This is a genomic window from Mesorhizobium sp. M0715, from assembly GCF_040320355.1.
GTDB lineage: Bacteria > Pseudomonadota > Alphaproteobacteria > Rhizobiales > Rhizobiaceae > Mesorhizobium.
The window spans coordinates 1-45,045 of the sequence record NZ_JAMYPL010000038.1 but is presented as its reverse complement, the minus strand read 5'-3'; the positions used below and the strand labels follow the sequence as shown (position 1 = coordinate 45,045).

Sequence of the window (45,045 nt, the reverse complement as noted above, 5' to 3'; positions counted from 1 at the left end):
CCGGATCAGGCGCCCGCAACAAGGCGAAGCCCAAGCTGCGGGACAAAAAACCCAATCCCGTCCCCCGCAAACCAATCTGCACCAAACAACAGTCCCCCAGGCACCAGCCAGCGGGCCGTTCGCATTCGGGGGACTGCCGAAGCTTCTCGGAATACGCCGGATGGTCCGAAGGCTGCCGTAAGCCGACGCAGCAGCAGACTTCTTGGCTAAGCGACATGGAGAGCGTCACGCCGCGCCCGGAATAGATGCTATCAAAGACAAGATCGTGGCTTCACGCGATAAAGACGCGGCCGGCGGGAGGGCACCACGCGAGCTCCTGGGTGCCGATACTCTAACCACACTCTCCGCGGTTCGCGGCCAAAGGCCGGAAAGGCCCCGCCTACCCCGTACGGCACCTTGGCGGTCCGCGCCCAGCTTCGTCGATCGGAGCGTATAGGTCCCCGAAGGAGGTCGTGAAATATATTTCAATATGTGAATTATATTGACAACATGCGCCGAGGCTGTAATGTCCCGATCGTCGGCTTTCGGAGGAAGGTCGGCATCATCAAATCCATACGGCAGCGCTCGCCGAGTGCCTGCGACGGTCATTGAGGATGGCTTCGGCCAAGGGAGGAAACTTGCGCAAATTTCTGAGCACGCTCGCAATCGCGGCGGCTGCATCGACCTGCTTTGGGTCGATGCAGGTACGCGCCGAAACCCCCAACCCGTTCAAATGCGAGCCGGGTGAAAAATACGTCATGAACGTCATGGTCTCGGGCGTCGAATACTGGTTCCCGGTCTATGAAATGTTCAAGCAGGCCGGCCAGCAGTTCGGCTGCGAGACCGCCTATACGGGTACGCCGGAATACGACGTCAACAAGCAGATCGCGACCTTCGACCAGGCGCTGGCGCAGAAGCCCGCCGGCATACTGGTACACCCGATGAATTCCGATCCGTTCATCGAGCCGATCAACCGCGCCATCGAACAGGGCACCGCGGTGGTGACCTTCGCCGCCGACTCGCCGAATTCCAAGCGCGTCTCTTACATCACTTCCGACAACAATGCCGAAGGCACCTATGCCGCCGACGCCGTTGCCAAGGCGATGGACGGCAAGGGCGAATATGCGGTGCTGGAGAATCCCGGCCAGGACAACCACGACAAGCGCGTCAACGCGTTCGTTGCCCGCATGGAAGCCAAATGGCCTGACATGAAGCTCGTCGGCCGCGCCGCTTCGAACCAGGATCCCACCAAGGCCTATCAGGCGGTTCTGAGCCTGGCGCAGGCGCATCCTGATCTTGGCGCCGTGTTCATGCCGGAGGCCAACTCGGCCATCGGCGCTGCCCAGGCCGCCAAGGAAGGCGGTGGCAAGATCCGCGTCATGCTCGCCGACGTTAATGCCAAGATCCTCGACATGATCAAGGCCGGCGAGATTTTCGGCTCGGTCAATCCAAACCAGGGTATGCAGGGCTATATGGGCTTCATGCTGTTGTGGATGGCCAAGCACCCCGGCCTGATCGACCCGATGAACGACGCCAAGCGTTCGGGTTTCAACCCGATGAGCGTGCCCTTCGTCGACAATGGCTTCTCCATCGTCTCCAAGGACAATGCGGACGACTTCTACTGGGACAAGTACCTCAAGCGTCGCGGCACCAAGGGCATCGAGGAATAGTCTCGATCCCGCTGCCCGGCCTCGGCATGGCCGGATTAACCGGGAAGGAGGCTTCGGCCTCCTTCCTCCCCCGCAGGTTCATCGCAGGAGCACGGCGTGACCCAGGCGCCCATTCTTGAAATCCGTGGCCTGTCCAAGGCGTTCGGCCCGGTCAAGGCGCTGAGCGACGTCCAGTTCGAGCTGCGGCGCGGCGAAATCCATGCGCTGTGCGGCGAGAACGGCGCCGGCAAGTCGACGCTGATGAACATGATCGCCGGTGTATTGCAGCCCGATGAGGGCGACATCCTGATCGATGGTGAGCGCATTTCGATCCACTCGCCCGCGGCCGCCCAACGCCTCGGCATTGCGCTTGTCCACCAGGAAATCGCGCTCTGTCAGGACGCGACGGTTGCCGAAAACATCTACATGGCCGCGATCAACAGCCGGCGCGCGCCGCTGATGAATTTCCAAAAGCTCTACGCCGACGCCCAGAAGGTGATGGACCTGCTCGCGCCCATTCCGGTGCGTACCAGGGTCGCCGACCTCTCCATTTCCAACCAGCAGCTTGTCGAGATCGCCAAGGCGCTGACGCTCGACTGCAAGGTGCTGATGCTTGATGAGCCGACCGCGGCGCTGACCGAAAGCGAAGCGCAGCGCCTGTTCTCGATCGTGCGCGGGCTCAAGGAGCGTGGCATTTCGGTGGTCTATATCAGCCACCGCATGGCCGAGATCTTCTCGCTGTGCGACCGCGTCACCGTCTTCCGAGACGGCCGCTACGTGGCGACCGATCAGGTCGCCGCCGTTTCACCGGACGATGTCGTGCGCAAGATGGTGGGCCGCGAAATCACCCAGCTCTATCCCGACAAGCTGGCGCCGCAAGAGCTTGGGCGTCTGCTCCTCTCGGTCGAGGGGCTTTCCGATGGGCGCCGCTTCGCCGACGTCGATCTGCAGCTTCGCGCCGGCGAAATCCTGGGCATAGGCGGCCTGATCGGCGCCGGTCGCAGCGAGATCGCACAGACGGTCTGTGGCCTCAGGCCAATGACCTCTGGAACCGTCGCGCTCGACGGAAAGCAGCTCCGGCTGCGCGGCTATGGCGATGCGGTCAAGGCGGGGCTGGTCTATCTCTCTGAGGATCGCAAAGGCTCCGGCGTGTTCCTCGATCTGCCGATCGCCGCGAACATCTCGGCGCTCGACCTCGGCCGGCTCACCGGGCGCCTCGGCCTGCTCGACCGCAAGGCCGAGGATCGTCAGGCGAGGGAACTGACCGGCAGGCTCGGCGTGCGCATGGCCGGCATCGAGGCCGCCGTCTCGACGCTGAGCGGTGGCAACCAGCAGAAGGTTGCCATCGCCAGGCAGCTGTCCGTCAGTCCCAAGGTCATCATCATGGACGAGCCGACGCGCGGGATCGATGTCGGCGCCAAGGTCGAGATCCACCGGCTGCTGCGCCAGCTTGCCGGCAGCGGTGTCGGCGTCATCGTTATCTCGTCGGAACTGCCGGAGCTGATTGGCTTGTGTGACCGCGTTCTCGTGGTGCGCGAAGGCAGGATCGCCGGCGAACTCACCGCCGACGAGCTCGGCGAGGAAGCCATCATCATGCTCGCCTCTGGCGTTCAGGATAGTTCAAATCAAAGGCAGGCCCAGAATGTCGCCTAGGGAATCAGGAGAAGCGCTCGTGCACGCCGAGATCAAGGCCGCCGGGCGGCGCATCAATCTCGCTCAGCTCGCCTCGATGCGCGAGGCCGGGCTGATCGTCATCATCCTGGCGCTGTGCATCGCCATGAGCTTCGCCTCGCCGCACTTCCTGACATGGGGCAATTTCCGCGCCATGCTGATGAGCTTCTCCATCGAAGGGATCGTCGTCGTCGGCATGACGATCCTGCTCATCGTCGGCGGCATCGACCTTTCCGTCGGCTCGGTCGTATGTTTCTCGATGGTGGTCTCGGGTGCGCTGTTCCTCGCCGGCCTCGACCCCTGGACGGCAAGCCTGATCGGCATCGGCGTCAGCGCGCTGATCGGCGCGGCGATGGGCTTCTTCGTGACCGTGATAGGCCTCAATCATTTCATCACGTCGCTGGCGGCCATGGTCATCGTGCGCGGCATGTGCCTGGTGGTCACCAAGGGCACGCCGCTGTCGCTGTTCACACTGCCGCCGGCTTTCAAGGCCATCGGCCAGGGCAGTTTCAACAACATTCCCTATGTCATCCTGATCTTCATCGTCGTGGTGGCCATCTTCGACTTCCTGCTGCGTCGCGCCACGGCCTTCCGCAAGGTTTTCTACACCGGCTCCAACGAGAAGGCCGCGCAGTTCTCCGGCATCAGGACCAATCAGGTGAAGTTCTGGGTCACGGTGCTGTGCTCGACCCTCGCTGGACTGGCCGGCGTCATCTACATGGCGCGCTTTGGCGCGGCGACGCCGACCTTCGGCGCCGGCATGGAGCTCAACATCATCGCCGCGGCCGTCATCGGCGGCGCCTCGCTGAATGGCGGCTCGGGCACCATCTTCGGGGCAATCCTCGGCATGGCGCTGCTCTCGGTGGTGACGAGCTCGCTTATCCTGCTCGATGTCTCGGTCTATTGGCAGGACATGATCAAGGGATGCATCCTGCTGGCGGCGGTGTCGATCGATCACTTCCTGCACCGCAAAAAGTCCTGAACCTCAAAGGCGGCGAAGCAAGACCATGGCCCCTCCCAACACCCGCGACGACATCGCCGCTGTCCGCCAGATGCATCAGGCGCTGGTCCTGCATTATGTCGAAGGCAAGACCCAGGCCGAGATCGCCGGGGAACTCGGCATCTCGCACGCCACCGTCAACCGGCTCATCAAGCGCGGCCACCAGCTCGGCCTCGTCGAGATCAAGATCAAGTCACCGATCGACCATCTGGTCGACCTGGAAGCGCGGCTGGTGGCGCTGGGCGGCATCGAGCGGGCGATGGTGGTTCCGTCGGTCTCCGAAAATCCGCACACGGCCCTGCAGCGCGTCGGCGAGGCGGCGGCTGGGCTGCTGCTCGACACCATCAAGGATGGCGACACGATTTCGATCACCGGCGGCAAGGGTGTCAGCGCGCTGGTCGCCGGTCTCAAGCCGGGGCGCCGCTACGACGTCGAAATCATTCCCGCCACCGGCCTGGTGCAGGGCAAGCACTACACCGACGTCAACCACGTCGCCTCGCTGATGGCCGACAAGCTCGGCGGCCGCGCTTACCAGATCCATGCGCCGCTGTTTGCCGACACCGCGCAGCAGCGCGAGATGCTGATGGGCATCAGCTCCGTCGCCGACGTGTTTCGCAAGGCGCGCGAGGCGGATGTCGCGGTGGTGGGTGTCGGCTCCATCCTGACCGACGATTCCAGCTACTACGACCTGCATCCATCCTCGAATGCCGATCGCCAGGCGATCGAAAAGTCCGGGGCGACAGGCGAGCTGCTCGCTCATCTCATCGACCGCGGGGGCAAGCTTTGCAACTACTCGCTCAACCGTTCGCTGGTCTCGTTGACGCTGGACGAGTTCGGGACCATCCCGCGCTCGATCGGCATTGCAAGCGGCCCCAGCAAGGTCGCGCCGATCCTCGCCGCCCTGCGCGGCAACCATCTCGACACCATCGTCACGGACGAGGCCACGGGGCTCCAGATCCTCGAACTGGCCGAACAGGAGGCAGCATGAATTCTCGACAACTCCAGCGGCAGATCGGCAAGTCCGGCATATCGGCGTCGGCCGTGGGCTTGGGCACCTGGGCGATTGGCGGATGGATGTGGGGCGGCACCGACGAGAAGGAGTCGGTCAGGGCTATAGAAGCCTCGATCGATGCCGGCCTCAGCCTGATCGACACAGCGCCGGCCTACGGTCTTGGCCGCAGCGAGGCGATCGTCGGCACCGCCATCAAGGGCAAGCGCGACAAAGTGGTGATCGCGACCAAATGCGGGTTGAACTGGCATTCCGGCAAGGGCGGCCATTTCTTCGATCAGGACGGCAAGCCTGTGCATCGCTATCTCGGCGCCGCCGGCATCGCCTATGAGGTCGAGCAGAGCCTGCGCCGTCTGGGTACCGACTACATCGACCTCTACATCACCCATTGGCAGGACCCGACGACGCCGATCGCCGAGACGATGGCAGTGCTGGAAAGGCTGAAGGCGGACGGCAAGATCCGCGCCATTGGCGCCAGCAATATCAGCGCCGAGGATCTCGGCCGCTATATCGACGCCGGCCAGCTCGATGCGATCCAGGAGCGCTATTCGATGATCGACCGCGAGATCGAGAGCAGCCTGCTGCCGATCGCCCGCCGCCATGACATCGCCACCCTCAGCTACTCCTCCCTGGCGCTGGGCCTGCTCACCGGCACGGTTGAACCCGGCCGCACATTCGGCGGCGACGACCAGCGTAAGGACAACCCACGCTTTTCCACGGCCAACCGGCAGAAGGTCGCAAAGCTGAAAGAGGCAATCGCCCCGATCGCGGAAAGCCACCAAGCGTCGATGGCGCAGATCGTCATCGCCTGGACGCTCGCCCAGCCGGGCATTACCTTCGCCCTGTGCGGCGCGCGCAATCCTGAACAGGCGCTCGACAATGCACGGGCCGGCGAGATCACGCTTGCCGCAAGCGAGCTTGCGGCAATCGACGCCGCGGCAGCCGCGCATCTCACCGCGATGGATGCCTGAGCAAAAAAGGCAACAGCCCCGATGAACCGTAGCCATACGTTAGCCGGTCTGCGCGACCGGCCTGATATCGCCGTGCTCGTCATCGGTGGCGGCATCAACGGCATCAGCGTCTTTCGCGAACTGGCCCTGCAAGGCGTTGATGTCGTGCTGGCGGAGAAGGGCGACTATTGCAGCGGCGCCAGCGCCGCCCTGTCGCGCATGGTGCATGGCGGCCTGCGCTACCTCGAAAACGGCGAATTCAAACTGGTGCGCGAATCGCTGCTCGAACGCGACCGGCTGCTGAGGAATGCGCCGCACTATGTGGCCCCATTGCCGACGACGGTGCCGATCTTTGATATGTTTTCCGGCCTCGCCAACGGTGCGGTGCGTTTCCTGGGGCTGACGCGGCGGCCCAGCCGGCGCGGGGCGCTGGTCATCAAAGCCGGGCTTGCCATGTATGACCTTTTCACCGCTGCACGGCGTTTGATGCCGACGCACCGGTTCAGGGGCCGCGCCGAAACCCTGAAGACATGGCCGGCGATCAACCCGGCGATCCGCAATTCGGCGACCTATTACGACGCCTGGGTAAGCCGGCCCGAACGCCTCGGCCTGGAGATGCTGCTGGACGCCACGGCGAGCGCGGCGAACGCCCGCGCCTTAAACTACGCTCAGGTATCGTCGACAGGTGACGGCCTCTCCATCACCGACACGCTGACGGGCGAACAACTGCCGGTGCGGCCGCAACTGGTGATCAACGCCAGCGGCGGCTGGATCGACCTGACCAACAAGGCCATCGGGGCAACGGCGCAGACTATGATGGGTGGCACCAAGGGCTCGCATCTGATCGTCGACAACAGCGAACTGTTCGACGCGCTCGGCGGCCACATGGTCTATTACGAGAACGAGGACGGACGCATCTGCATCCTGTTTCCCTATCTAGGCAAGGTGCTGATCGGCTCGACCGACATCCGGGTCGATGATCCGGACAAGGTCCGTTGCGAGGCGGACGAGCAGCGCTACATCCTGCAGTCGCTCGCCTTTGTTTTTCCCTCAATCAGAGTGGCCGAAAACCAGATCGTGTTTCGCTTCGCTGGCGTGCGTCCTTTGCCGGCCAGCGAGGACAGTTTTACCAGCCGCATACCGCGCGATCACTTTTGCGAGTTCGTGGAAGCGAACGGGCATCTGCCGGCGACGTTGTGCATGATCGGCGGCAAGTGGACCACCTTCCGTTCGTTTGGAGCGCTGGCCGCCGACATGGCGCTGAAGCGGCTCGGCCTCGCGCGCAGCAAGGGCACGCAGGACATGGCCATCGGTGGCGGCCGTGGTTTTCCGGCCGACCCGCAGGTCTGGTGCGCATCATTCGCTGGCGAGCATGGCCTGCCGGTCGAGCGCGCGCACACACTTCTGCAGCGCTACGGCACGTCGGCCAGGGATTTCGTTTCGCATCCGGCGGGCGAACAGATGCTGCCGCAGTCGGACTATTCGGCAAGCGAGATCGGGCGCATCATCGAGCGCGAGCAGGTCGAGTGCGTTGCCGACCTGTTCCTGCGCCGCACCACCATCGCCATTTCGGGTGGCCTCAGCTTCGACCTCGTCAACGCCGTTCTCGACATGCTGGCGGCGCACAAGGGTTGGAGCACCAGCGAGGCCGCCACTGAGCGCTCGACCTTCCTCGCCTTGCTGGCAGACCGGCACGGCATCGACCTCCAGACGCACCAAAGGAGCGCCCTATGCGCGTGAACAAGAAAGTCCGCATGAACCGGCTGTTCGGCGGTGGCCGCTGCCTCGACGTGGCCATCGATCATGGTGTCTGCAACGAACCGAGCTTCCTTGCCGGGCTCGAAGACATGGCCAGCGTCGTCAATCAGCTGGTCAAGGCCGGCCCCGACGCCATCCAGATGAACTACGGCCAGGCCGATCTGCTGCAGGCCGTGCCGGGCAAGGACAAGCCGGCGCTCGTGATGCGCATCGACATGGGCAATCCCTACAACAGGATACGCCACCGAGCGATGTGGGCGGTGCTGCAGAACGAAGCCGAGCCCTTGCTTGGCGCCATCGAGATGGATGCGGCTTGCGTCGTGGTCAATCTGTTCATGCTGCCCGACGAGCCGGACCTGTTCCGGCAATGCGTGCAGAACATCGCCCGCGTGCGCGCCGATTGCGAGAAATACGGCCTGCCGCTGATGATCGAGCCGCTGGCCATGCTGCCGGTCGCAGAGCATGGCGGCTACATGGTCGACGGCGATGCCGAAAAGATCGTCACCTTGACCCGGCTTGCCCGCGAGATGGGTGCCGATATCGTCAAGGCCGATCCGACCACCGATCCCAACGACTTCCACCGCGTCGTCGAGGCGGCGCGCTGCCCGGTGCTGGTGCGCGGCGGCGGCAAGGAGGATCTGCGTGCCGTGTTCGACAAGTCGGCTGCCTTGATGGCACAGGGTGCGCTTGGCATGGTCTATGGCCGCAACATCTACCAGCATGCCAACCCGAGCGCCGTCGTGCGCGGGCTGATGGCGATCATTCATGACGATGCCAATGGCGGCGTGGCCTGGGATCTGTACAACCAGGCATAGGCTGCGGCCTCGGGAGGCGCCAATGGCAAGCTACATCCTCGGCCTCGATGCCGGCAACACCGTCATCAAGGCCATCCTCTTCGACTTGTCCGGCCGCGAGCTGGCATTCGCCGCCCGTGACGGCCGCTCGTCCATGCCAAAGCCCGGACATGTCGAACGCGACCTCGACGAACTCTGGCGCAACGCGGTTTCGGTCATCGGTCAATGCATTGCTGAAGCCGGTATCGACGCCGGCGAGATTGTTGCCATCGGCTGCGCCGGCCATGGAAACGGGCTCTACGCGCTCGATCGCGATGGTGCGCCATTGATCGGCATCCAGTCGCTCGATACACGCGCGGTCGGCATCGTTGCCGAATGGGCAAAAGAGAATGTCGGCGACCGCACTTATGCACATTGCCTGCAACGGCCGTGGGCGGCGCAGACACCGACCCTGCTTGCCTGGCTCAAGCGCTTTTCGCCGGCTTTGTTCGCCAACATCGGAACTGTGTTCCTGTGCAAGGATTTTGTCGTCAACCGTCTGACAGGTGCGCGCAGCAGCGATACTTCAGATATGTCGGGCTGCGGCCTGCTGCAGATGCGGGATCGGCGTTACGAGCCGGACCTGCTTGCCGCCTATGGGCTCGGCGACTGCGCGGACCTGCTGCCGCCAGTGCTGGAATCGGCCGACATTGCCGGTCATGTCAGCGAGGACGTGGCGGCCCTGACGGGACTGCGCGCCGGCACGCCTGTCGTCGCCGGGCTGTTCGATGTCGTCGCCAGCGCGGTCGGTTCGGGCGTGACCAGAACCGGTGCCGCCTCGGTCATCGCCGGAACCTGGAGCATCAACCAGGTCATCACCGACGAACCGATCCGCGACCCTTCGATCTTCATGCTGTCGACTTTCGATCGCCAGCGCTATCTGGCGATCGAATCCAGTGCCACCTCGGCCGCCAATCTCGAATGGATCGTTCGCGAATTCCTCGAACATGGCGGCGAAGCCGGCAAGTCGCCGTTCGAATTGTGCAGCGAACTGGTGGCGTCAGTCGATCCTAACAGTGACATCCCGATCTATCATCCCTTCCTGTACGGCTCGCAGCAGAATGGCCATGCGCGCGCCGGCTTCTACGGTATCGCCGGCTGGCACAGCCGAGCACATCTGCTTCGTGCGCTGTTCGAGGGCGTCGCCTTCGAGCACAAGCGCCATGTCGAGACCTTGCACAAAGCGGGCGCCGATTTCGACCAGGTGGTGCTGTCTGGCGGCGGCTCGCGCAGCAGCGTCTGGCCGCAGATATTCGCCGATGTGCTCGGCGTGCCCGTCACTGTGGCGCGCAGCCGCGAAACCGGCGCGCTGGGAGCGGCGATCGCGGCGGGCACCGGGGTCGGCATCTTCGCGGACTACAGCGCAGGTGCCGCCGCCATGACTGCGGCCGCTCGACACTTTGTGCCTGACGAGGCGGTTGCCGACGCGTATGCACGGCGGTATCGACTGTACGGCGAGATCAACCAGGCGATGACCCCGATGTGGGAGCGCATCGCCGGACAGCAGGCGCGCACGTGACCGAAGCTCCACCGTCCCCGTTCGGCAGTTACGACTACGTCATCGTCGGGGCCGGCTCCGCCGGCTGCGTGCTCGCCAACCGGCTCTCCGCCGATCCGCGCAACAATGTGCTGCTGCTCGAGGCCGGGGGCAGCGACCGCTATCACTGGGTCGATATCCCGATCGGCTATCTCTTCTGCATGGGCAACCCGCGCACCGACTGGATGATGAAGACCGAGCCGGAAGCCGGTCTCAATGGACGCAGCCTCAACTATCCGCGCGGCAAGGTGCTCGGCGGCTGTTCATCGATCAACGGCATGATCTACATGCGAGGCCAGGCTGCCGACTATGATGGTTGGCGGCAGGCCGGCAATGCCGGCTGGGGCTGGGACGACGTGTTGCCCTATTTCCTCAAATCGGAAGACTATCACGGCGGCAAGAGTGCCATGCACGGCGGTGGCGGCGAGTGGCGGGTCGAACGGCAGCGGCTGTCGTGGCCGATCCTCGACGCCTTTCGGGACGCTGCCGAGGAACTCGGCATTCCGCGCACCGAAGACTTCAACACCGGCACCAATGAAGGCTCGGGTTATTTCGAGGTCAACCAAAGGAAGGGCGTGCGCTGGAACACGTCGAAGGCGTTTTTGCGCGGCATCGCGGGGCGCAAGAACCTGCGCGTGGTGCTCGGCGCGGAGACCGAACGGCTCGAATTCGACGGCCGGCGCGTCACCGGACTGGTTTTCCGCCAAGGCGGCCGCCTGCACCAGATCCGCGCTGGACAGACGATCCTTGCGGCCGGTGCCATCAACTCGCCGAAGCTGCTCGAACTGTCGGGGGTGGGCCGCCCCGACCTGCTTTCGAGCATCGGCCTGGATGTTCGTCATGCCTTGCCGGGCGTTGGAGAAAACCTGCAGGACCATTTGCAGATTCGCACCGTCTTCAAGGTCGCCAACACCGCCACGCTCAACCAGCGCTACCACAATCTGGTCAGCCGTGCGTCGATGGGGCTGGAATACGCGCTCAAGCGCAGCGGGCCACTGTCGATGGCGCCGAGCCAGCTCGGCATCTTCGCCAGGAGCGATCCACGCCTCGCAACGCCCGATCTCGAATATCACGTGCAGCCGCTGAGCACCGACCGTCTGGGCGAGCCGCTGCATCGCTTTCCCGCGGTCACCGTCTCGGTCTGCAATCTGCGCCCCGAAAGCCGGGGCAGCGTGCACATGGGTTCAGCCGATGCGCGGGAGGCGGCGAAGATCCGCCCGAACTATCTTTCCACCGAGGGGGACCGCAGCGTGGCCGTCGCGTCGTTGCGCCATGTCCGCAGTCTGATGAAGGCAAAAGCGGTGGCGCGCTTTGCGCCGGAAGAGATGCTGCCCGGCACGCAGTATGACAGCGACGAAGAGCTCATCCGCAAGGCCGGCGATATCGGCACGACGATTTTCCACCCCGTCGGCACCTGCAAGATGGGTTCGGATACGATGGCGGTGGTCGACGAGGCCCTGCGTGTTCACGGGCTTGGCGGGCTGCGCGTGGTCGATGCCTCGATCATGCCGACAATCGTCTCGGGCAACACCAACTCGCCGGTCGTCATGATCGCGGAAAAGGCAGCCGAGATGATCCTGCAAGAGGCCCGCTGACCGCCATCGGCTTCAGGCCGCGGCAACACCGCGCGATCGCCGTCTCTCGGCCGCCGCGAGCAGATCGACGAAGGTGCGCACCTTGGCGGGCCGGAACCTGGCCGGCGGAAAGACCGCGTGGATGCCGCCTGACGGCAGGCTCCAGTCGGCAAACACCGGCACCAGTCGCCCCTCGGCGATATCGTCGCTGACGCTGTAGTCCGGAAAGACGCCGAGCCCGATGCCGGCGAGCACACAAGCCAGGGCGGCGGGGCTCTTGTCGCACATGACGACCGGATTGAGTTCGGTCAGCACCGTTTCGCCGTCCCTGGAAAACAGCCATTGGCCGATGCCGCGCAACTGGGTGTTGCCGACCCAGGCCAGCGATCTTGCCTGGCGCGGCGTCACGTCGGGCGGCAGGCTCGCCGCGAAGCCAGGGCTCGCCACCACGATCTGCCGGATCGTCCCCAGGCGCCGCGCCTGGTTCGAGGAATCGGTGAGCCAGCCGACGCGGATGCCGAGATCGATCTGCTCGTCCACCAGATTGCTGACGGCGTCGTCGAAGATCGCCTCGACGCGCATATGCGGATAGGTTCTGAGATAGGCCGCCATGACCGGAGCCACCATCTTGGTGCCGTAGTCGAGTGGCGCCGTGAGCCTCAGCGTTCCGCTCGGTTCGACGGCTCCGCGCGAGATTTCGCCATAGGCCGCCTCCGCTTCGCGCAGGATGATCATCGCGCGGTCATAAAAGAGGCGACCCTCTTCGGTCGGCGTGACACGCCGGGTCGTGCGCTGCAGCAGCGTTGCGCCCAGCTCCTCTTCGAGCTTGCCGATCTGATGGCTGACCACGGCCTTGGCGACGCCAAGCCGGTCGGCCGCGGCAGTGAACGAGCCGGTTTCCATCACCGTGGTGAAATAAGCCAGCCGATTGAGGTTCAGAAGTTCGGCCAAGCTGGCTGCCCTTTGTATGATCAGATCAGACAGTTTGTATAATTGGGCGCCATTTATCGCAAGGCCGCCGTCTGCCACATACGAGCGACGGCCTCGATGAGTCCGGTGGCCGGACAGGAATGGCAGCGACTATGAGCAATTCAGAAGTGACCTATCTTTTCGATCCGCTCTGCGGCTGGTGCTATGGCGCCACCCCGATGCTCGACCGGTTGCCGGCCGCCGGCCTGAACGTCGAACTGCTGCCGACCGGCCTGTTCTCCGGCGCCGGCGCGCGTCCGATGGATGAAGGTTTTGCCGCCCATGCCTGGGCGAACGACCAGCGCATCGAGCGCCTGACCGGACAAGTGTTCACACCGGCCTACCGGCACAATGTCCTTGGCGTCCGCGGAACCCTGCTCGACTCGCATGCCGCCACGCTCGGTATCAGTGCCGCCGGCCTGGAAGATCCCAGCCGCCGGCTTGCCGCGCTGAAGACGATCCAGCGGGCGCGCTACGTGGATGGACGCGATGTCGTGACGATCGGCGGTGTGGCCGAGGTGCTCGCCGCCGCCGGCATGGCGGACGCCGCCGAGATGCTCAAGGCGCCGACCGAAACATTGCTGACGGCCTACCGCGAGATGGTCGGCCGCGGCCGCGCGCTGTTACAGCGCCTGCATGCCGATGGCGTGCCTTCGCTGGCGGTCATCCGCAACGATGCGCCCCGGCTCATCGGTTCGAACGCACTGTTCGGCAGCTTCGACAATCTCGTCGCCCATATCGCGGCGGCGTGATCCCCAGCAAATCTTCAACAAGGGAACTGAAAGACATGGCAAAAGTCGCTCTCATTGGTGCATCCGGCGCAGTTGGTTCGCGCCTTCTCAAAGAACTCTCCGATCGCGGCCACACCGTCACCGGCATTGCGCGCAACCCGGAAAAGATCGCGGCGCTGCCACGCGTGACGGCCAGGAAGGGCGACGTCTTCGACGAGCAGGGTCTTGCCGATCTGATCCGCGGCCATGATGTGGTGATCAGCACGGTGCATTTTCTGGACAGCGACGCCGACACGCTGATTGCCGCTGTGCGGGCCTCCGGCGTGAAGCGCTATCTCGTCGTCGGCGGCGCCGGCAGTCTCGAAGCCGCACCGGGCAAGCGGCTGGTCGATAGCCCCGACTTCCCGGCGATCTACAAGGCAGAAGCGCAGAAGGGCGCCGACTTTCTCGACAGATTGAAGACGGTCAGCGACCTCGATTGGACGTTCCTGTCGCCATCCGCGATGTTCGTGCCGGGCGAGCGCACCGGCAAATTCCGCCTCGGCAAGGACACGCTTCTCGCCTCCGACAAGGGGAGCAGCATTTCCTTCGAGGACTACGCGATCGTCATGGTCGATGAGATCGAGAAGCCGGCCCACATCAGGCAGCGCTTCACCGTCGGCTATTGAGCGAACGGGTGGTGGCGGCCGGAACTCAATCGAGGCCGGCCGACGCCAGCCGCATCAAGATTTCGCGGGCGGCGACGCCCCGGTAGGTCATCGGTGCCGACGCCGTCCCGTCTCGGTGCCTTGGGCAAAGCAAATGCTGGGCTGTCATGCCTGCGATCTCACTTTTCGGGATCATGGTCCGGCCCGGTTCAATCTTGGCGCGGCCGCCACCAGCGCCTTGCCGATGGCTGATTGCGGCGCGCCGATGACGGTTTGGGCATCGCCGTTTTCGGCAATTCGGCCGGCGTCGAGAAGGATGACGCGGTGGGCGACCGACCTGATGACGCCGAGATCATGTGAAATGAAGAGATAGGCGATCTTTTCCTGGCGTTGCAGGTCGAGCAAAAGCTCGAGGATCTCCCCGCGCACGGAGACGTCAAGCGCCGACACCGCCTCGTCGAGCACGATCAGCGACGGCTTCGTGACGATGGCGCGGGCAATGGCGACACGCTGCCGCTGGCCGCCGGAGATTTCATGAATGGCGCGCGGCGCGAGATTAGCCGTCAGCCCGACGCGCTCCAGCAACGCGGCGATGCGGCGCGGGCGCTCGGCGCGGGAGGCGATGCCATGGATGCGCAAGGGATCGTCGAGCACACGCGCCACCGTGGCGCGAGGGTTGAAGGCGGCCAATGGATCCTGGAACACCATTTGCAGGCGTGCGCGGCGTGCTCGCAGCGCGGCGCCGCTCAAGGCCAGGAAATCGTCGCTTTCGAATTCGATGCGTCCGTCGTCCGGCTCGATCAATCGCAGCACCAACCGCGCGATCGTCGACTTGCCGCTGCCCGAAGGTCCGGCCAACGCCAGCGTCTCACCGGGGTCGATGTGAAAGGAGACATCGTCGACGGCAGCGATGGTCTTGCCGCCGCGACGGTAGCGCTTGGTGAGGTTGGACACCGCCAGCAGGCTCATGCGTGGAGCCTGGCTCGGTTCAGCAACGGCCTGGTGTCGAGGCCTATATGGGCGTCGAGCAATGCACGCGTATAGGGCTGGGCCGGGGCGCCGACAATCTGCGCCGTCATGCCAAGCTCGACCAACTGGCCATGACGGAAAACGGCGATGCGCTCGGCAAGCTCGGCCGCCAGCGCGATGTCATGGCTGATGAACAGCAGCGTCATGCCGTCCTCGTTCACCAGTCGTCTGATCAAGGCGACGATCTCGGCCTGCACGATGGTATCGAGCGCGCTGGTCGCTTCGTCGGCGATCAGCAACTTCGGACCGGCCGCAATGGCGGCGGCGATCGCCACACGCTGCTTCTGGCCGCCGGAGAGCTGATGCGGGAAGGCGCGCAAGGCCGAGTCCGGATCTGGCAGGCGGACGCGCTCGAGCAGGCTTTTGGCCCTGGCATAGGACTGGGACCAGGTGAGGCCGAGATGCGTGCGCGCCACTTCGGCGATTTGCTTGCCGATGGTCATCACCGGATCGAGGCTGGCGGACGGGTCCTGGAAGACGAAGCCGATGTCGCGGCCGAGGCGGGGGATTTTGTTGAGTTCGGGTTTGAAAGGCTGGCGTTCCGTCACACCCCCCTCTGTCCTGCCGGACATCTCCCCCGCAAGGGGGGAGATCAGCAGCTTCGCCGACCGCTCCCCTTCCGCGACATTGGTGATTGGCGAAGGCAGAGGTGAGAGCGTAATCTCCCCCCTTGCGGGGGAGATGTCCGGCAGGACAGAGGGGGGTGCCTTGGCGCCCGATGAGGACAAAAACCAATCGATGCGACCTCCAACCTTGGCAGAAGCCGGCAGCAGCCCGGCAATGGCCAGTGCCAGCGTGCTCTTGCCCGAGCCGCTTTCGCCGATGATGGCGAGGCGTTCGCCAGCGGCGATGTCGAGGCTGACGCTCTTCAGTGCCGCCACCTCGCTGCCGTCGCGGCGGTAGGTCACCGTCAGGTCGCGGATCGTAGCCAGGGCGGTCACGAAAGGCCTCTCCTGACTGCCGTCGTCTCGACGATGCCTTCACCAGCGAGATAGACGCCGAGCACGGTCAGAACCAACGCTATGCCCGGGACGATCGACAGGAAGGGCGCGGTGCGCAGCACGGCGCGGCCTTCTGCTATCATGCCGCCCCAGGTGACCCGGTTGGGGTCGCCCAAGCCGAGGAAAGACAAGGCCGCTTCGGTGAGGATCGCGGCGGCGACGATCACCGACGACATCGCCAGCACCGGTGGCAAGGCGTTGGGCAGCACCTCGCGAAAGGCGATCGCCAGCGGGTGCATGCCGATGACCCTGGCCCCAGCGACATAATCGCGTTCGCGAATGGAGAGGACTTCAGCGCGGGCTACTCTAGCCGGTCCGGTCCAGGTGCCGAGAGCGATGGCAATCACGACGACGCCGAGCGACGGTCCGACGACGCTGACGAAGGCCAGCGCCAACAGGAAGCTCGGCACGGTCTGAAAGGCGTCGGTGACGCGCATCAGCACCTCGTCGACGAGGCCGCCGGCAAAGCCGGCCAATGTGCCGACCACCGCGCCGACGACAAGTGCCGCCGCCGCGGCCGCGAGCCCGACGGCCAGCGACGTGCGGGCGCCATGAAAAAGCTCGGCCAGCACGTTGCGGCCAAGCCGGTCGGTGCCGAGCGGCAGCGACCAGTCCTGGAACGGCGGCAGCAGTGCGGGGCCGGCGATGGCTTGGGGATCGCCTGGGAACAGCAGCGACGCCGACAGCGCCATGGCAATCAGCGCCGCGAGGAGGATGGCACCGGCAACCGCCTCAGGCACGCGCAGAAAGCGGCGGAGCGGGCTCATGCGCGGGCCTCGCTCGCGCCGACGCGCGGATCGAGGAAGGCGTAGGCGATGTCGACGAGCAAATTGATAACGATGACCAGGACGGCGCTGGTGAGGATAATGCCGAGCAGAAGCGGGGTGTCGCGGGAGGCGACCGCCTCCTGCGCCAGCCGGCCGAGGCCGGGCACGGAAAAGACGCTCTCGATGACGACGCTGCCGCCGAGCATCTGCGCCGACTGCAGGCCGAGCATGGTGACCAGCGGCAGCAGCGCATTGCGGGCGACGTGGGCGAGCACGATGCGACGGCGTGACAACCCTTTGGCGCGTGCGGCCAGGACGAAATCCTGCCGCCAGACCTCGGCCATGCCGGCGCGCATCATGCGCAGATAGAGCGCCAGATAGATGAAGCCGAGGGCGGAAACGGGCAGGATAAGATGGACAGCGATGTCGGCGACGCGATCAAGGCCGGTCTTGTCAGAGGCCAACGTCTCGATGCCGCCGATCGGCAGCCAGCGCAGATCGACGGCAAAGACGACGATCAGCACCAGTCCGAGCCAGAACCCAGGCACGGCATAAAGCGCCAGCGAACCGATCAACAGGAAGCGATCGCGAAAACTGCCCGGCCGCGCGCCGGCATAGATGCCGAGTGCCGAGCCGAGCCCGAAGGAAAGCGCGGTGGCGCTGACCATCAACAGCAGCGTGTTGGGCAGGCGCTCGAGGATGACGTCGCGGATCGGCCGGGAGAAGGTCACCGACTGGCCGAGGTCGAGATGCAGCAGCGCCCAGAGGTAATTGGCGAGCCGCGTCAGCTCCGACTGGTCGAGACCCCAGCGATGACGCAACAGCTCGATCATGCCGGCGTCGCCGCCGGTCGAGACGATATAGGCGTCGACCGCGTCGCCGGGAGCTGCTTCGAGCAGCAGGAAGGTGCCTATGACGACGATCAGCAGCACGAAGATGCTGCCGACGAGGCGACGGCGGATGAGCGTGAGGGCGCGGGTCATGGGAAAAGGACGCCGGCCTGATCGTGAGAGGTGCGGTGTCTGGGCACCCCCCTCTGTCCTGCCGGACATCTCCCCCGCAAGGGGGGAGATTGGATGTCACCGACGGCTTCGCCAATTTTCGAGGTTGCATAATTGGCGGGGCGGACAAATAGCCGATCTCCCCCCTTGCGGGGGAGATGTCCGGCAGGACAGAGGGGGGTGTGAAGGAACTCGGCCTTCGGCCAAATTCCCCTTTTCTCGCGAACTTTCATCCGCGCAATTCTGTCACGATTCCAGATACGTGTCCGCCCAGTTCGACACCGCCCAGCGCGGGTTGTTTGCTATGTTGCCGACAGTGTCGCGCGCGACGCTGATAAAACTCCATTCGGCGACGTTGATCAGCGGCAGGTCGGTGGCCACCTCCTTCTGGAATTCCTTGTAGAGGTCGGTGCGGGCTGATGTGTCGAGCGTTTCTGATGCCTTGGCGATGAGCGCGTCGAGCGCGTCGTTCTTGTAGCCGCCCTGGTTGGAGAACGGCACGCCGTCCGGAATGCCGCTCTGCACCAGGATGGTGGTCGAGATCGCCGGGTCGCCGCGGAACACCGGCGGGCCGACCGCGAGGTCGAAGGCGTGGTCGGTGTAGACCGCCTTGATGTGCGCGGCCGAGTCGTTGTTGACCAGTTGGGCGTCGATGCCGATGGCGGCGAGCGCCTGGCGCAGATAGTCGCCGAACTGCTTGGTCTCGTTGAAATAGGGCGCAGGCAGCAGTTTTAGCGTGAAGCGCTTGCCGTCCGGACCTTTCTTGTAGCCGGCCTCGTCGAGCAGCGCGTTGGCCTTGGCGACGTCGAAGGCATAGGTCGGCACATCGGCGGTGTAGAATTGCGGATCGTTCTTCGGCACCGGACCGGTGGCCGTGGCGGCATAGCCGAGGAACACCGTCTTGACGACGAAATCCTTGTCGATGGCGTGCGCGATCGCCTGGCGCACTTTCAGGTCGGCCAGTTCCTTGCGGCGATGGTTGATCTCGACGACGAGCTGATAGGTCAGCCCTTCGTAACCCTTGGAGATCACCTTCAGGCCTGGCACCTTGGAGATGCGGTCGAGGTCGGCCAGCGGCACGGCGGAGAAGGCCGCCAGTTGGATCTCTTCAGCCTCCAGCGCGCTCGCCGCTGACGTGCGATCCGGCAGCACCTGATAGATGATCTCGTCGAGATAGGGCTCGTCCTTGCCCCAGTAGTCGGTGTTTTTGGTCAGCCGGTAATATTGGCCGGCCTTGTACTCGCCGAATTTGAACGGCCCGGTGCCGACGGGCGCGTTGTTGGCCGGGTTTTCCTCGATCTTGCCGACCTCGTAGATGTGCTTCGGCACCACGCTGCTCAGCGCCGGCAGCGCGTTGCGGATCAGCTGGAACGGCGTCGGCTTGGCGAATTTGAAGACGGCGGTGAGATCGTCAGGGGTGTCGACGTTGGCCAGATCCTTGAACACAGTGCGGCCGAGATTCTGCAGCGGCTTCCAGATCTGCAGCGCCGAAAAGGCGACGTCGGCCGAGGTGAACGGCTTGCCGTCATGCCATTTGACGCCGTCGCGCAGTTTGAACGTCGCCGAGAGCCCGTCGGCGGCACCTTCCCAGCTCAGCGCCAGCCGTGGCGCAAGCCCGTCCTTGCCGTCGAATGAGGCTTCGGCCAGCGTTTCGACGATCTTGCTGGAGATGAAGAACACGCCGTTGGAGGCGACGATCGCCGGGTTGAGGTTGCGCGGTTCGGAATCGGCGGCAAGCACCAGCCGCCCGCCCTTCTTCGGCGTCTGCGCCCAGCCCGATGTCGGCATGGCGGTGGAGGCCAGCAGCATTGCCGAGCCGGCAAGCATCGTGCGTCTGGAAATCGTGAAACCTGACATGATCGAACTCCGTCCTCTCCGCGACCCGGTCGGGTGCGCCAATACCCCTCGGACGCCGGCAAGCCCGCCAGCATCCCTTGCGGCGGTGATTATGAGCTTTGCCGAGGGTTTCGCCAGAGACGGAATTGGCGCATCCTCGCTTGGCTTTGAAATTTTCGTCCGCTGGACCAGTTTAGAGGGCGTGGCTCATTTGATCATTCTGGTAGGACCAGATTGATTGAATATGCGACGAATGACAACAAAGAGACATAGAGAGACGACATTTCATCTCTTTCTGGCTGGACCAGAACGGGCAAAATGGTGCAGATTTGACCACTGCCAAGGGATCGGGAGCGGAACAGCGGCGATCCGGCTATTCAGGGAGAGAGAGATGAACATTGCTCCGGGCAAGAATGCGGTCGGCAATATCCCGTTCGACCAGGCAAGGGTCGACCGGCTGATGGAGGACGCCGGCATCGATGTGCTGCTCGCCACCTCCAAGCACAACACGCAATACCTGCTGGGCGGCTACAAGTTCATCTTCTTCGCCGCCATGGATGCGATCGGCCACAGCCGGTATCTGCCGATCGTCGTGTACGAAAAGGGCGGGCCGGACCATGCCGCCTATATCGGCAACCGCATGGAAGGCGGCGAACATCAGAACAACCCGTTCTGGACGCCGACGCTGCACGCCGCCTGCTGGGGCACGCTCGACGCTGCCAATCTCGCCGTCGAACATCTGCAGAAGATCGGCAAGGCCGGCGCCCGCATCGGCATCGAGCCTGGCTTCCTGCCGTCGGATGCCTATACGCTGATCCGCAAGGCGTTGCCGGACGCCAGACTGATCGATGCGACCGATATGCTGGAGCGCATGCGCGCCATCAAGACCGATGCCGAACTGGAGAAGCTGCGCACGGCCTCCGAACTGATCACCGATTCCATGCTGGCGACCATTGCCTGGGCACGCGAAGGCACGACCAAGGCCGAGATCATCGAGCAGCTGCGGCGCGAGGAAACCAATCGCGGCATTCATTTCGAATATTGCCTGCTGACGCTGGGCTCCAGCCACAACCGCGCCGCTTCACCGCAGGCGTGGAAGCAAGGCGAGGTGCTGTCGATCGATTCAGGCGGCAATTATCACGGCTATATCGGCGACCTCTGCCGCATGGGCATCCTCGGCGAACTGGATGCCGAACTTAGAGATTTGCTGGCCGAGGTCGAGACGGTGCAGCAGGCGGCCTTCTCCAAGGTCAAAGCGGGCACGCTGGGCGGCGACATGATTTCCCATGCCGAGGGCGTGCTGAAGGCCTCGAAGGTCGCGCCCTACACGGATTTCTTCGCCCATGGCATGGGCCTGATCACACATGAGGCGCCGTTCCTGATGACCAACCACCCGGTGACCTATGAAGGCACCTATGCGGCCAAGCCGCTGGAGAAGAACATGGTGCTTTCGGTGGAGACAACCATGCTCCACCCGACGCGCGGCTTCATCAAGCTGGAGGACACGCTGGCGGTGACGGATGCTGGTTATGCGATGTTCGGTGATCGGGGCCGGGGGTGGAACAGGGGTGCGAGCGCCTAGCTGGTATTGAGGCTGCTGCCCCCTCACCCGGAGCCGGCGATAATGCTCGTCTCTTCTCCCCTCGGGGAGAAGGTGGCCGCGAAGCGGCCGGATGAGGGGGCCTCCCAGCAAACGCGGGACGGAGGAAAGATCACTGCCCCGCCGGAAGCAGCCTGAAGTCCGGTAATTCCCGCAAAACCAGTTCGGGCCCTGCCGGCGAATAGACGACGAAAAGCTGCATCGGCCCGTCGCCGGTGTTGAGCGTCGAATGAAAGCGGCTTTCCGGGACATAGATGGTGCAGCCGGGGCCGACTTTTGCGACTACAGGATTGCCCTGCTCGTCCTCGACCATCTGCTCGCCGTTGCCGGAGATGACGAAGATGATTTCCTCGGCACCGGGATGATTGTGGCGTGTGTGGCCCTTGCCGGACGGCAGGTCGACGACGCCGCCGGAAAAGCGGGTCGCGCCATTCACCTCGGGCGCCACGGTCAACGCCAGCCTACCCCAGTCGAAGGCGAAGGCGCTGACTTCCTCCGGGTACACGAACACTTTGCTTTTGTCGGTCATCTCTCATCATCCCTTCTTTTTCTTCGTGGTCTTCTCGCCACCAAACGTCACCGATTTGAAATCAGCGGTCTGTCTGGCGATCGCAGCTTCCGCCGGCAGCCGTTCCATCGAGCTTGCGCCATAGAAGCCGTGCAGGCCCTTGCAGCGGTCGAGAATGTAGCGGGCGTCGTCCGGCATAGAGATCGGGCCGCCATGGCAAAGCAGGATGACATCCTTGCGCACCGAGCGGGCTGCGTTGGCAATGGCGTCGATCTCGACAACGCAGTCGTCGAGCGACTTGGCCGACGTCGCGCCGATCGAACCGCCGGTCGTCACACCCATATGAGCGACGACGATGTCGGCGCCGGCTTTGGTCATGGCGCGCGCTTCGTCGGGATTAAAGACATAGGGTGTGGTCAAGAGGTCGAGCTTGTGCGCCTCAGCGATCATGTCGACCTCAAGCCCGAAGCCCATGCCGGTCTCCTCGAAACTCTGCCGCATACTGCCGTCGAACAGACCGATGGTTGGAAAGTTCTGCACGCCGGAAAAGCCCATGGTCTTCAGCTCGGCCAGCAGCAGCGGCATGATGATGAAGGGATCGGTGCCGTTGACGCCGGCCAGCACCGGCGTCTTCTTGACTACCGGCAGCACCTCGTAGGCCATTTCCTTGACGATCTCGTTGGCGTTGCCATAGGCGAGCAGGCCGGCGGCCGAGCCGCGCCCGGCCATCCGGTAGCGGCCGGAATTGTAGATGATGATGAGGTCGATGCCGCCGGCTTCCTCGGCTTTCGCCGACAGGCCGGTGCCGGCGCCGCCGCCGACGATCGGCACGCCCTTGTCGATCATTCCCCTGAATTTCTTCAATATGTCCTTGCGCGGTATGGCGGGCATTTTTTTAGATCTCTCACTGTCTGGCGATGTCGAGGAAGGCTGATGTTGCAGCCTTTGCGAATTCCGGGTCGTTGATGTGCAGCGGCAAGCGCGTCACGCGGCGCTTGCCGTTGGGTTCGATGGTGCGCTCGATGGCATCGAACAGAACGGCATCGGCTTCCGGGTCGAAGAAGGCGCCGCCTTCGATGTCGAGCGCCGAGACGCCTTTTTCCGGGATGAGAAAATGCACCGGCCCCCCGCAGCGGGCGAGCCTGGTGCCGATCCACTCGCCGATCGCACGGCATTCGTCCGCCGTGGTGCGCATCAGCGTGACATTGGGATTGTGTTCGTAGAACAGCCGATCGCGATGGTGCTCCGGGATGGTCGAAGGCGCCCAGAAGTTCACCATGTCGAGCGCGCCGACGGAGCCGACATAGGGCAGCCCCGTGCGAGCGATGGCGCCGAAACGATCGTCAGTCGCCGGCAGCACGCCGCCGAACAGCAGATCGCAGACTTCGGTCGTGGTGATGTCTACGACGCCGGACAGCAAGCCGCTGTCGGCCAGCTTTTCCATGCTGCGGCCGCCTGTGCCGGTGGCGTGGAAGACTATGCAGTCATATCTAGAACGGAGCTGGTCGGCGATGGCCGTCACGCAAGGCGTGGTGACGCCGAACATGGTGAGGCCGATCGACGGTCGGCCGTCTGGCGGCGGCGCCGGTCTGGCCGCCATGCCTGATATGGCTTGAGCCGCATTATGCAGCACGACACGGGAGAGCCGGTTCAGTCCGGCCATGTCTGTCACCGCCGGCATCATGATGATGTCGGAGACATCGACGTAGGGTGCGGTATCGCCGGAGGCGAGCGTCGAGACCATGATCTTGGGCAAGCCGAGCGGCAGGGCGCGCATGCCCGACGTGATGATCGATGTGCCGCCACCGCCGCCGATGCCGATCATGGCTGCGATGTCGTTGCGCGATTGGGCAAAGCGGGCGAAGGCGATGCCCATCGCGGCGACCGCGGCGCCACGATCATTGCCGCCGAGCACGGCGTCACGGCCGCCGGGATGATGGTCGGCGATTTCCCTCGCGCTGATATCGACAGGTATGGTTGCGCCGCGCGTTCCGACATCGACACGGCTAACGAGGGCGCCCGCAGCAGCGATCGCATCGGCCAGGAAGGCGAGTTCCTCGCCCTTGGTGTCCGCGGTACCCACCACATAGATACGCTTCATTGCGCTCCCCCAATCCTGGCAGGCGCGATGCCGCCTCCATCGCTCATTGCCCGGGCCGCTCGACGATGCGGACGCCATTGCAAATTTTTGAGACGCGCGTATCGTATTGGCATGAATGTCTCACGTCAACAATCCGCTGCGAGCGACGACGCTGAACGGGCAACTGGTCCAATGCCCGAACGTGGGCCGCGCGCGAGGACGAAACGGCTGATGCTGGAGACGGCAACAAGGCTGATGCAGGCGGGCGTCACGCCCTCGGTCAGCGAGGTCGCCGAGGCGGCCGAGGTTTCCCGCGCCACCGCCTATCGTTACTTCCCGAGCCAGTCGGCACTGGTGCAGGCCGTCGTCGACGAGGGGCTGGGGCCAATCCTCACCTGGCGATCGACCTCCGCCGATGCCGAGCGCCGGGTCGCCGAGCTGTTCGATACGGCCATGCCGCGCATCGAGGCCTTCGAAGCCACGTTCAAGGCAGCACTGAAGCTGTCGCTCGATCAATGGGCGCGGCGTCAGGCCGGCACGCTGGGCGGTGAGCCCGCCTTCACGCGCGGCCATCGCATCGACTTGCTGAAAGATGCGATCGCGCCGCTCAAGGGCCGTTTGCCGCCGCGCGACTTCCAGCGGCTGGCGCAGGCGCTGTCGCTTATCTTCGGTGTCGAGGTGCTGATCGTGCTCAAGGATATCTGGGGGCTGGAGAGCCGCCGGACGAGGGCGGTCGCACAGTGGGCGGCCGGGGCGCTGGTGCGTGCGGCAGTCGCGGAATCGGTCGATGAAGGAGGCAGCCTCGATCCGAAGGCAGTCATGAAATAGAGCCTAACTGGTTCGACCAGATTGGCATGCACACTACCGATCTTAGCCGTTGGGTGGAGTATCGGACAATACCCAATCATATCACTGAGTAGGAAAATCTTGGTAAAACAGGCAGATAAAGCGGGAATCCCATGGCAATGGCCATGTCAAGCTGCCAAGAAAGGGCTTGACGTGCATGCAAAATTGGTAATACCAGATTGGATCAGAAATGCGGATCGAAAGTGAGGGCTGCGATCCATTTTCCGGCGGGGCGAGGAGGCTCGAAACCGGAAAGGTGCGATCACGGGAGGAACTACCAGGGCCGGCCACGTTGCCGGCTCGCACGATAAGGTAGAACGCGCACAAGGGAGGAAATCATTATGCGCAAGTTAGTGACCAGCGTACTTGCTGGTATCGGCTTAACGCTTGCCTGCGGAACGTCCGTTTACGCGCAGGAAAAGTCACTCACCATCTTCTGGGCTGAATGGGATCCCGCAAACTATCTGCAGGAACTCGGCAACGAGTACGAGAAGCAAACCGGCGTCAAGATCACGGTGGAAACCACCCCGTGGGCCGATTTCCAGACCAAGGCCTTCACCGAGTTCAACGCCAAGGGCAGCGCCTATGACCTGGTCGTCGGCGACTCGCAATGGCTTGGTGCCGCCTCCGAGGGCGGTCACTATGTCGACCTCACGGACTTCGTCAAAGAGAACCAGGTTCTCGACAAGATGGCTCCGGCGACGGTCAAGTTCTACTCCGAATATCCCGGCAACAGCGGCAAATACTGGTCTATCCCGGCCGAGGGCGACGCAGTGGGCTGGGCCTACCGCAAGGACTGGTTCGAGGACCCGAAGGAAATGGAAGCGTTCAAGGCCAAGTATGGCTACGAACTTGCCGTTCCCAAGACCTTCAAGGAAATGACCGACATCGCGGAGTTCTTCAATAGGCCCGACCAGAACCGCTACGGCATCGCCATCTACACCCAGAACCAGTATGACGGCCTGGCGATGGGCTTCGAGAACGCGCTGTTCTCGTATGGCGGTGAGCTCGGCGACTTCGGCACTTACAAGGTCGACGGCATCATCAACTCGGACAAGGCGGTAGCCGCGGCAGAAAACTACCGCAAGCTGTTCGGCTTCACGCCTCCGGGCTGGACCAACGCCTTTTTCGTCGAGAACAACCAGGCCATCACCGAAGGCCTGGCGGCGATGAGCATGAACTACTTCGCCTTCTTCCCCTCGTTGATCAACGAGGCGTCGAACCCGCATGCCAAGAACACCGGCTTCTTCGCCAACCCGGCAGGTCCAGGTGGTGAGCAATTCGCCGCGCTCGGCGGCCAGGGCATTTCCGTCGTCTCCTATTCCAACAACAAGGAAGAGGCGATGAAATTCCTGAAGTGGTTCATCCAGGACGATACGCAGAAGAAGTGGGCAGCCCTCGGCGGCTACACCTGCAACAAGGCCGTGCTGGAATCGGCCGAGTTCCAGAACGCCACGCCCTACAACAAGGCCTTCTACGACACGATGTTCAAGGTCAAGGACTTCTGGGCGGTGCCGGAATATGCGGAACTGCTGCAGCAGCTCAACCAGCGTGTCTATCCGTACATCGTAAATGGCGATGGTACGGCCAAGGAAATGCTGGATGCGCTGGCGAAGGATTGGGACGCCACGTTCAAGAAATACGGCCGCGGCCAATAACCGACATGTAGTGCGGAGGAGGCCCGTGCCTCCTCCGTTTTCTTTTTCAGGAATGGGAGCAGGTCTTGGCGACCACAATGATCACACCGCTGAATACCTCCTCCAGAGCCGCCTCTCGCGGCCTCAGCGACATTTCGATACGCAACCTCTTCATCATCCCGACGATCGTGTTCCTGATCGTCTTCAACATCTTTCCGCTGATCTATTCGCTCGGCTATTCCTTCACCGACTTCCGCGCGTCGACCAATGCGCCGGCCAATTTCGTCGGACTGAAGAACTATCGCGAACTCCTCAGCGACCCTTATATCTGGAACAATTTCGCGGTGACCGCGAAATACGTCATCGTCTCGGTCGTCGGTCAGGTTGTCGTCGGCTTTGGAACGGCGATGCTGCTCAATCGTACCATTCCGCTCAAGGGCCTGATCACGACATTGCTGCTCTTGCCGATGATGCTTTCGATGGCGGTGGTCGGCCTGTTCTGGAAACTGCTCTACGATCCGTCCTGGGGTGTCATCAACTACGTGCTCGACCTCGGCAAATTCCAATGGCTCGGCGATCCGAAGATGGCGCTCTACGCGGTCGCGTTCACAGACATCTGGATGTGGTCGCCCTTCGTCATGCTGTTGTCGCTCGCCGGGCTTTCGGCGGTGCCGAAGCATCTTTATGAAGCTGCCGCGATCGACCGCGCCGGGCCGTTCTATACCTTCTTCCGCATCACGCTGCCGCTGGTCGCGCCGATCCTGATGATCGCGGTCATCTTCCGCACCATGGAAGCCTTCAAGACTTTCGATCTTGCCTATGTGCTCTCGACGCAGCCGAGCACCGAGGTGATTTCCATCCGTCTCTACAAGATGGCTTTCCAGGAATGGCAGACAGGGCGCTCCTGCGCGCTTGCCTATATCGTGCTGATCATGGTGCTGGCGATCACCAACATCTATGTGAAATACCTCAACAAAGTTAAGGAGCGCTGAGATGGCGGCCGTCCAGACTTCGGGTGAACGGGCGCTCAACAAGGTCGCTATTGTCGCCGTCCTTTTGGTGACGATCATCTTCCTGGCGCCGATCTACTGGATCGTGGCGACCTCGTTCAAGCCACGCAACCTGGCCACGACGATCCCGCCGACCGTGATGTTCGAGCCGACCATCTCGCCTTTCGTCAAACTTTTCACAAAGCGCTCACAGTTGCGCAGCCCGCCGTCGGCTGAAGAATATGCCGCCGCCCCGTGGTGGGAGCGCGTCGTGTTCGACGGCGGCGAGAAGATCGTGCGCGACGGCAAGGGCCAGGTGCAATGGTCGGGATATCCGAGCCGCTTCCTGAACTCGCTCATCATCGCCATCACCTCGACGGTGTTGGCGGTCGGCATGGGGACATTCACCGCCTATGGCTTCTCGCGCTTCAAGGTGAAAGGGGAGGCGGACCTGCTCTTCTTCATCCTGTCGACGCGCATGTTGCCGGCGGTGGTGGTCGCCATTCCGATGTTCCTGATGTACCGGGCAGTCGGGCTCAACGACACGCATCTGGGCCTGATCATTCTCTACACCGCCTTCAACCTGTCCTTCTCCGTGTGGCTGATGAAGGGTTTCATGGACGAGATCCCGAAGGAGTATGAGGAGGCAGCGCTTGTCGACGGCTACACGCGCATGGAGGCGTTCTTCAAGATCGTGCTGCCGGAGGCCGCCACGGGCATCGCCGCCACCGCCGTGTTCTGTTTCATCACCGCGTGGAACGAATACGCCTTTGCGCTGATCATGACCAACCGCCGCGCCCAGACCGCGCCTCCCTTCATCCCGAGCCAGGTCGGTTCGGGCCTGCCGGACTGGACGGTGATCGCCTCCGGAACCTTCCTGTTCCTGCTGCCGGTCGCCATCTTCACCTTCCTGCTTCGCAACCATCTGTTGCGCGGCATGTCCTTCGGAGCGATCCGCAAATGAGTTTTCGCGCCATCAACCAGAAATACCTCGAGCCCGGATCGCAGATCCTGATGGTGCTCGGCATCATCGCGCTCTGCCAGCCCTGGAGCATGCTGCTGCACACCTATGGCCTGACCATCATCCTGATCGGACTCGTCGGCTTCAACGTAACCTCCAAGATCGCGCCCGAGGAAAAGGCCGGCACCGGCCAGGTGCGCAATCCGGGAGCACAGCATTGACCCAGATCGAGCTTCGCGGCGTCCAGAAATTCTTCGGCGCCGTCCAGGTCATCAAGGACCTGAACCTCAAGATCGCCGACAACGAGTTCATCGTGCTGCTGGGCCAGTCGGGCTGCGGCAAGACGACAACGCTGCGCGCCATCGCCGGGCTGGAAACCATCGACGAGGGCGACATCTTCATCGACGGCAAGCCGGTACAGCATTTGAAGGCCGCCGACCGCGACATCGCCATGGTGTTCCAGTCGTTCTCGCTCTATCCGCATATGAGCGTCTACGAGAACATCGCCTTCCCCTTGCGTGCCACGCGCAAGAGCAAGACGGAGATCGACAGCGAGGTTCGCTCCGTCGCCAAGACGCTGCAGATCACCGACCTGCTGGACAAGAAGCCGTCGGCGCTCTCGGGTGGCGACATGCAGCGCGTCGCCATCGGCCGGGCGCTGGTGCGGCGGCCGAAGGCCATGCTGATGGACGAGCCGATCGGCGCGCTCGACGCCAAGCTGCGCGAGGAGATGCGCGCGGAAATCAAGCGGCTGCACATCAAGCAGGGCTCGACCACCATCTATGTCACGCACGACCAGATCGAGGCCATGAGCCTGGCCGACCGCATCGTCATCATGCACGCAGGCGTCTTGCAGCAGGTCGGCACGCCCGACGAGGTCTATTCGCAGCCGGCAAATCTGTTCGTGGCGCAATTCGTCGGCAGCCCGGTGATGAATGTCACCGATGCCGCAGTCGCCGAGACCGGATCCGCGGTCTCGGTAACGGTCGGCGGCGCGGCTTCCGGCTTCGAATTTCCGCAGGCATTGCTGTCGAAGCTCAACGGCCATGCCGGGCGGCAGCTCGCGCTGGGCATCCGACCGGAGGGCGTGCTCATTCGGCGCGAGGCAACCGAGGGCTTCGTTGCTGTCGACACGCATATCGTCGAGCCGCTCGGCTCCTTCGACATCGTCGATCTCAAGGTGGGAACCGAGTTGCTGCGGGCCCGCACCAAGAGCGGCTTCGTTGCCGGACCCGGTGAAAGGGTCTTCGCCAGGATCGACCCGACCCAGGCGCACTTCTTCGACAAGGCAAGCGGCAAGTCGCTTGAGGTGAGACTCTGATGGCCCATATCCAGCTCAAGAACATCTCGAAGACCTTCGGCAACCACACTGCGCTCACCGGGCTCGATCTCGATATTGCCGATGGCGAGTTCTTCGTGCTGCTGGGCGAGACGGGCGCCGGCAAGACGACGACGCTGCGGCTTATCGCCGGCCTGGAAAAGCCGAGCGAAGGCCAGGTCTTCATCGACGGCGTCGACGTCGCCGACTGGGGTGCGGCCGAGCGTGACGTGGCGCTGGTGCTGCAGCAATACTCGCTTTATCCGCGCTACACGGTGCGCGAAAATCTAGAATTCCCGCTCAAGCCGAAAATCCGCCGGCTGCCCGACGCCGAGATCAAGGATCGCGTCGACCGTGCCGCCCGTACGCTGCGGATCGAGCATCTGCTCGACCGCAAGACGGATCGGCTGTCCGGCGGCGAGATGCAGCGCGTCTCGATCGGCCGCGCCATCGTGCGCAAGCCGCGTGTGTTCCTGATGGACGAGCCGCTGTCTGCGCTCGACGCCAAGCTGCGCGAGGCGCTGCGGACTGAACTGAAGAACCTGCAGATGCAGCTCGGCGCCACCTTCCTGTTCGTCACCCACGACCAGATCGAGGCGATGTCGATGGGCGACAAGGTGGGCGTGCTCAACCATGGCCGCATCGTCCAGACCGGTACGCCGCACGAGATCTACAACAACCCGCGCGACACCTATGTGGCAAGCTTCGTCGGCTCGCCGCCGATGAACCTCATCGACGGCAAGCTTGTGAACGGCCGCGCGGTGATGGCTCCGTTGAACTTCGAACTGCCTTTTTCGCAGGGCGCCAAGACTTTTGGGGGGCTAAAGGCGGGTGCGGCGACCGACGGTCGCCCGCTCGTCTTCGGCATTCGTCCCGAGGACGTCTATCTCGAGAGCGGCGCGCCGGTCGAGGCGCGCGTCCACGACGTCGAGAATCACGGCGTCGAAAAGATCCTGACGCTGCGCGTCGGCGACGCGACGCTGCGTGCCACCGTGCCGGCCAGGACTGACGTCGCCATCGAGCAGGCGGTGCGCTTTGCCTGGAACCCCGACAAGGTGGTGCTGTTCGACAAGGGCAGCGGCGTCAGCTTGCGACACGCCTCATAGGCTGCATCCCAGCCTATTTCTGGAAGTAGGTTTCGTAGGGCGTGTCGTTGATCAGCAGGATCACGCATTCCGTGTCGGAGACGCAGGCGTCGTCATGCATCTCATCGGCCTTCTGGGTCCAATAGGATCCAGGAGGCAGTTCGACCTTGGTCGCCTCGCCGCCATCCATCTGCCAGTGCGCCCACAGCCCCTTTATGACCACCGCGCGATATCCGCGGTGTGCGCATGGACCGGTGCACGCCAGTTGCCGGGAACCTTCAGCAACGTGCCTGCCGGGCCCTTGGCCCGCTCGCCCCACAATGGGCCAAGACGATGCGGCTGGTCGGGTACTTCCGCCACATAGGGGATCTTGTCGGCCGGCAGGTAGCTGTCCTCGAGGGCAAAGGCGCGCCCGGGAACCGCAAGCATGACGGCGAGTGCGATGACCTTCGGATAATTTGGCATTGGTTCTCCTCTTCGGACCGACTGGACGCCGGCCTCTGGCTGCTTGGTTCTGGCAAGCTATTGCATGCGGGTGGCCCGGCAATGGCATTGCGTCCGGAAGGCTTGGCAATTCATCCAGACCCGGCAATTCATCCAGACCCGGCAAGCCACGGCCGCGGATCCGGGATCGCCTCAGCGGTTTTCGGAGGTGCAGTCGAGGGTGCGCAGGTGGCTGGGCGCGATGCCTAGGATGCGCTTGAACGCCCGGCTGAACGATGCTTCGGAATCGTAACCCAGTCTGGCGGCGACCACTGAAACCCGCATCCGATCGTCGATCAGCCATTGCCGCGCCTGGTGCATGCGTATCCGGGCGACATATCTCGCCGGTGTTTCGCCAACGATGGCCGTGAAGCGTTCGGCGAAGGCCGATCGCGAGGCGCCCATTTCGCGCGCCAGCGCTTCGACAGTCCAGTTCCTGTCGGGCTGCAGATGAATGGCGGCAAGTACGCGGCCGATGTCGCGATCCTTGATCGCCGCGGTCCAGCCTCTGGTGTCGCCGCCACTGTTTTCTACCCAGGAACGGATGATGCTTGCAGCCAGCACGTCGGCCAGTCGCGCCAGCATGCCGCCAGAGCCGGCCCGGTTCATGGTGATTTCGCCGGCCATAGCTTCCAGCAGATGCGGAATACCTGGCTCGCCAGCCATCAATTCCTTGGCGCGCATCATGTCCGGCATCATGCCCAGCAAGGGGTGCGACCCGTCCAGGTTGAAGTGCATGCTGCCGCAAAACAGCAAGGTTTTCGGGCCGTGGCCGCCGTTGGAGACATTGAAGACATTGTCCTGCAAAGGCTCGACAGTGTAGCTTTCGATCGGCACGGCCGGAATGCCAGGCGCGCTGGCAACGACATGCTCGGCACCGCGCGGCAATAGCAATGCATCGCCGGGTGTCAGCTCAATCCATTCCCCGGCTGGCGAAAACAGCCAGCATTGGCGGCGGCCGATAAAGTGAAACCTTGCTGCCTTCTGGGCAGGAAACAACACGGCCCATGGGTTTGAAAGTTCGCAGCGGCCATAGTCGACGCCATCGAGCCACAATCCGCGCAAGATGTCGGTTAGCGGACCGTCCGAGGCCGGCAGGCCAGTCTTGGGCGAGGTGAAAACCATGCTGATTTCTCTAGCCTGGAATCACCAGTCCGTCACGGCCTCCATGCGTCAGCTCAGGGGCAACAAACTCGGGCCAACGGGTTCCTCCGCCGGGGCGTCGGCTGACGTAGTATCAGACGCAAAACCCACCTGTGCGGCGGGTCACTGGCGCAAATCAGCACCATGGGCAAAAATGTAGCATAGCTGAGGTCACCGAGTCAAGAAAAAATTCCTATCGCGAAAAGCTGCCGGCAAAAAAACTGCCGGGACCGCCGAACTGGGTGCCGCCTTTGTCAAGCTGAGTTCGGAACCCTGTGCGTCAGCTGGCCTGGCGGATATCGGCCTGTTCCTCGGCCCGGAGATGGCTGGGCGCCGAGCCGATGACGCGCTTGAAGGCGCGGCTGAAGGCGGCGTCCGATTCATAGCCGAGACGCGCCGCAACGACGGAGATCTTAATCCGGTCGCGGACCAGCCATTGCCGTGCCTGATGCATTCTGACCTGGGTGACATATTTTGCCGGGGTTTCGCCAACGGTGGTGGCGAAACGCTCGGCAAATCCCGATCGCGAGGCGCCCATCATCCGGGCCAGCGACTCGACCGTCCAGTCATGGTTCGGTTCGAGATGGATGGCTGCCAGCACGCGTCCGATTTCCGGGTCCCTGACGGCGGCGATCCAACCGGAGGCGTCACCGCAGCCGCGCTCGACCCATGAGCGGATGACGGTGGCGGCCAGCACGTCGGCCAGCCGCGCCAGGATGCCGCCGGAGCCGACGCGCTCCATTGTCACCTCACGCGCCATCGATTCCAGCAGATGCGGAATGCCAGGCTCATAGGCTTCCAACTCATGCGTGCGCATCACATCCGGCATCATGCCGAGCAGGGGATGCAGGCCATCGAGATTGAAGTACATGCTGCCGCAAAACAACAGGGTTCCCGGCCGGCAGCATTCCGACATGCCTTCGTTCGACGTGCAGTAGACGTCCTTGCAGACCTCCTCGACTTCGTAGCCATGGATCGGCCAGGCCTGGGCGCCGGGCTCGCTGGCCAGCACGTGCGCCGCACCGCGCGGCAGCAGCACCGCGTCGCCTGCCTTGAGTTCCACCCATTCGCCGGATGGCTGCTTCAGCCAGCAGCCTTTGCGGCCGATGAAATGAAACCGCGCCGCTGGCTGGGCTGGAAACTGAATGCCCCAGGGTTCCTTCAGTTCGAAGCGGCCGTATTCGACGCCATCGAGGCGCAAGCCACGCAAAATGTCGGTGAGCGGGTCGCCAGTGATCGGAATTTTGGACGAATTGTCAAGCATGATGGGGTTTCTAGCATGGAAGCTCCAGGTGGTCACTCCCTATGTTGCGTTGCAGCCAGATGCTGCGCTGCAAAACAACTCGGAGACTGACCATGGCCGAACAGGCGACAGGCGTCATCGACGCCACACTTTTGAACCCTGCGGACTCTGACGAACGAACCGAGCCGGCCTGGGGCGCCGTTGTTTCGCTGGCACTTGGTGTTTTTGGCCTCGTCACCGCTGAATTTCTCCCCGCCAGCCTGCTGACACCGATGGCGCGCGATCTCGGCGTCAGCGAAGGCGTGGCCGGACAGGCGGTGACGGCAACGGCGATCGTCGGAGCCATTGCCGCACCCACCATGGCCATCATCACCAGGCGTATGGATCGCAGGCTGGTGATGTGGATGCTGACTGTATTCCTGATCCTGTCCAATCTTCTGGCCACCTTTGCCTCATCGCTGCCCGTGCTTCTGCTTGCCCGTGTCGTGCTCGGCGTAGCACTTGGCGGCTTCTGGGCGATGTCGGCAGCGATGGCGCTGCGGCTGGTGCCGATGCGGCTGATGCCGCGCGCCATGTCGATCATCCTGACCGGCGTTTCGCTGGCGACCGTCTGCGCGGCGCCGGTCGGCGCCTATGTCGGCGACATCTGGGGCTGGCGCACGGCATTCATGATTGCGACCGTCGTCGCCGCCCTGGCACTGCTGGTGCAACTGGCCACCATTCCGAAATTGCCTCCCGTGGGTGTTGCAAGCTTCCGCACCTTGCTCGACGTGCTGAAGCGTCCGTCGATCAGGGTGGCGCTGCTGGTCGTGCTGCTGGTCGCTTCGGGACACTTTGCCGGCTTCACCTATGTCCGTCCGTTCCTCGAGAAGGTGCCCGTGCTCGACATCGAGACGATCTCGCTGGTGCTGCTGGCCTATGGCATTGGCGGTTTCTTCGGCAATGTCGCCGGCGGCATCCTGGCCGAGCGCAGCCTCAAGGCAGCCGTTGCGCTGGCGCCGTTGCTGATCGCAATGGCCGCCGCCTCGATGCTGATTTTCGGGGCTTCGCCGACGATCGCCGCTGCCGCCGTCGCGGTCTGGGGCTTTGCTTTCGGCGCGGTGCCGGTCGGGCTGCAGAGCTGGCTGGTGCGGGCCGCGCCCGATCAGGCAGAAAGTGCCGGCGGACTGATGGTGGCGACGTTCCAGGTGGCGATCGCGCTCGGCGCCGTCTTCGGCGGCCTGCTGGTCGACCATGCCGGCGTGGCCAGTGCCTTCGCCTATTGCGGCGCGGCGACACTGCTGGCGGCCATCGTGGTGTTCCTGCGCGGCCCGAAGCGCGCCGAGTAGCCTGGACGCGATCAGGCTTCCCTGACACTGCGCGTCGGCCTGAGAACTGTCACGGTTCTCGGGCCGCTGCCGTTGTGATGGCAGGGGCGAACAAACTCAGGCCGACCGCCCGTCGAAATCGAAAACCGACAGGGTCGAGGGGTCGAGATCGGCCACGCAGTTGATGTTGATGTAGGCACTGCGTTCGCTGCCTTCGCGGACATCCTCCGCAAAGGGATGGATGCCGCAGGCCCGGCAGAACCGGTGCGCGATGGCATGATTGCCGAATGTGTAGGTGCCGAGATCGTCGCCCCAGGCCAGGACCTGCAAGGTCCCGTGCGGGATGGCACACAACAGGGCGCCCTTGCGCGAGCAGATCGAGCAATTGCACCGCAAGGCGCCCGTCAGTTCGGCCTTGAATTCGAAGGCGATCTTGCCGCAGTGGCAGCTGCCTTTGTAGAGCATCGGATTTTCCTCGCATTAGACAGGGTGCAAAACCGCCTGCGCCGGGTTAAGTCTCGGCAAGCCATGCCCCAAGGACGTTCAAGGCGTTCGGAGTCCGACACCGAAAATGCAATCCGTTCGTGATCATCTGGAAACCATTCTCGCGCGCCTCGCCGCCCGTGCCGGTGAAGAGCGCGTGTTCACGAAGCTCTATGCCGCAGCCGCGCGTGCCGCGGCCGATGCCAGCGATGCGCGCAGCCAAGCCGGGGTGACGCTTGGGCCGCTCGATGGCACCATCGTCTCGGTCAAGGATCTGTTCGATGTCGCCGGCGAGCCAACCACGGCCGGCTCGCTGATGCTTAGGACCGCAGCACCTCCGCTGTGCGATGCCGTGATCGTCAGCCGGCTGCGGCAAGCCGGCGCGGTCATTATCGGCAAGACCAACATGACCGAATTCGCCTTCACCGCGATCGGCGACAACCAGCACTATGGCACGCCCGGCAATGCCGTGGACGCCAGCCGCATTCCGGGCGGATCTTCCTCAGGCGCCGGCGTCTCGGTCGGTGAGGCGACGAGCGAAATATCGATCGGTTCCGACACCGGCGGTTCGATACGCATTCCGGCTTCACTCAACGGTGTCGTCGGCTTCAAGCCGACAGCGCGGCGCGTGCCGCTCGCCGGCGCGTTCCCGCTGTCCGCCACGCTGGACTCGATCGGTCCGCTTGCCCGAACCGTCGCCCAATGTGCCGCCGCCGACGCCGTGATGGCCGGTGAAGTGCCGACCGCGCTGACGCCGATTGCCCTTGCAGGGCTTCGCGTCGGCATTCCACGCGGCATTCTTTTCGAAGAGACGGAAGACGAGGTGGCGGCCGCGTTCGACCGCTGCCTTGGCAAGATCGAACAGACAGGCGCGCGGATCGCGGGCTTATCGATCGATGATCTGCTTGCCGATTTGCGGGCCGCCACCAAGCGTGGCTCGATCGCTGCCATGGAAGGGGCCGAAGTGCATGCCGACTGGCTGGCGGCTGGGGCTTCGGTGCCGGTCGACCCGCATGTCAGCGGACCTTTGTCGCGGGCGGCAATGCTGCCGACGCCTGTCTACATCAGGGCAATGCGCCGCCGCACAGCGCTCGTTGCCGCCATGGACGAGCGGCTGGCATCGGTCGATGTGCTGGCTCTGCCGACCACGCCGGTGACGGCGCCGACCATCGTTTCGATGGCTGACGATGCCGAGTTGCGCGACCGCACCGAAGGCCTGCTGCTGCGCAACACGCAGGTCGCCAACCAGTTCGATCTCTGCGCAATCTCGCTGCCGATGCCGGGCACTCCGCTGCCCGCCGGATTGATGCTGGTGGCGCGCAACGGGCATGACCGGCGCCTGCTGCGGATTGCTGCTGAAATTGAGTCGCTGCTTGGCGCGTGACCGGGGTTGGACCGACGATCAGTGCGACGAACAGTGCCTGCGTTCGCTATCCTTGGCTGTCCGTACGATGCGGGTCGCGACCAGCCAGGGCAGATTGTGCTCCTTGCCGGTGATCGTCTGGGTGCGGTGCTCGATCGAGCCTCTGACGACGATCTTGCCGGCATAAAGCGCGTCGGAAAGATCGGTTATCGCCTTGTCGGCCTGCGGCAATCCGCTGGGGTCGATCGACACGCCCTTGATGATCGTGCCGGTGGCAAGGTCGAGTGCGCTGTTGGATGGGCAGGGCGCCTTGAAGCAGCGCAGCCCGTTGTCACAATAGACATAGCTGCTTTCGGCCGCGAATGACGGCATGGCGCAGAGCGAACACACGACGGCTACCAGGGATGCGAGGCGTGGATCGGACATGGCTCTCAACGTCGCGGAGAATTGGGGCGAAACCGCGATGTGCTACAGGCTCGCCGGAAACCGCCGCCGGTAGTGATCGACCACTTCCGGATTGCGCAGATTGACCGGCAGCTTGTTGGCCAGCACCAGCAAGGCTTCACCCGCCGCGCCGACGCCCATGCGCATCATCGATTCTTCGGTGATCCCGGCCATGTGCGGCGTGATGATGACAGTGTCGAAGCCGAAATAGGGATGATTCGACGGCAGCGGCTGCGTCGCAAACACGTCGAGCGCGGCGCCGCCGATACGGCGTTTCTGCAACGCCTCGATCAGCGCGTCGTCGTCGATGACCGGTCCGCGCGACACGTTGATCAGCAGCGCATTGGGCTTCATTCGGGCGATCCGCTCACGGTTGATCAGGCCGCGCGTTTCCGGCGTCAGCGGGCAGCAGAGCACGATGATGTCGCTCTGCTCGACCAGCGCGTCGATCGACAGGAAGCCGACCTTGTCCGGCGCCGGCTGCATGCTGCGCGTCGTTGCCACCACCTTCAAGTCGAAGCCGTGCGCGGCGATATGGCCGACCGCCTGGCCGACGGCACCGAGGCCGACGATGCCGATCGTCTTGCCGGCAAGCTCGATGTTGGAATTGGCGTGCTCGCGGCCGGCGAGCCAGCCTTTGGTGCGCAGGTCGCGGTCGACGGCGCGGAAATTGCGCAGCAAAGCAAGCGCCGCAAACATGACGTGCTCGGCAACCGAGCGGGCATTGACCGCCGGCACATTCGCCACCAGCACGCCGGCGGCGGTCGCTGCTTCCATGGGGATCATGTCGAGCCCGGCGCCATGGCGGATTGCCGCCTTCAGCAGCTTTGCGCCGTCGAAAAGCTGTGGTGGCAGCGGCGCGCGCACGATGACGATGTCGGCATTCCTCGCCTCGGCGGCCAGCGTGGCCGGATCGATGGCGGAAGCGACGACGAGTTCGCCGGCGCCGGCCAGCATGGCCGAGGCGCGCGGGTGTAGCGGGTGTGTCGTGAGGATACGGGCCATGTCGGTCAGGCTTTTTCGAGCGCCGGGCTTTGCGGTTCCTCGCCATGGCCCTCGATCAGGCCTTTCCAGTAGCTCTCAGCCCCTTGCAGATGGGCGCTCATCAGCGCCTGGGCGAGATTGCCGTCGCGGCGCAGCAGCGCCTCATAAATCTGGATATGCTCGGCATGCGAGCGCAGGTTGCGCTCGGGGTCGTTGAAATAGATCGGCAGGCGCTGCTCGCCCATCATGTAGTAGACGCTGCAGACATTGTGGAAGACGCTGTTCTTGGTGGCGCGCACGATTTCGAGGTGGAATTCGCGGTCTTCCCTGGCAAGCCCTTCACCGGCGGCGATGCGCTCTTCCGAAGCCTTCAGGATTTCGCGCAGCCGCTCGAAATTCTCCTCGGTGGCGCGCGAACAGGCAAGTTCGGCCGCCTTGATCTCGTGGATCTTGCGCAGTTCGACCGTCTCGTAGATCTGGATCGGGTCGAGCGGCAGGCCTGCGCGGGCAAAAAGCGCCATGGCCTCCACACTGGCCTGCTTGGTGTCGATGTAGATACCGGACTTGGCTCGACGCTCGACGATGCGCATGGCCTCCAGGATGGCCAGCGCCTCGCGGATCTGACCGCGGCTGACGGCGAAATGCTCCGCCAGTTCGCGTTCCGAAGGCGTTCGGCCGCTCTCCTTGTCCGAATGGGAGAACAGGTAGGCAGCGAGTTCTGCGAGGAGGTTCTTTTCTTTCATCGTCAACCGCGTTGCGCGTGCGCCTCCAGGAACCGCTCCGAAATGGTGAATCCCAGACCCGGTTTTTCCGGGATCGCTATCATACCGTCCCTGGCTTCGACAGTCTCTTCGACCAGATCATGGATCATCGGGTTGGCGCCAAGCGAATATTCGACGGTGAAACTCGACGGCGAGGCGGCGCAGACATGCAAGCCTGCGAAAAAACAGGGCGCGCCGGCCCACAAATGGGGTGCAAAGCGCAAATTGAAGGCGCTGGCGATGGTGCCGATCTTCATCGCCTCGCTGATGCCGCCGCAGAAAGCGGGATCAGGCTGGAAGATGTCGGCGGCTTTGAGCACGGCAAGGTCGCGGAAGGCATAGCGTGTCGCCTCGCTTTCGCCGGTGGCGATCGGGACGGCACCTGACGCCCGCACTTCAGCCATGCCGGGCTTGTCGTCAGCGATAATAGGTTCCTCGAACCAGGCGAGGTCCAAATCGTTGACAAGGTGGATGAAGCGCTTGGCCTCGGCCACCGTGTAGGTGCCGTGCGCGTCGACCATCAGTTCGACATCGGGGCCGAGCGCCTGCCGTGCGGCCCGCACGCGGGTGGCGGAAATGTGTGCCGCGCCATCCATGGCGCCAACGCGCATCTTCAGTGCCTTGAAACCGCCCTTGGCGATATAGGACTTCAACTGCTCGCCGATGGCGTCGGCGGCTGCCCAGCCGCCGGACGCATAGGCCGGCATGCGATCGAGCTTGCGGCCGCCGAGCAGCCGCCAGACCGGAACGCCAAGCGATTTGCCAAGAATGTCCCACAGCGCGATGTCGACGGCGCTGATGGCGGCGATGCTCATGCCGCGCCGCGCCAGTTGCGGCATGGCGTGGCCGCCACGCGCGGCGCTGTCGTGGCGCACGCCATTGTAGAGCATCTCCCATATGACGCCGATGTCGGCCGGATCGCGGCCGACCAGTTGCGGCCCGACCTCATGGTTCAGCATGTGGACGAGCGCACCGTAGCTGCCGGCACTGCCAGCGGCGTTCTTGCCTTCGCCCCAGCCGACCAGCCCGTCATCGGTCTCGATGCGCAGGATGGCGGCGTCGAAGGTCGTCACCTGACCGAAGTCGCTGCGGTGCTGCCGAGCGGCTTCGATCGGAACGCGGATCCACCAGGCTTGGACGGACTTGATACGCATATTCTTCCCCAGCCCCGCCGCCGGTCAGGGCGGAAGGGCGAATTTCCCAGAGGCAGTCGACTACTTGATCAGCGGCAGCAACGTTTCGGCGTTGATGCGCATCTGGTCGGTGTAGAATTTCTCGGTGAGCACGCTGGAGCCGTGGTCCTGGATGAACTTCAGCTGTTCGGGCGAGATGTCGACCGGATTGCGCTCGACCATGTCGGGATAGGGGGCTGCCGGCGTCCGGTCGACGGGCGCGACGAACTCGTTGGTCAGCGCGCCGTCGTAGCCGATCTCGCGCAAGGTGGCGACGATCTTCGGCCAGTCGATCTGGCCGAGGCCGGCGGCAAACCGGTTGTTGTCGGCGACATGGAAGTCGAACAGGCGCTTTCCGGCCTGCCGGATCGCGTCATAGACGTTAAATTCTTCCATGTGGATGTGATAGGCATCGAGGCAGACGCCGCATTCGGGGCTGACCGCATCGGCCAGCGCCAGCGCCTGGGCGCCGCGATTGAACAGATAGGTCTCGAAGCGGTTAAGCGGTTCGACAGCGATCTTGACGCCGACCTTCTTGGCGTGGGTGAAGCACTCGCGAGTGGCGTCGACTACCCACTTCCATTCCTCTTCCTCGGTCCCGTCAGGCACAACCTTGCCGACGGTCGCCGGAACCAGCGTGATGATCTCGCCATCGAGTTCGCTGACCATGGTCAGCACATCCTTGACATACTGAACGGAACGCTCGCGCTGGCCCTGGTTCCTGGCGGCAAGGTTGCGCTCGCCCAGCATCAGGGTCACCGCGCCCCAGCAGCGAATACCATGCTCCTTCAGCAGCGCCCGGGTCTCCTTGGTCTTGTACTGCTCGGGCTCGCCGGAAATCTCGATCGACTCATAGCCGAATTTCTTGATGCGCTTGAGCGTCGTCTCCAAGGGTTCCGCGCGCATCCAGTTGTGCGTCGAAAGATGCATGGTCTGTCCTTCCCAAATCGTCTCTATGGTTCGCCTGCGACATGCATCGCCAAAAGGCGACACAAAGGTTCCTCCCCAAGGCGTTCCCAGCCTTTTCTCGCAAACTGGTTCGACCAATTGGGCCTAAAGCGAGGTCTACAGCAAATTCTCCAGATCGGCAAGAAGCGCTGGGATGCAACTTTCGTTGTGGATTATTTGCTTGATTATATTGAGATATATAGGCCTGCACCGGGTGATTTTGGGGTCTTGACGGCGCATTGCATGGCTTGACCAAATTTCCACATTTGGTAATACCAGAATGGCGGTGCGTGCAAGCACCCGTTGAGAAAAGACCAAAGTGGCTGGCCCTGTTTCCAATCGGCGCTATGCTCGGTCGCGAGAGAAATGAGGGAGGATGCCGATGCCGACGACAATGAAGGGCCCCGGGCTGTTTCTGGCGCAGTTCGCGGGCGACGCCGCGCCGTTCAACTCACTGGCGTCGATCACCAAATGGGCGGCCGGTCTCGGCTACAAGGGCGTGCAGATCCCGACCTGGGACGCGCGGCTGTTCGACCTCAAGAAGGCGGCTTCTTCCAAGGCCTATTGCGATGAGGTGAAGGGCATCTGCGCGGATGCCGGCGTCGAGATCACCGAACTGTCGACGCATCTGCAGGGGCAACTGGTGGCGGTGCATCCTGCCTATGACGCGCAGTTCGACGGCTTTGCGCCGGCTTCAGTGCACAACAATCCCAAGGCACGGCAAAAATGGGCGGTCGAACAGATGGAGTTCGGGGCCAAGGCCTCGAAGAACCTTGGCCTCAAGGCCTCGGTCAGCTTCTCGGGAGCGCTGGCCTTTCCCTACCTCTACCCCTGGCCGCAGCGGCCGGCAGGGCTGATCGAGGAAGCGTTCGCTGAGCTCGGCAAGCGCTGGAAGCCGATCCTCGATGTCTATGAGGATAATGGTGTCGATTTAGGCTACGAGATCCATCCCGGCGAGGATGTGTTCGACGGCGCGACCTTCGAGATGTTCCTCGATGCGGTCGGCGGCCACAAGCGCTGCAACATCAACTACGATCCGTCGCACTTCCTGCTGCAGCAGCTCGATTATCTAGAATTCATCGACATCTATCACGAGCGCATCAAGGCGTTCCACGTCAAGGACGCCGAGTTCAACCCGACTGGCCGGCAAGGCGTCTATTCCGGTTATCAGAGCTGGACCAACCGCGCCGGGCGCTTCCGTTCGCTGGGCGATGGACAGGTGGATTTCGGCGGCATCTTCTCCAAGCTCACCCAGTATGGCTACGATTCCTGGGCGGTGCTGGAGTGGGAGTGCTGCCTGAAGCATCCGGAGGATGGTGCGGCCGAGGGCGCGCCTTTCATTGAGCATCACCTCATCCGGGTGACGGAAAAGGCATTCGACGACTTCGCCGGCGGCGCTACCGACAAGAAGTTGCTGCGCGCCATGATGGGAATCTGACGCGGTTTCCCCTCCCCCTCGAGGGGAGGGTGGCCCGAAGGGCCGGGAGGGGTCGGTTCATGCCGAGCTCTGCCTCAACGACCCCACCCGATCCGCTGCGCGGATCGACCTCCCCTCAAGGGGGAGGTGAGCAACAGCGAGGAGCAAGATATGGTCGGCGCATCGAAGTCGGAAACGGGAGGCGGCCCGATCCGCTATGGCATGGTCGGCGGCGGGCAAGGCGCTTTCATCGGCGCGGTGCACCGGATCGCGGCGCGGCTGGACAATGATTTCGTGCTGGTTGCCGGTGCTTTGTCAGCCGACCCGGCCCGTGCCAAGGCCTCGGCCGCCGAACTGGGGCTCGACCCCGCACGCAGCTATGCATCCTATGCCGAGATGGCCATGGCCGAGGCGAAGCGCCCCGACGGCATCGAGGCAGTGGCCATCGTCACGCCCAACAATGTCCATGTGCCGGCGGCAAAAGCCTTCCTCGAGGCCGGCATCCACGTCATCTGCGACAAGCCGCTGGCGACGACGCTCGCCGAAGCGAAAAAGCTTGCCGCGATAGTCGAGAAGACCGGCAAGGTGTTCGTGCTGACGCACAACTACACCGCCTATCCGATGATCCGGCAAGCACGCGAAATGGTCGCCAAGGGTGTGCTCGGCGACATCCGCATCGTGCAGTCCGAATATCCGCAGGACTGGCTGACCGAGGATTTGGCCGCGACAGGCCAGAAGCAGGCGGCGTGGCGCTCCGACCCCAAGCAGGCAGGCGCCGGCGGTGCGCTGGGCGATATCGGCACGCATGCCTACAACCTCGCCCGCTTCGTCTCGGGGCTGGAACTGGACTCCCTGTCGGCCGATCTCGACGCCTTCGTGCCGGGCCGGCTACTCGACGACAACGTCAACGTCATGCTGCGCTTCAAGCCTATCGGCAAGACGCATCCGGCCAAGGGCATGATCTGGGCAAGCCAGGTGGCGCCCGGCCATGAGAACGGGCTGAAGCTGCGCATCTATGGCTCGAAGGGTGGGCTGGAATGGGTGCAGGCCGACCCGAACTATCTCTGGTACACGCCGTTCGGCCAGCCGAAACAATTGATCACCCGCAATGGCGCCGGCGCGCTGCCGGTGGCGGGCCGTGTCAGCCGCGTGCCGTCAGGCCATCCCGAGGGCTATCTCGAAGGTTTCGCCAACATCTACCAGGAGGCCGCGCGCGCCATCCGCGCGGCACGCCGCAAGGGCGGCAAGCCGGCCAAGGCCGTCGTCTTCCCGACCATCCAGGACGGCGTCGAGGGCATGGCCTTCATCGAGGCCTGCGTGAAGTCGTCGAAGAAGAATGGGGCGTGGACGAAGCTCTGAAATAGAGGCGGTCCGGGGGATCCAAGGGGAGGGGGCGTCGATGAAAATCGGCATGTGCATGTTCTTATGGACGACGGCCGTGTCGAAGACACACGAGCCACTGCTGCGCGACATCAAGGCAACCGGTTTCGATGGCATTGAGATACCGATCTTCGCCGGCACGCCGGACGACTATAAAAAACTCGGCGATCTGCTCGACCGCATCGGACTGGAGCGGACCGCTGTTTCGGCCATGGGCGATCCAGGGATGAATTTGATCTCGGCCGACGCGGCGACGCGCAAGGCCGGTGTCGATTACATGAAATGGGCGATCGACTGCGCGCAGGCACTTGGCGCCGACACGCTGAGTGGCCCGCTGCATTCGACGCTCGGGTCGTTTTCCGGCTCCGGACCGACCGCTGCCGAGAAAAAGCGCTCCGTCGCCTCGCAGCGGGCGATCGGCGACCATGCCGGCAACAAGGGCGTCACCATCGGGCTCGAGGCGCTGAACCGCTTCGAATGCTATCTCCTCAACACGATGGCTGATTTGTCTGAGCATATCGACGCCATCGACCGGCCGCACATCAAGGCGATGTACGACACCTTCCACGCCAATATCGAGGAGGCCGACCCGATCGGCGCCTACACGAAACACCGCCGGAATGTCGTGCATATCCATATTTCGGAGAACGATCGCGGCGTGCCGGGGCGCGGCAACATTCCGTGGAAGGAAACATTCTCGGCCATCCGCAAGAGCGGCTATAACGACTGGCTGACGATCGAAGCGTTCGGCCGTTCGCTGAAAGATTTGGCGGCGGCAACCAAGGTGTGGCGCGATTTTTCCGAGACACCGGAAGCGGTCTATCGGGAAGGGTATAAGCATATCAAAAATGGGTGGAAGAAGGCGGCGTAGGCGCCTTCCTTATAGTGGGACTGAGCGAAGCCGCCCAACACCTGCCGCCGCGTTCCTTCACACCCCCCTCTGTCCTGCCGG

41 protein-coding genes and 1 pseudogene are annotated in these 45,045 nt (G+C 63.6%); 24 read left to right on the top strand and 18 right to left on the bottom strand.

The window, feature by feature from the left end; all coding sequences use genetic code 11:
- Window positions 1-617 precede the first annotated feature (617 nt).
- From NKI21_RS30050 to NKI21_RS30010, 9 genes are all read left to right on the top strand, one after another.
- A complete protein-coding gene (locus NKI21_RS30050) occupies window positions 618-1,649 on the top strand; it encodes a substrate-binding domain-containing protein (protein ID WP_013529471.1) in 1,032 nt (343 codons plus the stop codon).
- A gap of 96 nt (window positions 1,650-1,745) precedes the next feature.
- Entirely contained in the window at window positions 1,746-3,281 is a 1,536-nt protein-coding gene (locus tag NKI21_RS30045) for a sugar ABC transporter ATP-binding protein (RefSeq protein ID WP_352868817.1), read from the top strand.
- Window positions 3,282-3,357: 76 nt separating this feature from the next.
- On the top strand, window positions 3,358-4,281 hold the full coding sequence (locus NKI21_RS30040) for an ABC transporter permease (RefSeq protein ID WP_236383556.1): 924 nt from the start codon (window positions 3,358-3,360) through the stop codon (window positions 4,279-4,281).
- Between the two features lie 25 nt (window positions 4,282-4,306).
- Window positions 4,307-5,287 carry a sugar-binding transcriptional regulator gene (locus tag NKI21_RS30035; protein ID WP_352868813.1) on the top strand — a complete coding sequence of 327 codons (981 nt, stop codon included), beginning with the start codon at window positions 4,307-4,309 and terminating at the stop codon, window positions 5,285-5,287.
- Window positions 5,284-6,279, top strand: a complete 996-nt coding sequence (locus tag NKI21_RS30030) for an aldo/keto reductase (RefSeq protein WP_352868810.1) — start codon at window positions 5,284-5,286, stop codon at window positions 6,277-6,279. The genes NKI21_RS30035 and NKI21_RS30030 overlap by 4 nt, the downstream gene beginning before the upstream one ends.
- 21 nt (window positions 6,280-6,300) lie before the next feature.
- Entirely contained in the window at window positions 6,301-7,998 is a 1,698-nt protein-coding gene (locus NKI21_RS30025) for a glycerol-3-phosphate dehydrogenase/oxidase (protein ID WP_352868807.1), read from the top strand.
- Window positions 7,989-8,831, top strand: a complete 843-nt coding sequence (locus NKI21_RS30020; RefSeq protein ID WP_023812428.1) for a class I fructose-bisphosphate aldolase — start codon at window positions 7,989-7,991, stop codon at window positions 8,829-8,831. The genes NKI21_RS30025 and NKI21_RS30020 overlap by 10 nt, the downstream gene beginning before the upstream one ends.
- A gap of 22 nt (window positions 8,832-8,853) precedes the next feature.
- Window positions 8,854-10,368, top strand: a complete 1,515-nt coding sequence (locus NKI21_RS30015; RefSeq protein WP_352868806.1) for an FGGY-family carbohydrate kinase — start codon at window positions 8,854-8,856, stop codon at window positions 10,366-10,368.
- Window positions 10,365-11,981 carry a GMC family oxidoreductase gene (locus NKI21_RS30010; RefSeq protein ID WP_352723256.1) on the top strand — a complete coding sequence of 539 codons (1,617 nt, stop codon included), beginning with the start codon at window positions 10,365-10,367 and terminating at the stop codon, window positions 11,979-11,981. The genes NKI21_RS30015 and NKI21_RS30010 overlap by 4 nt, the downstream gene beginning before the upstream one ends.
- A 12-nt stretch (window positions 11,982-11,993) precedes the next feature.
- On the opposite strand, the gene NKI21_RS30005 is transcribed toward NKI21_RS30010, so the two are convergent.
- Window positions 11,994-12,911 (bottom strand): LysR family transcriptional regulator, encoded by a 918-nt coding sequence (locus tag NKI21_RS30005; RefSeq protein WP_352440802.1) that lies wholly within the window; start codon window positions 12,909-12,911, stop codon window positions 11,994-11,996.
- Window positions 12,912-13,042: 131 nt separating this feature from the next.
- Here NKI21_RS30005 and NKI21_RS30000 point away from each other — a divergent pair, with 131 nt between their 5' ends.
- Window positions 13,043-13,681, top strand: coding sequence for a DsbA family protein (locus tag NKI21_RS30000; protein ID WP_352440803.1), 639 nt, complete (start codon window positions 13,043-13,045; stop codon window positions 13,679-13,681).
- 35 nt (window positions 13,682-13,716) lie between these two features.
- Window positions 13,717-14,328, top strand: a complete 612-nt coding sequence (locus tag NKI21_RS29995; RefSeq protein WP_352440804.1) for an NAD(P)-dependent oxidoreductase — start codon at window positions 13,717-13,719, stop codon at window positions 14,326-14,328.
- 171 nt (window positions 14,329-14,499) lie between these two features.
- Here the strand turns inward: NKI21_RS29995 and NKI21_RS29990 are convergent, their stop codons facing one another.
- The 5 genes from NKI21_RS29990 to NKI21_RS29970 all read right to left on the bottom strand — a co-directional run bounded on the left by NKI21_RS29990 (window position 14,500) and on the right by NKI21_RS29970 (window position 19,962).
- On the bottom strand, window positions 14,500-15,276 hold the full coding sequence (locus tag NKI21_RS29990; protein ID WP_352440805.1) for an ABC transporter ATP-binding protein: 777 nt from the start codon (window positions 15,274-15,276) through the stop codon (window positions 14,500-14,502).
- Window positions 15,273-16,277, bottom strand: a complete 1,005-nt coding sequence (locus NKI21_RS29985; RefSeq protein ID WP_352440806.1) for an ABC transporter ATP-binding protein — start codon at window positions 16,275-16,277, stop codon at window positions 15,273-15,275. Before NKI21_RS29985 ends, NKI21_RS29990 begins: the two co-directional genes overlap by 4 nt.
- The gene (locus NKI21_RS29980) at window positions 16,274-17,104 is read right to left on the bottom strand and encodes an ABC transporter permease (RefSeq protein WP_352440807.1); all 831 of its coding nucleotides are present in this window, start codon (window positions 17,102-17,104) and stop codon (window positions 16,274-16,276) included. The genes NKI21_RS29985 and NKI21_RS29980 overlap by 4 nt, the downstream gene beginning before the upstream one ends.
- Complete coding sequence (locus tag NKI21_RS29975) at window positions 17,101-18,087, bottom strand: ABC transporter permease (RefSeq protein ID WP_352440808.1); 987 nt, start codon at window positions 18,085-18,087, stop codon at window positions 17,101-17,103. The genes NKI21_RS29980 and NKI21_RS29975 overlap by 4 nt, the downstream gene beginning before the upstream one ends.
- Window positions 18,088-18,351: 264 nt before the next feature.
- Complete coding sequence (locus tag NKI21_RS29970; RefSeq protein ID WP_352440809.1) at window positions 18,352-19,962, bottom strand: ABC transporter substrate-binding protein; 1,611 nt, start codon at window positions 19,960-19,962, stop codon at window positions 18,352-18,354.
- 370 nt (window positions 19,963-20,332) lie between these two features.
- On the opposite strand from NKI21_RS29970, the gene NKI21_RS29965 reads away from it, so the two are divergent.
- Window positions 20,333-21,523, top strand: coding sequence for a M24 family metallopeptidase (locus NKI21_RS29965; protein WP_352440811.1), 1,191 nt, complete (start codon window positions 20,333-20,335; stop codon window positions 21,521-21,523).
- Between the two features lie 130 nt (window positions 21,524-21,653).
- Here NKI21_RS29965 and NKI21_RS29960 read toward each other — a convergent pair whose 3' ends face one another.
- The 3 genes from NKI21_RS29960 to NKI21_RS29950 are packed head-to-tail and all read right to left on the bottom strand — an operon-like array spanning window position 21,654 to window position 24,150.
- Entirely contained in the window at window positions 21,654-22,070 is a 417-nt protein-coding gene (locus tag NKI21_RS29960) for a cupin domain-containing protein (protein WP_352440812.1), read from the bottom strand.
- A 6-nt stretch (window positions 22,071-22,076) separates the two neighbouring features.
- On the bottom strand, window positions 22,077-22,940 hold the full coding sequence (locus tag NKI21_RS29955; RefSeq protein WP_352440813.1) for a phosphoenolpyruvate hydrolase family protein: 864 nt from the start codon (window positions 22,938-22,940) through the stop codon (window positions 22,077-22,079).
- A 13-nt stretch (window positions 22,941-22,953) separates the two neighbouring features.
- Window positions 22,954-24,150 (bottom strand): Tm-1-like ATP-binding domain-containing protein, encoded by a 1,197-nt coding sequence (locus tag NKI21_RS29950; protein ID WP_352440814.1) that lies wholly within the window; start codon window positions 24,148-24,150, stop codon window positions 22,954-22,956.
- 111 nt (window positions 24,151-24,261) lie between these two features.
- Here NKI21_RS29950 and NKI21_RS29945 point away from each other — a divergent pair, with 111 nt between their 5' ends.
- The 7 genes from NKI21_RS29945 (at window position 24,262) to NKI21_RS29915 (ending at window position 30,986) form a co-directional block, all read left to right on the top strand.
- On the top strand, window positions 24,262-24,957 hold the full coding sequence (locus NKI21_RS29945; protein ID WP_352440815.1) for a TetR/AcrR family transcriptional regulator: 696 nt from the start codon (window positions 24,262-24,264) through the stop codon (window positions 24,955-24,957).
- Between the two features lie 359 nt (window positions 24,958-25,316).
- Window positions 25,317-26,633 carry an ABC transporter substrate-binding protein gene (locus NKI21_RS29940; RefSeq protein ID WP_127293507.1) on the top strand — a complete coding sequence of 439 codons (1,317 nt, stop codon included), beginning with the start codon at window positions 25,317-25,319 and terminating at the stop codon, window positions 26,631-26,633.
- A 65-nt stretch (window positions 26,634-26,698) separates the two neighbouring features.
- Window positions 26,699-27,604, top strand: a complete 906-nt coding sequence (locus tag NKI21_RS29935) for a carbohydrate ABC transporter permease (protein ID WP_013529495.1) — start codon at window positions 26,699-26,701, stop codon at window positions 27,602-27,604.
- A gap of 1 nt (window position 27,605) precedes the next feature.
- Complete coding sequence (locus tag NKI21_RS29930) at window positions 27,606-28,565, top strand: carbohydrate ABC transporter permease (RefSeq protein WP_013529496.1); 960 nt, start codon at window positions 27,606-27,608, stop codon at window positions 28,563-28,565.
- On the top strand, window positions 28,562-28,783 hold the full coding sequence (locus tag NKI21_RS29925; protein ID WP_127293505.1) for a hypothetical protein: 222 nt from the start codon (window positions 28,562-28,564) through the stop codon (window positions 28,781-28,783). The genes NKI21_RS29930 and NKI21_RS29925 overlap by 4 nt, the downstream gene beginning before the upstream one ends.
- Window positions 28,780-29,883, top strand: a complete 1,104-nt coding sequence (locus NKI21_RS29920; RefSeq protein WP_352440816.1) for an ABC transporter ATP-binding protein — start codon at window positions 28,780-28,782, stop codon at window positions 29,881-29,883. Before NKI21_RS29925 ends, NKI21_RS29920 begins: the two co-directional genes overlap by 4 nt.
- Window positions 29,883-30,986, top strand: a complete 1,104-nt coding sequence (locus tag NKI21_RS29915; protein WP_128304526.1) for an ABC transporter ATP-binding protein — start codon at window positions 29,883-29,885, stop codon at window positions 30,984-30,986. The genes NKI21_RS29920 and NKI21_RS29915 overlap by 1 nt, the downstream gene beginning before the upstream one ends.
- A 13-nt stretch (window positions 30,987-30,999) precedes the next feature.
- On the opposite strand, the pseudogene NKI21_RS29910 reads toward NKI21_RS29915, so the two are convergent.
- The 3 genes and pseudogenes from NKI21_RS29910 to NKI21_RS29900 all read right to left on the bottom strand — a co-directional run bounded on the left by NKI21_RS29910 (window position 31,000) and on the right by NKI21_RS29900 (window position 33,855).
- Window positions 31,000-31,430, bottom strand: a pseudogene (locus NKI21_RS29910) (DUF4437 domain-containing protein).
- Between the two features lie 171 nt (window positions 31,431-31,601).
- Window positions 31,602-32,573, bottom strand: coding sequence for an AraC family transcriptional regulator (locus NKI21_RS29905; protein WP_352440817.1), 972 nt, complete (start codon window positions 32,571-32,573; stop codon window positions 31,602-31,604).
- A gap of 298 nt (window positions 32,574-32,871) precedes the next feature.
- Window positions 32,872-33,855, bottom strand: a complete 984-nt coding sequence (locus NKI21_RS29900; protein ID WP_352440818.1) for an AraC family transcriptional regulator — start codon at window positions 33,853-33,855, stop codon at window positions 32,872-32,874.
- 92 nt (window positions 33,856-33,947) lie between these two features.
- Here NKI21_RS29900 and NKI21_RS29895 point away from each other — a divergent pair, with 92 nt between their 5' ends.
- On the top strand, window positions 33,948-35,162 hold the full coding sequence (locus NKI21_RS29895) for an MFS transporter (RefSeq protein WP_352440819.1): 1,215 nt from the start codon (window positions 33,948-33,950) through the stop codon (window positions 35,160-35,162).
- A gap of 96 nt (window positions 35,163-35,258) precedes the next feature.
- Here NKI21_RS29895 and NKI21_RS29890 read toward each other — a convergent pair whose 3' ends face one another.
- Window positions 35,259-35,606, bottom strand: a complete 348-nt coding sequence (locus NKI21_RS29890) for a GFA family protein (RefSeq protein WP_352440820.1) — start codon at window positions 35,604-35,606, stop codon at window positions 35,259-35,261.
- Window positions 35,607-35,712: 106 nt separating this feature from the next.
- On the opposite strand from NKI21_RS29890, the gene NKI21_RS29885 reads away from it, so the two are divergent.
- Window positions 35,713-37,008, top strand: a complete 1,296-nt coding sequence (locus tag NKI21_RS29885; RefSeq protein WP_352440821.1) for an amidase — start codon at window positions 35,713-35,715, stop codon at window positions 37,006-37,008.
- A gap of 18 nt (window positions 37,009-37,026) precedes the next feature.
- Here the strand turns inward: NKI21_RS29885 and NKI21_RS29880 are convergent, their stop codons facing one another.
- From NKI21_RS29880 to NKI21_RS29860, 5 genes are read right to left on the bottom strand one after another with little or no spacing between them, the layout of a single operon-like run.
- Window positions 37,027-37,413 carry a hypothetical protein gene (locus tag NKI21_RS29880; RefSeq protein ID WP_352440822.1) on the bottom strand — a complete coding sequence of 129 codons (387 nt, stop codon included), beginning with the start codon at window positions 37,411-37,413 and terminating at the stop codon, window positions 37,027-37,029.
- A gap of 42 nt (window positions 37,414-37,455) precedes the next feature.
- Complete coding sequence (locus tag NKI21_RS29875; protein WP_352440823.1) at window positions 37,456-38,436, bottom strand: hydroxyacid dehydrogenase; 981 nt, start codon at window positions 38,434-38,436, stop codon at window positions 37,456-37,458.
- Window positions 38,437-38,441: 5 nt separating this feature from the next.
- On the bottom strand, window positions 38,442-39,158 hold the full coding sequence (locus NKI21_RS29870) for a FadR/GntR family transcriptional regulator (protein ID WP_127295118.1): 717 nt from the start codon (window positions 39,156-39,158) through the stop codon (window positions 38,442-38,444).
- A 2-nt stretch (window positions 39,159-39,160) separates the two neighbouring features.
- Window positions 39,161-40,330 (bottom strand): mandelate racemase/muconate lactonizing enzyme family protein, encoded by a 1,170-nt coding sequence (locus NKI21_RS29865; RefSeq protein ID WP_023812460.1) that lies wholly within the window; start codon window positions 40,328-40,330, stop codon window positions 39,161-39,163.
- Between the two features lie 60 nt (window positions 40,331-40,390).
- A complete protein-coding gene (locus NKI21_RS29860) occupies window positions 40,391-41,278 on the bottom strand; it encodes a sugar phosphate isomerase/epimerase family protein (RefSeq protein WP_023812461.1) in 888 nt (295 codons plus the stop codon).
- A 400-nt stretch (window positions 41,279-41,678) separates the two neighbouring features.
- On the opposite strand from NKI21_RS29860, the gene NKI21_RS29855 reads away from it, so the two are divergent.
- The 3 genes from NKI21_RS29855 to NKI21_RS29845 all read left to right on the top strand — a co-directional run bounded on the left by NKI21_RS29855 (window position 41,679) and on the right by NKI21_RS29845 (window position 44,964).
- Window positions 41,679-42,734, top strand: a complete 1,056-nt coding sequence (locus NKI21_RS29855; protein WP_352679512.1) for a sugar phosphate isomerase/epimerase family protein — start codon at window positions 41,679-41,681, stop codon at window positions 42,732-42,734.
- A gap of 150 nt (window positions 42,735-42,884) precedes the next feature.
- Window positions 42,885-44,072: a Gfo/Idh/MocA family protein gene (locus NKI21_RS29850; RefSeq protein ID WP_352868792.1), complete on the top strand. Its 1,188-nt coding sequence runs from the start codon at window positions 42,885-42,887 to the stop codon at window positions 44,070-44,072.
- 40 nt (window positions 44,073-44,112) lie between these two features.
- Window positions 44,113-44,964, top strand: coding sequence for a sugar phosphate isomerase/epimerase family protein (locus NKI21_RS29845; RefSeq protein ID WP_352868789.1), 852 nt, complete (start codon window positions 44,113-44,115; stop codon window positions 44,962-44,964).
- Window positions 44,965-45,045 lie beyond the last annotated feature (81 nt).

Excerpts from the sequence above, each read along its gene's own strand:
- NKI21_RS29975 (WP_352440808.1), bottom strand. The coding sequence starts at position 18,087 with ATGACCCGCGCCCTCACGCTCATCCGCCGTCGCCTCGTCGGCAGCATC.
- NKI21_RS30035 (WP_352868813.1), top strand. The coding sequence starts at position 4,307 with ATGGCCCCTCCCAACACCCGCGACGACATCGCCGCTGTCCGCCAGATG.
- NKI21_RS29955 (WP_352440813.1), bottom strand. The coding sequence starts at position 22,940 with ATGCCCGCCATACCGCGCAAGGACATATTGAAGAAATTCAGGGGAATG.
- NKI21_RS29880 (WP_352440822.1), bottom strand. The coding sequence starts at position 37,413 with ATGTCCGATCCACGCCTCGCATCCCTGGTAGCCGTCGTGTGTTCGCTC.
- NKI21_RS29950 (WP_352440814.1), bottom strand. The coding sequence starts at position 24,150 with ATGAAGCGTATCTATGTGGTGGGTACCGCGGACACCAAGGGCGAGGAA.
- NKI21_RS30015 (WP_352868806.1), top strand. The coding sequence starts at position 8,854 with ATGGCAAGCTACATCCTCGGCCTCGATGCCGGCAACACCGTCATCAAG.
- NKI21_RS29855 (WP_352679512.1), top strand. The coding sequence starts at position 41,679 with ATGCCGACGACAATGAAGGGCCCCGGGCTGTTTCTGGCGCAGTTCGCG.
- NKI21_RS29885 (WP_352440821.1), top strand. The coding sequence starts at position 35,713 with ATGCAATCCGTTCGTGATCATCTGGAAACCATTCTCGCGCGCCTCGCC.
- NKI21_RS29970 (WP_352440809.1), bottom strand. The coding sequence starts at position 19,962 with ATGTCAGGTTTCACGATTTCCAGACGCACGATGCTTGCCGGCTCGGCA.
- NKI21_RS29995 (WP_352440804.1), top strand. The coding sequence starts at position 13,717 with ATGGCAAAAGTCGCTCTCATTGGTGCATCCGGCGCAGTTGGTTCGCGC.
- NKI21_RS29895 (WP_352440819.1), top strand. The coding sequence starts at position 33,948 with ATGGCCGAACAGGCGACAGGCGTCATCGACGCCACACTTTTGAACCCT.
- NKI21_RS29960 (WP_352440812.1), bottom strand. The coding sequence starts at position 22,070 with ATGACCGACAAAAGCAAAGTGTTCGTGTACCCGGAGGAAGTCAGCGCC.
- NKI21_RS29940 (WP_127293507.1), top strand. The coding sequence starts at position 25,317 with ATGCGCAAGTTAGTGACCAGCGTACTTGCTGGTATCGGCTTAACGCTT.
- NKI21_RS29900 (WP_352440818.1), bottom strand. The coding sequence starts at position 33,855 with ATGCTTGACAATTCGTCCAAAATTCCGATCACTGGCGACCCGCTCACC.
- NKI21_RS29990 (WP_352440805.1), bottom strand. The coding sequence starts at position 15,276 with ATGAGCCTGCTGGCGGTGTCCAACCTCACCAAGCGCTACCGTCGCGGC.
- NKI21_RS30030 (WP_352868810.1), top strand. The coding sequence starts at position 5,284 with ATGAATTCTCGACAACTCCAGCGGCAGATCGGCAAGTCCGGCATATCG.
- NKI21_RS29905 (WP_352440817.1), bottom strand. The coding sequence starts at position 32,573 with ATGGTTTTCACCTCGCCCAAGACTGGCCTGCCGGCCTCGGACGGTCCG.
- NKI21_RS29845 (WP_352868789.1), top strand. The coding sequence starts at position 44,113 with ATGAAAATCGGCATGTGCATGTTCTTATGGACGACGGCCGTGTCGAAG.
- NKI21_RS29980 (WP_352440807.1), bottom strand. The coding sequence starts at position 17,104 with ATGAGCCCGCTCCGCCGCTTTCTGCGCGTGCCTGAGGCGGTTGCCGGT.
- NKI21_RS29925 (WP_127293505.1), top strand. The coding sequence starts at position 28,562 with ATGAGTTTTCGCGCCATCAACCAGAAATACCTCGAGCCCGGATCGCAG.
- NKI21_RS29930 (WP_013529496.1), top strand. The coding sequence starts at position 27,606 with ATGGCGGCCGTCCAGACTTCGGGTGAACGGGCGCTCAACAAGGTCGCT.
- NKI21_RS29890 (WP_352440820.1), bottom strand. The coding sequence starts at position 35,606 with ATGCTCTACAAAGGCAGCTGCCACTGCGGCAAGATCGCCTTCGAATTC.
- NKI21_RS29865 (WP_023812460.1), bottom strand. The coding sequence starts at position 40,330 with ATGCGTATCAAGTCCGTCCAAGCCTGGTGGATCCGCGTTCCGATCGAA.
- NKI21_RS29945 (WP_352440815.1), top strand. The coding sequence starts at position 24,262 with ATGAATGTCTCACGTCAACAATCCGCTGCGAGCGACGACGCTGAACGG.
- NKI21_RS29860 (WP_023812461.1), bottom strand. The coding sequence starts at position 41,278 with ATGCATCTTTCGACGCACAACTGGATGCGCGCGGAACCCTTGGAGACG.
- NKI21_RS30020 (WP_023812428.1), top strand. The coding sequence starts at position 7,989 with ATGCGCGTGAACAAGAAAGTCCGCATGAACCGGCTGTTCGGCGGTGGC.
- NKI21_RS29875 (WP_352440823.1), bottom strand. The coding sequence starts at position 38,436 with ATGGCCCGTATCCTCACGACACACCCGCTACACCCGCGCGCCTCGGCC.
- NKI21_RS30000 (WP_352440803.1), top strand. The coding sequence starts at position 13,043 with ATGAGCAATTCAGAAGTGACCTATCTTTTCGATCCGCTCTGCGGCTGG.
- NKI21_RS29850 (WP_352868792.1), top strand. The coding sequence starts at position 42,885 with ATGGTCGGCGCATCGAAGTCGGAAACGGGAGGCGGCCCGATCCGCTAT.
- NKI21_RS29965 (WP_352440811.1), top strand. The coding sequence starts at position 20,333 with ATGAACATTGCTCCGGGCAAGAATGCGGTCGGCAATATCCCGTTCGAC.
- NKI21_RS30025 (WP_352868807.1), top strand. The coding sequence starts at position 6,301 with ATGAACCGTAGCCATACGTTAGCCGGTCTGCGCGACCGGCCTGATATC.
- NKI21_RS29915 (WP_128304526.1), top strand. The coding sequence starts at position 29,883 with ATGGCCCATATCCAGCTCAAGAACATCTCGAAGACCTTCGGCAACCAC.
- NKI21_RS30040 (WP_236383556.1), top strand. The coding sequence starts at position 3,358 with ATGCGCGAGGCCGGGCTGATCGTCATCATCCTGGCGCTGTGCATCGCC.
- NKI21_RS29870 (WP_127295118.1), bottom strand. The coding sequence starts at position 39,158 with ATGAAAGAAAAGAACCTCCTCGCAGAACTCGCTGCCTACCTGTTCTCC.